This window comes from Comamonas nitrativorans (assembly GCF_042654765.1).
Taxonomy (GTDB): Bacteria; Pseudomonadota; Gammaproteobacteria; order Burkholderiales; family Burkholderiaceae_C; genus Comamonas; species Comamonas nitrativorans.
Genome location: NZ_JBHSEW010000011.1, coordinates 1 through 55,943 on the forward strand (window position 1 = coordinate 1; position 55,943 = coordinate 55,943).

Annotated in this window: 56 protein-coding genes and 2 tRNA genes (1 of these 58 running past the window's edge); 17 read left to right on the top strand and 41 right to left on the bottom strand. The window is 62.2% G+C overall.

What is annotated here, in order from left to right:
• Positions 1-262: 262 nt before the first annotated feature.
• Complete coding sequence (locus ACFO3A_RS12340) at positions 263-1,492, bottom strand: nucleoside recognition domain-containing protein (protein WP_377726772.1); 1,230 nt, start codon at positions 1,490-1,492, stop codon at positions 263-265.
• A 28-nt stretch (positions 1,493-1,520) separates the two neighbouring features.
• The gene (gene rpiA / locus ACFO3A_RS12345; RefSeq protein ID WP_377726774.1) at positions 1,521-2,213 is read right to left on the bottom strand and encodes a ribose-5-phosphate isomerase RpiA; all 693 of its coding nucleotides are present in this window, start codon (positions 2,211-2,213) and stop codon (positions 1,521-1,523) included.
• Between the two features lie 36 nt (positions 2,214-2,249).
• Between rpiA and ACFO3A_RS12350 the strand changes: the two genes are divergently transcribed.
• The gene (locus ACFO3A_RS12350) at positions 2,250-3,296 is read left to right on the top strand and encodes a quinone-dependent dihydroorotate dehydrogenase (RefSeq protein WP_377726777.1); all 1,047 of its coding nucleotides are present in this window, start codon (positions 2,250-2,252) and stop codon (positions 3,294-3,296) included.
• Positions 3,297-3,366: 70 nt separating this feature from the next.
• Here ACFO3A_RS12350 and ACFO3A_RS12355 read toward each other — a convergent pair whose 3' ends face one another.
• From ACFO3A_RS12355 to ACFO3A_RS12405, 11 genes are all read right to left on the bottom strand, one after another.
• Positions 3,367-3,765, bottom strand: coding sequence for a hypothetical protein (locus tag ACFO3A_RS12355; RefSeq protein ID WP_377726779.1), 399 nt, complete (start codon positions 3,763-3,765; stop codon positions 3,367-3,369).
• Complete coding sequence (locus tag ACFO3A_RS12360) at positions 3,758-4,198, bottom strand: phage holin family protein (protein ID WP_377727090.1); 441 nt, start codon at positions 4,196-4,198, stop codon at positions 3,758-3,760. The genes ACFO3A_RS12355 and ACFO3A_RS12360 overlap by 8 nt, the downstream gene beginning before the upstream one ends.
• Positions 4,199-4,272: 74 nt before the next feature.
• Positions 4,273-4,584 carry a DUF883 family protein gene (locus tag ACFO3A_RS12365; RefSeq protein ID WP_377726781.1) on the bottom strand — a complete coding sequence of 104 codons (312 nt, stop codon included), beginning with the start codon at positions 4,582-4,584 and terminating at the stop codon, positions 4,273-4,275.
• Between the two features lie 159 nt (positions 4,585-4,743).
• Positions 4,744-5,031 (bottom strand): FixH family protein, encoded by a 288-nt coding sequence (locus tag ACFO3A_RS12370; RefSeq protein ID WP_377726783.1) that lies wholly within the window; start codon positions 5,029-5,031, stop codon positions 4,744-4,746.
• 33 nt (positions 5,032-5,064) lie between these two features.
• Positions 5,065-6,495 carry a cytochrome c oxidase accessory protein CcoG gene (gene ccoG / locus ACFO3A_RS12375; RefSeq protein ID WP_377726785.1) on the bottom strand — a complete coding sequence of 477 codons (1,431 nt, stop codon included), beginning with the start codon at positions 6,493-6,495 and terminating at the stop codon, positions 5,065-5,067.
• 68 nt (positions 6,496-6,563) lie between these two features.
• Positions 6,564-7,490 carry a cytochrome-c oxidase, cbb3-type subunit III gene (ccoP, locus tag ACFO3A_RS12380; RefSeq protein WP_377726788.1) on the bottom strand — a complete coding sequence of 309 codons (927 nt, stop codon included), beginning with the start codon at positions 7,488-7,490 and terminating at the stop codon, positions 6,564-6,566.
• Between the two features lie 26 nt (positions 7,491-7,516).
• Positions 7,517-7,654, bottom strand: a complete 138-nt coding sequence (locus tag ACFO3A_RS12385; protein ID WP_377726790.1) for a cbb3-type cytochrome oxidase subunit 3 — start codon at positions 7,652-7,654, stop codon at positions 7,517-7,519.
• 12 nt (positions 7,655-7,666) lie between these two features.
• Positions 7,667-8,299 carry a cytochrome-c oxidase, cbb3-type subunit II gene (gene ccoO / locus ACFO3A_RS12390; RefSeq protein WP_377726793.1) on the bottom strand — a complete coding sequence of 211 codons (633 nt, stop codon included), beginning with the start codon at positions 8,297-8,299 and terminating at the stop codon, positions 7,667-7,669.
• Positions 8,300-8,320: 21 nt separating this feature from the next.
• On the bottom strand, positions 8,321-9,760 hold the full coding sequence (gene ccoN, locus ACFO3A_RS12395; protein WP_377726795.1) for a cytochrome-c oxidase, cbb3-type subunit I: 1,440 nt from the start codon (positions 9,758-9,760) through the stop codon (positions 8,321-8,323).
• 64 nt (positions 9,761-9,824) lie between these two features.
• The gene (ccoS, locus tag ACFO3A_RS12400; protein ID WP_377726797.1) at positions 9,825-9,962 is read right to left on the bottom strand and encodes a cbb3-type cytochrome oxidase assembly protein CcoS; all 138 of its coding nucleotides are present in this window, start codon (positions 9,960-9,962) and stop codon (positions 9,825-9,827) included.
• A 13-nt stretch (positions 9,963-9,975) separates the two neighbouring features.
• The gene (locus ACFO3A_RS12405) at positions 9,976-12,327 is read right to left on the bottom strand and encodes a heavy metal translocating P-type ATPase (RefSeq protein WP_417286502.1); all 2,352 of its coding nucleotides are present in this window, start codon (positions 12,325-12,327) and stop codon (positions 9,976-9,978) included.
• Between the two features lie 214 nt (positions 12,328-12,541).
• On the opposite strand from ACFO3A_RS12405, the gene ACFO3A_RS12410 reads away from it, so the two are divergent.
• Positions 12,542-12,985, top strand: a complete 444-nt coding sequence (locus ACFO3A_RS12410) for a universal stress protein (protein ID WP_377726799.1) — start codon at positions 12,542-12,544, stop codon at positions 12,983-12,985.
• A gap of 147 nt (positions 12,986-13,132) precedes the next feature.
• Here the strand turns inward: ACFO3A_RS12410 and lgt are convergent, their stop codons facing one another.
• The gene (gene lgt, locus ACFO3A_RS12415; protein ID WP_377726801.1) at positions 13,133-13,942 is read right to left on the bottom strand and encodes a prolipoprotein diacylglyceryl transferase; all 810 of its coding nucleotides are present in this window, start codon (positions 13,940-13,942) and stop codon (positions 13,133-13,135) included.
• 13 nt (positions 13,943-13,955) lie between these two features.
• A complete protein-coding gene (rlmB, locus tag ACFO3A_RS12420; protein ID WP_377726803.1) occupies positions 13,956-14,714 on the bottom strand; it encodes a 23S rRNA (guanosine(2251)-2'-O)-methyltransferase RlmB in 759 nt (252 codons plus the stop codon).
• A gap of 133 nt (positions 14,715-14,847) precedes the next feature.
• Here rlmB and sstT point away from each other — a divergent pair, with 133 nt between their 5' ends.
• Entirely contained in the window at positions 14,848-16,065 is a 1,218-nt protein-coding gene (gene sstT, locus ACFO3A_RS12425) for a serine/threonine transporter SstT (protein ID WP_377726805.1), read from the top strand.
• A 69-nt stretch (positions 16,066-16,134) separates the two neighbouring features.
• On the opposite strand, the gene ACFO3A_RS12430 is transcribed toward sstT, so the two are convergent.
• Positions 16,135-16,386 carry a DUF3297 family protein gene (locus ACFO3A_RS12430; RefSeq protein ID WP_377726808.1) on the bottom strand — a complete coding sequence of 84 codons (252 nt, stop codon included), beginning with the start codon at positions 16,384-16,386 and terminating at the stop codon, positions 16,135-16,137.
• 211 nt (positions 16,387-16,597) lie between these two features.
• On the opposite strand from ACFO3A_RS12430, the gene ACFO3A_RS12435 reads away from it, so the two are divergent.
• Positions 16,598-16,674: transfer RNA gene (locus ACFO3A_RS12435), tRNA-Pro, on the top strand.
• 86 nt (positions 16,675-16,760) lie between these two features.
• Positions 16,761-17,114: a single-stranded DNA-binding protein gene (locus ACFO3A_RS12440; RefSeq protein ID WP_377726810.1), complete on the top strand. Its 354-nt coding sequence runs from the start codon at positions 16,761-16,763 to the stop codon at positions 17,112-17,114.
• Positions 17,115-17,179: 65 nt separating this feature from the next.
• Here the strand turns inward: ACFO3A_RS12440 and ACFO3A_RS12445 are convergent.
• The 10 genes from ACFO3A_RS12445 to rraA all read right to left on the bottom strand — a co-directional run bounded on the left by ACFO3A_RS12445 (position 17,180) and on the right by rraA (position 27,167).
• Positions 17,180-17,256, bottom strand: a tRNA-Pro gene (locus tag ACFO3A_RS12445).
• Positions 17,257-17,352: 96 nt separating this feature from the next.
• Entirely contained in the window at positions 17,353-17,664 is a 312-nt protein-coding gene (locus tag ACFO3A_RS12450; protein ID WP_377726814.1) for an integration host factor subunit alpha, read from the bottom strand.
• Positions 17,665-17,667: 3 nt separating this feature from the next.
• Positions 17,668-20,124 (bottom strand): phenylalanine--tRNA ligase subunit beta, encoded by a 2,457-nt coding sequence (pheT, locus tag ACFO3A_RS12455; protein WP_377726817.1) that lies wholly within the window; start codon positions 20,122-20,124, stop codon positions 17,668-17,670.
• A 137-nt stretch (positions 20,125-20,261) separates the two neighbouring features.
• Positions 20,262-21,317, bottom strand: a complete 1,056-nt coding sequence (gene pheS, locus ACFO3A_RS12460; protein WP_377726820.1) for a phenylalanine--tRNA ligase subunit alpha — start codon at positions 21,315-21,317, stop codon at positions 20,262-20,264.
• A 121-nt stretch (positions 21,318-21,438) separates the two neighbouring features.
• Positions 21,439-21,798: a 50S ribosomal protein L20 gene (rplT, locus tag ACFO3A_RS12465; protein ID WP_207574163.1), complete on the bottom strand. Its 360-nt coding sequence runs from the start codon at positions 21,796-21,798 to the stop codon at positions 21,439-21,441.
• 27 nt (positions 21,799-21,825) lie between these two features.
• Positions 21,826-22,029: a 50S ribosomal protein L35 gene (gene rpmI / locus ACFO3A_RS12470; protein WP_377726822.1), complete on the bottom strand. Its 204-nt coding sequence runs from the start codon at positions 22,027-22,029 to the stop codon at positions 21,826-21,828.
• 153 nt (positions 22,030-22,182) lie between these two features.
• Positions 22,183-22,785 (bottom strand): translation initiation factor IF-3, encoded by a 603-nt coding sequence (gene infC, locus ACFO3A_RS12475; RefSeq protein ID WP_377726825.1) that lies wholly within the window; start codon positions 22,783-22,785, stop codon positions 22,183-22,185.
• Positions 22,786-22,861: 76 nt separating this feature from the next.
• The gene (thrS, locus tag ACFO3A_RS12480; protein WP_377726828.1) at positions 22,862-24,781 is read right to left on the bottom strand and encodes a threonine--tRNA ligase; all 1,920 of its coding nucleotides are present in this window, start codon (positions 24,779-24,781) and stop codon (positions 22,862-22,864) included.
• A 289-nt stretch (positions 24,782-25,070) separates the two neighbouring features.
• Positions 25,071-26,402, bottom strand: coding sequence for an isocitrate lyase (gene aceA, locus ACFO3A_RS12485; RefSeq protein WP_377726830.1), 1,332 nt, complete (start codon positions 26,400-26,402; stop codon positions 25,071-25,073).
• 255 nt (positions 26,403-26,657) lie between these two features.
• Positions 26,658-27,167 carry a ribonuclease E activity regulator RraA gene (gene rraA / locus ACFO3A_RS12490; protein WP_377726833.1) on the bottom strand — a complete coding sequence of 170 codons (510 nt, stop codon included), beginning with the start codon at positions 27,165-27,167 and terminating at the stop codon, positions 26,658-26,660.
• A 249-nt stretch (positions 27,168-27,416) separates the two neighbouring features.
• Between rraA and ACFO3A_RS12495 the strand changes: the two genes are divergently transcribed.
• The 5 genes from ACFO3A_RS12495 to ACFO3A_RS12515 all read left to right on the top strand — a co-directional run bounded on the left by ACFO3A_RS12495 (position 27,417) and on the right by ACFO3A_RS12515 (position 29,996).
• On the top strand, positions 27,417-27,722 hold the full coding sequence (locus ACFO3A_RS12495) for an SWIB/MDM2 domain-containing protein (RefSeq protein ID WP_377726836.1): 306 nt from the start codon (positions 27,417-27,419) through the stop codon (positions 27,720-27,722).
• A 132-nt stretch (positions 27,723-27,854) separates the two neighbouring features.
• On the top strand, positions 27,855-28,070 hold the full coding sequence (locus ACFO3A_RS12500; RefSeq protein ID WP_377726838.1) for a (2Fe-2S)-binding protein: 216 nt from the start codon (positions 27,855-27,857) through the stop codon (positions 28,068-28,070).
• 49 nt (positions 28,071-28,119) lie between these two features.
• Positions 28,120-28,833 carry an energy transducer TonB gene (locus ACFO3A_RS12505; RefSeq protein WP_377726841.1) on the top strand — a complete coding sequence of 238 codons (714 nt, stop codon included), beginning with the start codon at positions 28,120-28,122 and terminating at the stop codon, positions 28,831-28,833.
• 17 nt (positions 28,834-28,850) lie between these two features.
• On the top strand, positions 28,851-29,579 hold the full coding sequence (locus ACFO3A_RS12510; protein ID WP_377726844.1) for a MotA/TolQ/ExbB proton channel family protein: 729 nt from the start codon (positions 28,851-28,853) through the stop codon (positions 29,577-29,579).
• Between the two features lie 3 nt (positions 29,580-29,582).
• Entirely contained in the window at positions 29,583-29,996 is a 414-nt protein-coding gene (locus ACFO3A_RS12515; protein ID WP_377726847.1) for an ExbD/TolR family protein, read from the top strand.
• A 107-nt stretch (positions 29,997-30,103) separates the two neighbouring features.
• Here ACFO3A_RS12515 and typA read toward each other — a convergent pair whose 3' ends face one another.
• The 13 genes from typA to ACFO3A_RS12580 all read right to left on the bottom strand — a co-directional run bounded on the left by typA (position 30,104) and on the right by ACFO3A_RS12580 (position 45,844).
• Positions 30,104-31,930 (bottom strand): translational GTPase TypA, encoded by a 1,827-nt coding sequence (gene typA, locus ACFO3A_RS12520; protein ID WP_377726849.1) that lies wholly within the window; start codon positions 31,928-31,930, stop codon positions 30,104-30,106.
• A 21-nt stretch (positions 31,931-31,951) separates the two neighbouring features.
• On the bottom strand, positions 31,952-32,920 hold the full coding sequence (gene truB / locus ACFO3A_RS12525; protein ID WP_377726852.1) for a tRNA pseudouridine(55) synthase TruB: 969 nt from the start codon (positions 32,918-32,920) through the stop codon (positions 31,952-31,954).
• 4 nt (positions 32,921-32,924) lie between these two features.
• Positions 32,925-33,302, bottom strand: a complete 378-nt coding sequence (gene rbfA, locus ACFO3A_RS12530; RefSeq protein WP_377726855.1) for a 30S ribosome-binding factor RbfA — start codon at positions 33,300-33,302, stop codon at positions 32,925-32,927.
• A gap of 91 nt (positions 33,303-33,393) precedes the next feature.
• A complete protein-coding gene (gene infB / locus ACFO3A_RS12535; RefSeq protein ID WP_377726858.1) occupies positions 33,394-36,240 on the bottom strand; it encodes a translation initiation factor IF-2 in 2,847 nt (948 codons plus the stop codon).
• A gap of 22 nt (positions 36,241-36,262) precedes the next feature.
• The gene (gene nusA / locus ACFO3A_RS12540; RefSeq protein WP_377726861.1) at positions 36,263-37,750 is read right to left on the bottom strand and encodes a transcription termination factor NusA; all 1,488 of its coding nucleotides are present in this window, start codon (positions 37,748-37,750) and stop codon (positions 36,263-36,265) included.
• 96 nt (positions 37,751-37,846) lie between these two features.
• A complete protein-coding gene (gene rimP, locus ACFO3A_RS12545; protein ID WP_377726864.1) occupies positions 37,847-38,425 on the bottom strand; it encodes a ribosome maturation factor RimP in 579 nt (192 codons plus the stop codon).
• A 161-nt stretch (positions 38,426-38,586) separates the two neighbouring features.
• Positions 38,587-38,958: a thioredoxin family protein gene (locus ACFO3A_RS12550; RefSeq protein WP_377726866.1), complete on the bottom strand. Its 372-nt coding sequence runs from the start codon at positions 38,956-38,958 to the stop codon at positions 38,587-38,589.
• A 96-nt stretch (positions 38,959-39,054) separates the two neighbouring features.
• On the bottom strand, positions 39,055-39,216 hold the full coding sequence (locus ACFO3A_RS12555) for a hypothetical protein (RefSeq protein WP_377726869.1): 162 nt from the start codon (positions 39,214-39,216) through the stop codon (positions 39,055-39,057).
• A 301-nt stretch (positions 39,217-39,517) separates the two neighbouring features.
• Entirely contained in the window at positions 39,518-41,143 is a 1,626-nt protein-coding gene (locus ACFO3A_RS12560) for an ABC transporter ATP-binding protein (protein ID WP_377726872.1), read from the bottom strand.
• Entirely contained in the window at positions 41,140-41,964 is an 825-nt protein-coding gene (locus tag ACFO3A_RS12565; RefSeq protein ID WP_377726874.1) for a KilA-N domain-containing protein, read from the bottom strand. The genes ACFO3A_RS12560 and ACFO3A_RS12565 overlap by 4 nt, the downstream gene beginning before the upstream one ends.
• Positions 41,965-41,982: 18 nt before the next feature.
• Positions 41,983-43,059, bottom strand: a complete 1,077-nt coding sequence (locus ACFO3A_RS12570) for an ABC transporter permease (RefSeq protein WP_377726876.1) — start codon at positions 43,057-43,059, stop codon at positions 41,983-41,985.
• Positions 43,043-44,071, bottom strand: coding sequence for a microcin C ABC transporter permease YejB (locus ACFO3A_RS12575; RefSeq protein ID WP_377726878.1), 1,029 nt, complete (start codon positions 44,069-44,071; stop codon positions 43,043-43,045). The genes ACFO3A_RS12570 and ACFO3A_RS12575 overlap by 17 nt, the downstream gene beginning before the upstream one ends.
• Before the next feature lie 57 nt (positions 44,072-44,128).
• A complete protein-coding gene (locus tag ACFO3A_RS12580) occupies positions 44,129-45,844 on the bottom strand; it encodes a methyl-accepting chemotaxis protein (RefSeq protein WP_377726880.1) in 1,716 nt (571 codons plus the stop codon).
• A 75-nt stretch (positions 45,845-45,919) separates the two neighbouring features.
• Here ACFO3A_RS12580 and ACFO3A_RS12585 point away from each other — a divergent pair, with 75 nt between their 5' ends.
• From ACFO3A_RS12585 to ACFO3A_RS12595, 3 genes are all read left to right on the top strand, one after another.
• Positions 45,920-46,315 carry a transcriptional regulator gene (locus tag ACFO3A_RS12585; RefSeq protein WP_377726882.1) on the top strand — a complete coding sequence of 132 codons (396 nt, stop codon included), beginning with the start codon at positions 45,920-45,922 and terminating at the stop codon, positions 46,313-46,315.
• Between the two features lie 150 nt (positions 46,316-46,465).
• Positions 46,466-47,356, top strand: coding sequence for an amino acid ABC transporter substrate-binding protein (locus ACFO3A_RS12590; protein ID WP_377726884.1), 891 nt, complete (start codon positions 46,466-46,468; stop codon positions 47,354-47,356).
• A gap of 6 nt (positions 47,357-47,362) precedes the next feature.
• On the top strand, positions 47,363-48,484 hold the full coding sequence (locus ACFO3A_RS12595) for a diguanylate cyclase domain-containing protein (RefSeq protein WP_377726886.1): 1,122 nt from the start codon (positions 47,363-47,365) through the stop codon (positions 48,482-48,484).
• Positions 48,485-48,568: 84 nt separating this feature from the next.
• Here ACFO3A_RS12595 and ACFO3A_RS12600 read toward each other — a convergent pair whose 3' ends face one another.
• Complete coding sequence (locus ACFO3A_RS12600) at positions 48,569-50,392, bottom strand: extracellular solute-binding protein (RefSeq protein ID WP_377726888.1); 1,824 nt, start codon at positions 50,390-50,392, stop codon at positions 48,569-48,571.
• Between the two features lie 96 nt (positions 50,393-50,488).
• Between ACFO3A_RS12600 and fabI the strand changes: the two genes are divergently transcribed.
• Positions 50,489-51,289 (top strand): enoyl-ACP reductase FabI, encoded by an 801-nt coding sequence (gene fabI / locus ACFO3A_RS12605; protein WP_377726890.1) that lies wholly within the window; start codon positions 50,489-50,491, stop codon positions 51,287-51,289.
• 121 nt (positions 51,290-51,410) lie between these two features.
• Here fabI and ACFO3A_RS12610 read toward each other — a convergent pair whose 3' ends face one another.
• Positions 51,411-51,620, bottom strand: coding sequence for a hypothetical protein (locus ACFO3A_RS12610; RefSeq protein ID WP_377727099.1), 210 nt, complete (start codon positions 51,618-51,620; stop codon positions 51,411-51,413).
• Between ACFO3A_RS12610 and fdnG the strand changes: the two genes are divergently transcribed.
• The 3 genes in view from fdnG to ACFO3A_RS12625 are tightly spaced (at most 14 nt apart) and all read left to right on the top strand, a layout consistent with a single transcriptional unit that may run on beyond the window.
• Positions 51,592-54,651 (top strand): formate dehydrogenase-N subunit alpha, encoded by a 3,060-nt coding sequence (gene fdnG / locus ACFO3A_RS12615; protein ID WP_377726892.1) that lies wholly within the window; start codon positions 51,592-51,594, stop codon positions 54,649-54,651. The two genes, ACFO3A_RS12610 and fdnG, sit on opposite strands and share 29 nt — an antisense overlap.
• Positions 54,652-54,665: 14 nt before the next feature.
• On the top strand, positions 54,666-55,595 hold the full coding sequence (fdxH, locus tag ACFO3A_RS12620; protein ID WP_377726896.1) for a formate dehydrogenase subunit beta: 930 nt from the start codon (positions 54,666-54,668) through the stop codon (positions 55,593-55,595).
• Positions 55,592-55,943, top strand: the 5' portion of a protein-coding gene (locus ACFO3A_RS12625; RefSeq protein ID WP_377726898.1) for a formate dehydrogenase subunit gamma. It continues 275 nt past the right edge of the window; 352 of the gene's 627 nt are visible here — the first part of the coding sequence; its start codon is at positions 55,592-55,594; its stop codon lies off the right edge, out of view. Before fdxH ends, ACFO3A_RS12625 begins: the two co-directional genes overlap by 4 nt.

Consider the following 55,943-nt stretch of genomic DNA (forward strand, 5'->3'; position numbering starts at 1 on the left):
AGGGTCAGGTAGGGCGCAGCGAAACTCCATTCTTCATCGCTGACGTCCGTCGGGTAGGGCTTGCGGCGCATCCGCAAACTCTACCTGCGGCTTCGCGCTCACACAGCAAAGTTCATAACAGGCTCTAAGCCAATTGTCTTGTTCTTGCCAGTTTTGATGACTATTTACTATCAATAAAGAAGCTTCTTCCGCTTGATTTCATTGATTTTCAGATTGTTTTCAATCTGGAATCCAACATCAATCAGCGGTAGCAGCTATCTTTTCATCCAAAGAACCAGTAGCACACGGCAATCGAGGCCAGCACCCCGGCCAGCTCCGCCAGCAAGGCGCAGGGCACGGCGTGGCGGGCACGCTGGATGCCGACCGCGCCGAAATACACGGCCAGCACGTAAAAAGTGGTTTCCGTGCTGCCCTGGACGGTGGCAGCCAGCAGGGCCGGGAAGCTGTCCACACCGTGGTTCTGCATGGTTTCGATCAGCATCGCCCGCGCCGCGCTGCCGGAAAACGGCTTGACCAGGGCGGTAGGCAGGGCATCGACAAAGCGGCCATCCACCCCGGCGGCGGCCACCAGGTAGCGGATACCGTCCAGCGCATAGTCCAGCGCCCCGCTGGCCCGCAGCACGCCGATGGCGCAAAGCATGGCAACCAGGTAGGGCAGCAAGTCCCGCGCCACGGCAAAGCCTTCCTTGGCACCGGCGATGAAGCTGTCGTAGACGGCGATTTTTTTCCACGCCCCCACCAGCAGGAACAGCAGCACCACGCCAAACAGGCTGAGGTTGCCCAGCAGGCCGGACAAGCTTGCCAGCGCCGCGCTGCTCAGGCTGACCAGCAGCGCCATGAAGGCCGCCAGCCCCAGCGCCAGGGGCAGCAAGTACGCCAGCACGACCGGGCTGAACAGGGGCAGGCGCTGCACGATGGCCACGCTGACCAGCCCGACCAGGGTGGAGGCCGAGGTGGCCAGCAGAATCGGCAGGAAAACCAGGGTCGGGTCGGCCGCGCCCTGTTGCAGCCGGTACATGAAGATGGACACGGGCAGCAGCGTAAGCGACGAGGCGTTCAGCACCAGGAACAGAATCTGCGCATTGCTGGCGCTGGTGGCGCTGGGATTCAGCTCCTGCAGGGCCCGCATGGCTTTCAGGCCGATGGGGGTGGCGGCGTTGTCCAGCCCCAGGCCGTTGGCGGCAAAGTTCAGCGTCATCAGCCCCAGCGCGGGGTGGCCGCGCGGCACGTCGGGCATCAGTTGGGCGAACAGCGGGGCCAGCCATCTGGCCAGGGTCTGCACGATACCCGCCTCTTCCGCAATGCGCAAAAAGCCCAGCCACAGGGTGAGGGTGCCGAACAGCAGCACCATGACCTCGACCGAGAGCCGGGCCATGCCGAACAGCGCCTGCACCATGGCGGCGAATACTTCGGCATTGCCGCCCAGCAGCCACTGCGCCAGCGCGGCGGCAGCGGCCATCACGAAGAAACCCAGCCACAGGGCATTGAGCATGGGGAAAGCGCCGAAACGGTGGGTTTATTCAGTAAGTGAGGGTTCGCACGCCGTCCGCCGTGCCCAGCAGGCAGACCTGCGCCTTCTGGTGGGCGAACACGCCGACAGTGACCACGCCGGGCCACTGGTTCACTTCGGATTCGAACGCCAGCGGGTCGGTGATCTGCAAGCCATGCACGTCCAGGATGTGCTGGCCGTTGTCCGTCACCAGCGGCTGGCCGTCTTTCAGGCGCAACTGGGCGTGGCCACCCAGGTCGGCAAAGCGGCGCGTGATCTGGCCTGCGGCCATGGGAATCACTTCCACCGGCAGCGGGAAGGCGCCCAGTGCCGCCACCAGCTTGGACGCATCGGCAATGCAGACGAACTGCCGCGCCAGCGCGGCGACGATTTTTTCCCGCGTCAGCGCCGCGCCACCGCCCTTGACCATGTAGCCCTGGCCGTCGATTTCATCCGCGCCGTCGATGTACACGCCCAGGCTGGGCACGCTGTTGGCGTCCAGCACCGTGATGCCCAGGGCCTGCAGGCGCTGGGTGCTGGCCTCGGAGCTGGAGACGGCCCCGGCAATCTGGTCTTTCATGCCGGCCAGGGCGTCGATGAATTTGTTCACGGTGGAGCCGGTGCCCACGCCGACCACTTCACCAGGGCGCACGTACTGGAGGGCTGCCTGGCCGACCAGGGTTTTGAGTTCATCTTGGGTCATGGGGGCAGAGGGGGCTGTCATAGGGGAAAATCCGGGTGAAAACTCTGGATTATCGCTATGTCACTCATTCCCTACGCGCTCATGCGCCCTGCCCTGTTCGCCATGGACCCCGAAGAGGCGCACGATTTCACCATGCAGCGCCTGGCGCAAAGCCAGAACACGCTGCTGGAGGCCGCCTGGCGCCAGCCGCAAATCAGCGACCCCGTCACCCTGGCCGGGCTGCGTTTTCCCAATCGCGTGGGACTGGCGGCGGGCCTGGACAAAAACGCCCGCTGCATCGACGGTCTGGCAGCGATGGGCTTCGGTTTTGTCGAGGTCGGCACCGTCACCCCCAAGCCCCAGCCCGGCAACCCCAAGCCGCGCATGTTCCGCCTGCCGCAGGCCAACGCACTCATCAACCGCTTTGGCTTCAACAACGACGGGCTGGACGCCTTTTTGCACAACGTGCAGCAGTCGCAGGTGCGCCGCCGGGGCAAACCGCTGCTGCTGGGCCTGAACATCGGCAAGAACGCCGCCACGGCAATCGAAGACGCCACGCAGGATTACCTGATCTGCCTGGAAGGCGTCTACCCCCACGCCGACTACGTGACGGTGAACATCAGCTCGCCCAACACGAAAAACCTGCGTGCCCTGCAAAGCGACGAGGCGCTGGACGGCCTGCTGGCCGCCATCGCCCAGCGCCGCGAGGAGCTGGCCCGACAGCAAGGCAGGCGCGTGCCCATCTTCGTGAAAATCGCCCCCGATCTGACCGAGGAGCAGGTACAGGTCATCGCCGCCACCCTGCAACGCCACGGCATGGACGGAGTGATCGCCACCAACACCACCATCAGCCGCGATGCCGTGCAGGGCTTGCCCCATGCCGAAGAAACCGGCGGCCTGAGCGGTGCGCCCGTACTGGAAGCCAGCAACCGCGTGATCACGCAATTGCGCCAGGCACTGGGCAAGGACTTCCCCATCATCGGCGTGGGCGGTATCCTGAGCGCCGCCGATGCCGTCAGCAAAATCCGCGCCGGGGCCGACGTGGTGCAGCTCTACAGCGGCCTGGTCTATACCGGCCCGGCCCTGGTGCTGCAAGCCGCGCAGGCGCTGAAAAACCTGCGCTGACACACGGGCCGCGAAAACGACAGGCATGAAAAAGGCCGCAGCAGCGGCCTGGCAAGGGCGTGCGGCATCCCTAGCGTTTGAGTTTTGCCAGCAACGGCAGCAGCGTCGGCAGACTGCTGCGCAGCACCCGCAGCAAGCGCTTCGGCCCAAAAGCCAGCGCCACGCCCGCAACGGCGGCGGCCATCGTGGTCGGGTGCAGGCGGGCAAAAGCCGCCAGACGCTGCGGCAAGGGGGCATTGGCATCCACCTCTTGCGCACTGGCCAGCAGGGCGGCTTCGCGCTCACGCGTCAAACGGTTGAGCAGCCATTGGTCACGCTGAGCAGCAATGCGCTGCAACACGACGCGCTGCTCCGGCGTAGCCCAACGCCACTGGGGACTTTGGCGCAGCCGGGCCAGCGCGGAAACCGGGGCAGCAGCCTCGGCCACCACAGCTTTGGCAGGCGCCGCGCGATGGGTCGCATCAGTCATGACCAGCCCCTTTCTCGGCCTGAGCAGGCGCCGCTTTGCCTTCCTGTGCCCGCCAATTCTGCATATCCTGCAGATCCCGGGCCAGTTCGGTGCGTGTCAGGACAAAAGCGGGACGTTTCTGCACGATGGCGCTGCGCAGGGCATACATCACCAGTCCCCAGGCAAACGCCCAGACACCCGCAATCACCCAGGCAACGGCGACCCGCTGCGGGGATTCCCAAAAGTGGACCAGCACGGCCAGGGAAATCAGCAGCATCGCCACCACCCCCAAGGCCAGCGCAGCAACGACCAGCACGGCAATGGTTTGCCAATATTTACGTTCCTGCGCCCACTCCAGCGCCGCCAGGGTCAAGCGGTCATGTGCTGCTTGCTTTCCCTCTTGCGCATAGGTAGACAGGCGCTCCCTCCAGGCTTGCAGCCCGAGCAAGGACATCCAGTTCACAATCCGGCTTTCATGGCTTGATTGCCCAGGCAGCAGCCGATGACGGCCAGTGCCCGGGCAAAGAATTAACGACGGGCCAGCAAAAAGCCGACCAGCGCTCCTACGGCCAGCGCCGCACCGGCAACGCGCCAAGGCTCGTCGTGGGCATAGCGGTCGGCGGCGACAGCGGCCTCCTTGGCCTGGCGGGCGGCTTCCTGCGCCGCCTGCACGGCGGAATCGCGGGCACGATTCAAGCCGTCGTCAATGCGCTCGCGCAAAGCGCCAATTTGAGGAATGCTATCCAGATCCTTGCTGGCCAACAGGCCGCGCAGATCCGAAACCAAGCGCTCCAGGTCTTGCTGGGCGGAAGAAACCGTATCGGAAACAGAAAAAGACATGGCTATACCTTTCTTGGGGGGTTGAACAAATTCAACGACAACTGGCGTGCCGCCATGCGTTGCATGGCGGCTGTTTACACGAACCTCGCATACTCTACCGTTTTTCAGGCCCGGCTTGGCGGTTGCCCAATAAAAAAGGAGCGCAAAGCTCCTCTTTTCTTATGGTTTCAAACTCGGCAAATCCTTGTCCGGCGTGGCTGCATGATTGCGCACCGCCTGGGCAGGCGCCATGTTCTTTCCTTCTGCTTGCAGGGTTTTATTGATGTTTATACCGTTTTCATAATAATTTTCATCAATGACCGGGTCTGCATTGGAAAATGCCAGAAATGCAGTAATCACGCCAGCAATCACAACGATCAACGGCCCGCTGATAATCAGCCAGACATGGCCATACTTCCACCACGGGCCGGATACCGACGTATCTTTTTTTACAAATGATTGAGCCATAACAACAACCTCTCCAAGAGAATAAATCAATTCCTAGCGGGGTACCAGGAAGACCGAGTGTTCAGAAACACGGCCTTGTCCGCTTTCCGCATCGACATCAAAAATAATCGGATGCGATCCACTGCCTGCAGAACCATAGGGAATCTGCACGCGGACAGCCACCCCAACCGTGTTCGTGGCCGGTACTGTGACCGACTTTCCTTCGATCAGTTCAATCCCCTCCAGGCCATGAACCCGAATATGGTAATTTTGCGCCGTTTCGGTGGCATTCATGACTTGCAGACGGTAAATATTTTCCAATTTCCCGCCCGCCACAATCCGGGCCAAGGAAGCCCGGTCACGGATGATGTCGACCTTCAGGGGCTGACGCAGCCCCATGCTGACCACGGTCGCAATACTCAAACCGATCAGAATAGCCGTATAAATCAATACCCGGGGACGGAAGACTTTACGCAATATCTTGGATTTCGCCCACCCTTGGGCCACGCCATTCTGGGTAGTAAAACGAATAAGCCCGCGCGGGTACTGCATGTTGTCCATAATGCTATCGCACGCATCAATGCACAAACCACAGCCAATGCACTCGTATTGAAAGCCGTTGCGAATATCAATTCCCACCGGGCAGACTTGCACACACAGCTTGCAATCAATGCAATCGCCCAGTCCCTGGGCCTTATAGTCGGCCCCCTTGCGGCGCGGACCACGCATTTCCCCCCGTGCAGGGTCGTAGCTGACAATCAGGGAATCCCGGTCAAGCATGGCGCTTTGAAAGCGGGCATACGGGCACATGTACTTGCAAACCTGTTCACGCAAATACCCTGCATTGCCGTAAGTGGCAAAGCCATAAAACAATGCCCAGAAAATCTGCCAGCTTCCCTGCATCGCCAGCAACTCGGCCCCCAGCTCGCGAATAGGTACAAAGAAGCCAACAAAGGTAAAACCGGTCCACAAGGAAACCGCTATCCACAAGAATTGCTTTAAAGATTTTTTCCAGATCTTCTCGAATGTCCACCGGCTATTGTCCAGGCGAATACGAGCGCTTCGGTCGCCTTCGACCTTCTGCTCAATCCACATGAAAATTTCCGTATAAACGGTTTGCGGACAACTAAAGCCGCACCACAGGCGCCCGGCCACTGCAGTGAATAAAAACAATGCCAGGGCACAGATGATCAACAGCGCGGCAAGGTAGATAACATCCTGCGGATACAGCACCATCCCGAAAAGGTAGAACCGCCGGGCGCCAATATCGAACAGCACCATCTGGCGATCGCCCCATTGAATCCAGGGAATCACATAGAAAACGAACTGGGTAAGAAAAACCATTGCCCAACGCCAGCGCATGAAGTAGCCGCGGATGGAACGCGGGTAGACCTTTTTGTGCGCTTCAAAAAATGTATGGGGGTCGCCATCTGCCGATTTGATCGGCACCATTTTTTGAGGTTTTTTTTCTTCTTCCGGTTTCATTACTCTTTCCAGTGTGTTGGGCAATAAAAAAAGCGGCATGGAATGCCGCTTTTTTTCAACTAGTTGAATTAGTTGGCTGCATCGGGTTTGTTGGACAAACTCCAGATATATGCCGTCAGCACATCCACCTGTGCCGGCGTCAGCTTGCCACCGTTTTCCTTGGCCTGCGGCGGCATGACATTCGTCTTGCCATTATTGATCATGTCAATAATTACCGCCTCGCCCCAACCATGTAACCAGATATCGTCTGTGAGATTAGGCGCACCCAAAGCCTGGTTGCCCTTGCCATCGGCACCGTGGCAGGCAGCACAGGCAACGAACTTGTCCTTGCCCAAGACCGCCTTGGTAGCGTCGTGCGGACTGCCCGAGAGGCTCAGGACATAGTGGGCCACGTTCGCGACATCGTCGGCATCCCCTACAGCGGCTGCCATGGGAGGCATCATGCCAATACGGCCATTGGTGATGGTTTCATGGATTTTTTCGGGCGTGCCGCCATGCAACCAATCGCCATCGGTCAGGTTCGGGAAGGATTTTCCGCCGCGTGCATCCGAGCTGTGGCACTGAGCACAATTGTTCTGGAACAGATTGGCACCAATCGCCATGGCTTGGCCGTCCTTGGACATTTCCTCGGCGCTCATGGCGGTAAAGCGAGCGTAGAGGGGTTCCAGATCGGCTTCGGCCTTGCGCACCTCGGCTTCATAGGCTCCGACCTGCGACCAGCCGAACTGGCCTGCAAAAGAGCCCATGCCGGGGTAGGCAATCAGATAGAAGATGGAAAACACCACGGTCGAAACAAACAGCCACATCCACCAGCGGGGCATGGGATTGTTCAGTTCGCGCAGGTCACCGTCCCAGACGTGGCCGGTCGTGTTGTCATCGGCCGAAACGACCTTTTTGCGGGCCGTCAGGATGAGCAGCAGCAGGCAGCCTAAAACGCCAGCTGCTGCGATCACCGCAATATAGATCGACCAGAAATTGTTTACAAAATCGCTCATAACTTGTTCTCGTTGGAAGGGAGAAGTCAATCTTGCTCAAAGGGCAGGTTGGCTGCCTCATCGAAACGGTCTTTGTTGCTGCGGGCATAGGCCCACCATGCAATCCCGATGAAGCAGGCCATAGATGCCACGGTGGCAATGACGCGCATTGTTGTGATATCCATGACCTTTCCTCCTTAACGCAAGGCCGTGCCCAGCCCCTGCAGGTAGGCGACCATGGCATCCATCTCTGTCTTGCCTTTCACCGCCTCTTCGGCACCGGCGATTTCCTCATCGGTGTAAGGGACGCCGACCTTGCGCAGGGCTTCCATGCGCTGTGCAACCACGGTGTGATCGACCAGGTTGGTTTCCAGCCAAGGGTAGGAAGGCATGATCGATTCGGGCACCACGTCACGCGGGTTGTTCAGGTGGATACGGTGCCACTCATCGCTGTAGCGGCCACCCACGCGGTGCAGGTCAGGGCCGGTACGCTTGGAGCCCCACTGGAAGGGGTGGTCGTAGACGAACTCCCCGGCCACCGAGTAGTGGCCATAGCGCATGGTTTCGGCACGGAAGGGACGGATCATCTGCGAGTGGCAGTTGTAGCAGCCTTCGCGCAGATAGATGTCCCGGCCCAGCAGCGACAGCGGCTCGTAGGGTTTGACGCCTTGGATCGCTTCGGTGGTCGATTTTTGGAAGAACAGCGGAACGATTTCCACCAGCCCCCCGACAGCGACCACCAGGAAGGTCAGCACGATCAGCAGGAAGTTGCTGGTTTCGACCTTCTCGTGGGTGAAGCCGCCGGAGGCTTTGTTGTTGTTTGTAGACATGTTGTTAAAGCTCCCTGGAACTTAGGCGTGGGCAGGATTGACAGCAGGCACGGGCACATTCACAGCACGACCGGTAGCGGCTGTTTTCAGTACGTTCCAGGCCATCACGACCATGCCCGACAGGAACAGCAGGCCACCGACCACGCGGATCACGTAGAAGGGGTGCGTTGCTTTCACGCTCTCCACGAAGGTGTAGGTCAGCGTGCCATCGGCATTCACTGCACGCCACATCAGGCCTTGCATCACGCCGGCAATCCACATCGAGGCGATGTACAGCACGATACCGATCGTGGCCAGCCAGAAGTGCAGCTCAATGGCCGACTTGGAGTACATCTCGGTCTTGCCGAACAGGCGGGGGACCAGGTAGTACAGCGATCCCATGGTCACCAGGCCCACCCAGCCCAGAGCGCCGGAGTGCACGTGGCCCACCGTCCACTCGGTGTAGTGCGACAGGGCATTGACCGTCTTGATGGCCATCATCGGGCCTTCGAAGGTGGACATGCCGTAGAAGGACAGCGACACGATCAGGAAGCGCAGGATCGGATCGTCACGCAGTTTGTGCCAGGCGCCCGACAGGGTCATGATCCCGTTGATCATGCCGCCCCAGGACGGTGCCAGCAGAATCAGCGAGAACACCATGCCCAGCGACTGCGTCCAGTCCGGCAGTGCGGTGTAGTGCAGGTGGTGCGGGCCGGCCCACATGTAGGTGAAGATCAGTGCCCAGAAGTGCACGATCGACAGGCGGTAGGAGTAAACCGGACGGCCAGCCTGCTTGGGGATGAAGTAATACATCATGCCCAGGAAGCCGGCAGTCAGGAAGAAGCCCACGGCGTTGTGGCCGTACCACCACTGCACCATGGCATCCTGCACACCGGCGTAGGCCGAGTAGCTCTTCATCCAGCCGGCCGGAATCGCGACGTTGTTCACAACGTGCAGCAGGGCAATGGCGATGATGAAGGCGCCATAGAACCAGTTGGCCACATAGATGTGCTTGACCTTGCGCGTGCCGATCGTGCCGAAGAACACGATGGCGTACGACACCCACACGGCGGTGATCAGCAGGTCAATGGGCCATTCCAGTTCCGCGTATTCCTTGCCCTGGGTGAAGCCCAGCGGCAGAGTGATGACGGCAGCCACAATCACGGCCTGCCATCCCCAGAAGGTGAAGGCGGCCAGCTTGGGCATGAACAGCGTGGTTTGGCAGGTACGCTGCACCACGTAGTAGCTGGTGCCCATCAGGGCCGAGCCACCAAAGGCAAAAATCACGGCATTCGTGTGCAGCGGACGCAAGCGCCCGAAGCTCAGCCATGCAGTGTCGAAATTCAGTTCGGGCCAAGCCAGCTGGGAGGCGACTACCACCCCTACCAGCATGCCAATCACGCCCCAAACCACGGCCATGATTGAAAGCTGCCGCACTACCTTGTCGTTGTAGTGGACAGCACTCGTTTTTACATCGTCCATAGTGCACCTCTTAAATTGCAGACAAAAGTTTCACCGTTTCGGCTTTTAAAATTATTGACTCAAGTCAATCCTCTCGAAGAATGCGTTCCCCCTCCTGTTCAACACTCTCAAATTGACCCCTATGCACTGCCCACCAAAGGGCCAATGCTATAAAAAACACCAATCCTACGGACAACGGGATGAGTAGATACAGAATATCCATCGCGCTTTCTCTCCTATGTCATCTCGCCACGCACCGCTACGGCAGCACCGCCGACGACCGGGCCACGGTCGGCTGCCGATTCCCCGGTTTTTTGCGCCAGGCGGGCGGCATTGAGTACCACCCACAACGAGCTGGCGGCCATGCCCAAACCGGCCAGCCACGGCGGCACCATGCCGAGTGCGGCAAACGGTACCGAAACAGCGTTATAGGCCATGGCCCAGCCCAGGTTCTGGCGCACGATGCGCAAGGTCTTGCGGGCAAACAGCAGGGCCTGCAGCACCTGCTGCAGATCGGTGCCCAGAATTACAAAATCCGAACGGGCCCGGGCCAGGGGAACGGCCCGGCCAAAGGCAAAGGAGACGTCGGCGCCGGCCAGCACCGGCCCGTCGTTGAGTCCATCGCCGACCATGCCAACCTGTTTGCCCTGGGCTTGCAAGGCTTGTAGCGCCGCCAGCTTGTCCTGCGGGCTGCAGGTGGCCCGAAATTCGGTAATCCCCACCTGGTGCGCAATCCGGGCAACGGCGGCCGGCCCGTCGCCAGAGAGCAATTGCACCTGCACCCCGTGGGCTTGCAGCGCCTGCACCACCTGGGCGGCCTGGGGGCGGACGTTTTCCTGCAGCTCGAATGCGGCCAGGGGCTGCACCTGGGGGCCGTCCTCTTCCTCCACGGACAGGTACACCGCCTGCGGCAATGCCTGCGGCCAGTGTCCGGCAGCGGCAAACGCCAGGGAACCCAGCCGCACCCAGCGCGGCTGCCCTTGCCAGAGATCGGCGCACTGCGCCTGCGCCCGCAGCCCCTGCCCGGCGAGTTCCTGCACTTGCAGCAGTTGCCAGCCATCTGCACTTTCGGCCTGCGGCAGCGCCTGGACAGCGACCGAAACCGGATGAATCGATTGCCGCGCCAGTGCCACGGCCAGGCCTGAACACCACGCCGGCAGGGCCGTGCCGGTGTAGGCGTGGCTGGCTTGCACCGCCAGCCCTTCCTCGGTCAAGGTGCCGGTCTTGTCGAACACCAGCACCTGCACCTGGGCCAGGGCTTCCAGCCCTTGCAGATTGCGCACCAGCACGCCCTGGCGGGCCAGGGTGCCGGCGGCGGTCAGCATGGCCACCGGGGTGGCCAGGGACAAGGCGCAGGGGCAGGTCACGATCAGCACCACGGCGGCATACAGCAGTCCCAGCCCCGGGTCCTGCGGCCACCAATAGACGGCCGTGGCCGCAGCCAGCAGCAAAATCCCCAGCAAAAATGGCCCGGCCGCCTTGTCGGCCAATGCCGCCAGCCGAGGTTTCTGGGTGGTGGCCTGTTCGATCAGGCCGACGATCTGGGCGAACCTGGTTTCGTCGCCCAACGCCTGCACCTGAATTTCCACCACCGCACTCAGGTTGAAGCTGCCGGCGACGACGCTGCTGCCCACGGTCTTGCTGACCGGGCGCGACTCGCCGGTGAGCAGCGCCTCATCGGCCTGGGTGCGCCCGGCGACGAGAACGCCATCCACCGGAAACGCCTCGCCGGGCAGGATGCGCAGCACGTCGCCCACGGCCACGCGGCGCAGGGCGACGCGCTCGAACTGCCCATCGTCCTGCCGGCGCAACACGCTTTCGGGCAGGCGGTTGAGGACGCCCTCCAGCGCCCCGGCGGTGCGGTCACGCAGGCGCACCTCCAGCCAGCGACCGGCCAGCAGGAAGGCGGCGAACATGGACAGCGAATCGAAATACACCTCGCGGCCAAAGATGCCGTGCGGATCAAACGTGCCCCAGCTGCTGATGACGAAGGTGATCGCCATGCCCAGAGCAACGGGCAAATCCATGCTGATGCGCCGTTGGCGCAAGTCCCGCCAGGCGCCAGAGAAGAACGGGCCGCAGGAGTAAAGCAGCATCGGAATGCAGATCAGCCAGGAGGCCCAGCGCAGCAGGGTTTCCATCTCCAGCGACAAATCGCCGGGCTTGGCCTCGTAAGCAGGCCATGCGTACATCATGACCTGCATCATGCAGAACGTGGCCAGCAGCCAGCGCCAGAGCATTTTGCGCTGATAGGCCTGGCGCAAGGTTTTGACGTGCGCGTCCTGCGCCGGAATGGCCCGGTAGCCGGCCTGGGCGATGGCGGCAAACCATGCCGAGGGCGTGGTCTGCCGCGCATCCCACACCACCCGCGCCCGGTGCGCGGCGGCCGAGACTTCCACCTGCCGGATGCCGGGTGTGCGGCGCAACGCTTCTTCGATGGTCAGGGCGCACGTTGCGCAATACATTCCCTCCAGCACCACCTGAGAGTCCCATACGGGAACCGTGGCCGGATCGGACGAAGCCTGCGCAGGTGCCGCCCCGTCCAGGGGCTTGCCAAAACTGGGCCACTCCAGGGGGTCGTCAAGCAAAAATTGCTCTTCGTGGCGTGGCGGTCTGCGCTCTTCAGAAACGAGGGAAGAAGAGCCTGTCAGTAACGGGCTCTGAGGAAACATGGTCATAGCGTTGCGGGGCCGCATCATAAACGGTTTGACGCATATCAAGCCAACTGGGCAAAGGCTGCCTAAGCTGCTAAGGTATTCATAGCGCCGTTGGTGCCCTTTTATTCACTCAGGAGGATCTTGCATGTATGAACGTATTTTGGTGACCACGGACGGCACGGCCCTGTCCGACAAGGCCGTACAAAGCGCCCTGTCCCTGGCCAAACTCAGTGGTGCGACGCTGATTGTCCTGCGGGTCATCCCCCGCTACCCCCGCAGCTACCTCGAAGGCGGGGCGACGGTGGACATCAGCGAAATCAAACGCATCGAAGCCCAGTGGACAACCCAGGCCCAGGCCCAGCTGTCCGCCATCAAGGCCGAAGGCAAGAGCATAGGCGTGACCGTCAAGACCACCATCGCCAAATCGGATCTGGTGGCCGAATCGATCATCGCCACCGCCGACAAGCAGGAGGTGGACTTGATCGTCATGGCCTCGCACGGGCGCAAGGGCATCAAGCGCCTGCTGCTGGGCAGCGAAACCCAGCATGTGCTGACCCATTCGACCAAGCCCATTCTGGTGCTGCGCTAATAGGTAAAAACGGCTTCCTTGCAGAAGCCGTTTTTTTGTACCATGAAGATAAAACAATAGCTTCTTCCGCTTTATTCATAAGGATTTCAAATATAAAACACATTGAAATCCTTTGTTTTCCTGCGGAAGAAGCTATGAATTAAATCATCACCCTTCGCGGCGGCTGGCCCACAGCCACAGCGCGATGCCCGCCAGCACCATCGGCACGCACAGCCACTGCCCCATGCTCATGCCCAGCGAGAGCAGGCCCAGGAAATCGTCCGGCTCGCGGAAATACTCGGCCACAAAGCGCAGGCTGCCATAGCCGACCAGGAAGGCCGCCGCCACCTGCCCCGGCTTGCGCGGGCCACGGGCATACCACCACAGCAGCACGAACAGCAGCAGCCCTTCCAGCAGGAACTGGTAGATCTGCGACGGATGGCGCGGCTGCAGGCTGCCGCTGTGCGGGAAGACCATGGCCCAGGGCAGATCGGCGCTGGCAAAACGCCCCCACAGCTCACCATTGATGAAGTTGCCCACCCGCCCCGCCGCCAGCCCGGTGGGCACGCAGGGGGCGACGAAATCGGCCACCTGCAGCCAGGGCCGCCGGCGCGAACGGGCGAACCACAGCATGGCCACGATCACGCCGAGCAGCCCGCCGTGAAAGCTCATGCCGCCCGTCCACACCGCGAAGATTTCCAGCGGGTGGCTCAGGTAGTAGTCGGGTTTGTAGAACAGGCAATAGCCCAGCCGCCCGCCGACAATCACGCCCAGCACGCCCAGGAACAGAATGTCCTCGACATCCTTGCGGCTCCAGGCCTGCTCCGGGGGCAGGCTGACAAACGCCGGATGCTGCAAGCGCCGCAGCCCCAGCAGCATGAACAGGCCGAATGCGGCCAGGTAAGTGAGGCCATACCAATGCACGGCCAGCGGCCCCAGCTGGATGGCGACGGGGTTGATTTCCGGGTAGATCAGCATGGCGCCAGTCCCTTCACGATGACTTGCTGCTGCGCTGGCGCAGCGCTTCGTACAGGCACACGCCGCTGGCCACGGAAACGTTCAGGCTTTCCACCGCGCCGCACATGGGGATGTGGATCAGGCTGTCGCAGGTCTTGCGCGTGAGCTGGCGCATGCCGTCGCCCTCGGCCCCCAGCACCAGGGCCACCGGCCCGGTGAAGTCGGCGGCGAACAGGCTTTGCGGCGCATCGCCGCTGGTGCCGATGATCCAGATGTTGCGCTCCTTCAGCTCATTCAAGGTGCGGGCCAGATTCGTCACCATGAAGTAGGGCACCGTCTCGCTGGCCCCGCTGGCCACCTTGGCCACGGTGGCGTTAATCCCGGCGGCATGATCCTTGGGGGCGATGACCGCATGGACGCCTGCGCCATCGGCCACGCGCAGGCAGGCGCCCAGATTGTGCGGATCGGTCACGCCGTCCAGCACCAGCAGCAGGGGGTTGCGCACGCCCTGGGCCTCCAGGTCGTCCAGCAGATCGTCCAGCGACTTTTGCTGCACCAAGGCCTCGACCCGCGCTGCCACCCCCTGGTGGCCGTGGCTGCCGGCCAGTTTGGCGATGCGCAGGGCGTCGGCCTCGATCAGACGCACCCCGGCCTCGCGGGCACGCTCCAGGAATTGGCGCATCCGGGCATCGCGCCGGGTGGCTTCGTAATAGACCTCCACAATGGTTTGCGGAGCAGTTTTCAGGCGAACGCCTACGGCATGGAAGCCAAACAGAACTTTGGGGGAAGACATAGGGGCAGCATTATCAGATAAGTTCTTGGGGCATCGCTTCGGCCCTACACTGGCGGACTTTTCATTTTTTCCGCCTTGGCCCTGCCCAGCTACCCGCTGGGCAGGCCTTTTTTTAATGACTGGCAACCCCATCATGCTTCACCGTCCCTTGCTGCGCTGGGTACAGCGCACCAGCATCGTCACGCAAATCATCATCAGCCTGATCCTGGGCACCCTGCTGGCCCTCTTCTGGCCCGAGGCTGCGGCCCGTGTAGAAATCCTGGGCACGCTGTTCATCTCGGCGCTCAAGGCCGTCGCGCCCATTCTGGTGTTCATCCTGGTGATCTCCGCCATCAGCAACCAGCAGCCGGGGCAGACCACCCAGCTCAAGCCCATTCTGGCGCTCTACCTGATCGGCACCCTGAGCGCCGCCATCGTGGCCGTCATCGCCAGTATGGCGCTGCCCTCCACCCTGGTACTCAAGGATGCCGCCAGCGGCATGGCGGCCCCCGGCGGCATCAGCGAAGTGCTGCTGCAAGTGCTGAAGAACGCCGTGGACAACCCCGTCAATGCCCTGCTCCACGCCAATTACATCGGCATTCTGGTCTGGGCCGTCGGCGTGGGTATCGCCCTGCGCCAGGGCGCGGAACACACCCGGCAGGTCATGGCCGATTTCTCGCACGGCATCACCCTCATCATCCAGGCGGTCATCCGCCTGGCGCCATTGGGCATCTTCGGCCTGGTGGCCTCCACCATCGCCACCACAGGCATCAAGGTACTGGCCGGCTACGCCCATCTGCTGATGGTGCTGGTCGGCTGCATGCTGTTCATTGCCCTGGTGGTCAACCCGGCCATCGTGTGGTGGAAGATTCGCCGCAATCCCTACCCCCTGGTGCTGATGTGCCTGCGCGAGAGCGGCGTCACCGCCTTCTTCACGCGCAGTTCGGCGGCCAACATCCCGGTGAACATGGCCATCGCCAAGCGCCTGAACCTTGACCCGACCACCTGCGGCGTCGCCATTCCCCTGGGGGCCACCATCAACATGGCGGGCGCCGCCATCACCATCAGCGTACTGACCCTGGCGGCGGCGCACACCCTGGGCATCAGCGTGGACATCCCCACCGCCATCCTGCTGTGCGTGGTTTCGGCCATCTGCGCCTGCGGGGCGTCGGGGGTGCCCGGCGGCTCGCTGCTGCTGATTCCGCTGGCCTGCTCGCTGTTCGGCATCTCCAACGACGTGGCCATGCAGGTCGTGGCCGTGGGCTTCATCATCGGCGTGCTGCAGGATTCGGCAGAAACGGCGCTGAACTCCTCCACCGACATCATCTTCACGACAGCAGCCTGCATGGCGCAGGAAAAGCAGCAGGGCTGAAGCACCGCTCCACCGACATGAAAAAAGGCTCTGCCGTAATGCAGAGCCTTTTTTCATGCGCTGGGCGTATCAATCGCGGTAGTAAGCCTGCACGCTGCCCTTGAGCTTGATCAGCAGAGGCCGGCCCTTGCGGTCCAGCGTCTTGCCTGCGGGTACCTTGACCCAGCCTTCGCTGATGCAGTATTCCTCCACATCCTGGCGCTCCTGGCCGTTGAAGCGGATTCCGACATCGTGGGCAAACACGGCGGCAACGAAATGCGGGCTGCGCGGATCGATCGAAAGATGGTCTGGCAGCTCTGGGCGCGAAGTGGGTTCAGTCATGGCAACGAGGGTTGAACAAAGATATGTAAAGGCCGTGATTCTAAGAAAATATACGGAAACCAATGAAACGCTTGAATTACAATTGCGGGCTTCCTGCTTTTGGCTGTATATGGTGCCTCGGCTCCCATGGTCAGCTCGGGAAGCTTGGCCTCTTTCCGGGTTGGTGCTTCTTTTTTCAGATGCCCAATCCAGTATATAATAGCGGTCTTGTCGGCGTGTAGCGCAGCCTGGTAGCGCACTTGCATGGGGTGCAAGGGGTCGCGAGTTCGAATCCCGCCACGCCGACCATTGATTCCTAAAAGGCCAACACTGATGTGTTGGCCTTTTGTTTTTCTTACCTGTATTTTTCTGCTCCGCCACGAAAGTTTTATTCCATGATTGAAGGCTTGATTACCGGACGCCTGACGACCGACCCCAGCGAACGCACCGACCGCTTCGGCAAAACCTTCATGGTTGCCCGGATGCGGGCCACCGTCGGCGACGGCAACCTGCGCCCCAATGCCGGCACCGAAACCCCCAGCAGCCTGTTTGTGAACGTGGTCGCCTTCGACCCCGTGCCCTGCAAGCAGTTGCTGGAGCTGCAAGAAGGCGACATCGTCTCCATCGTCGGCCCCCTCACGCCCAAGGTCTGGACGGACAAGCAAGGCGCCAGCTACCCCGCGCTGGATGTCGTGGCGTACCGGGTGCTGGCCTTGCCTGCCCAGGTACACGCCGCCGAATTTGCCTGAACCGCTCCGGCACCGGCAGACAATAAAAAAAGCCCTTGGATTGCAAAATCCAAGGGCTTTTGAATTGGTCGGCGTGGCGGGATTCGAACTCGCGACCCCTTGCACCCCATGCAAGTGCGCTACCAGGCTGCGCTACACGCCGAAGCTATCGATTATAAGCGGGAAAAACCCAGGTTTTTACCAACCGCCTCACTAATGGCGTATCCACGATCACCGCGCAGTGATCGCGGACAGGTTCTCAGGATGCAGCGTGCATCAGCTCCTTGCACTTGGCGCTGGCGTGGAAGGTGACCACGCGCCGGGCGGCAATGGGCACCAGCTCCCCGGTACGCGGATTGCGGCCAGGGCGCGGGGCTTTCTCGCGCACCTGGAAATTGCCCAGGCCGGAGAGTTTCACGTCCTCGCCGCGCACCAGGGTCTGGCAGATCAGGTCGAAAAAAGCATCGACCACCACTTTGGCCTCGCGCTTGTTCATGCCCATCTGCTCGAAAAGCAGATCGACCAGTTCGGCCTTGGTCAAGGCTCCGGCTTCAAGATTTTCTTCAGTCATGGCTTATCCCCGCAGCTTGGCGCCCAGTTTTTCGGTCAGGGCGGCAATCACCGCCTGCATGGCCGCTTCGATTTCGGCATCGCCCAAAGCCTCGGCATGGCGGCCCAAAGTCAGGCGCACGGCCAGGCTCTTCTCGTCCTGCGCCAAGGCGCCCGGGGCCGCAGTTTCGCCGTCCTTCAATTTTTTGGGTCGGAACACGTCGAACAGCACGGCAGAGCGCAAGGTGTCCGCCGCCACCGCCGCCTGCACCACGGCCATCACCTGGGCGTGGGTGACGCTTTCCTTGACCACCACGGCCACGTCGCGCTCCACCGCCTGGTGCTTGGGCACCGGGGCGAACTGCGGCACCGGGCGTTGCAGCACGGCATCCAGGGCCAGCTCGAACAGCACCGGCGTCAGGGGCAAATCCCACTGCTGGCGCCATTGGGGATGCAGTTCGCCGACATAGCCGACTTCCTGCCCGTCCACCCGCACGCGAGCGCAGCGCCCAGGGTGCATGGCCGGATGCTCGGCCGGCTCGAACTCCGGTTGCAGCGGCGCCAGCAACGCCTGCACGTCGCCCTTGACGTCGAAGAAATCGACCTTGGCCTCTGCCTGCCCCCACTGCAACGGCGCAGCGCTGCCGTAGGCCAGACCCGCCACGCGCATGGGCTGGTAAAAGCCTTTGACCGTGGTGTCCGATTCCTCGACCGAGGCATCCTTGAAGAACACCCGGCCTAGCTCGAACACGCGCACGCGCGGCGCTTTGCGATCCAAGTTGAATTTCAAAACTTGCAGCAAAGACCCGAGCAACGACGAGCGCATCACGCTCAACTGGCTGGCAATGGGGTTGAGCAAACGGATCGGGTCAGTGTTGCCCGCCAGCGTCTGCTCCCACTTTTCCTCGACAAAGCTGAAGTTGATGGTTTCCTGGTAGCCCAGGCCTGCCAGCAGACGGCGCACGGCAAAGGGGCTGCGGCGGTTTTCCGCCAGCAGCTTCGGGCTGATGGGGGCCAGCGGCTTGGTCGTGGGCAGTTGCTCGTAGCCGATCATCCGGGCCACTTCTTCGATCAAATCCTCTTCCAGATTGATGTCGAAGCGGAACGTCGGGGCCGTGACGGCAATCACGCCTTCACCCACCACGGTAGCGGGCAGGCCCAGGCCGTTCAGGGCGTCCAGGCATTGCTGCTGCGTCACCGGCATTCCGATCACCTTGGCGGCGCGGGCCACGCGCAGCTGCACCTGCCTGGGTGCAGGCACGTTGGGCCGCTGGTCGTCGATGGGGCCGACCTGCGTGGCCGGCGTGCCGCAGATTTCCAGCACCAGGGCGGTAATGCGCTCGATGTGTTCCACCGTGTGTTCGGGATCGACCCCGCGCTCGAAGCGGTGCCCCGCATCGGTCGAGAAGTTGAAGTGGCGCGAACGGCCTGCCACGGCCTTGGGCCACCAGAAAGCGGCCTCGATGTAGATGTTCTGCGTGCCGTCCGACACCGCCGTGGCGTCGCCGCCCATGATGCCGGCCAGCGATTCGATCTCGCGCTCGTCGGCGATCACGCCCACCTGCGGAAAATCGCCGATCTCGATGGTGCTGCCATTGAGCAGCTTGAGCGTTTCGCCCGGCTTGCCCCAGCGCACGGCCAGGCCGCCGTGAATCTTGTCCAGGTCGAAGATGTGGCTGGGCCGGCCCAGCTCGAACATCACGTAGTTGGAAATGTCCACCAGCGGTGAGACGCTGCGCTGGCCGCAGCGGGCCAGCCGATCGACCATCCACTGCGGCGTTTTCACCCGGGTATTCACACCGCGCACGATGCGGCCCGAAAAGCGGCCACACAAATCGGTGGCGGCAATCTGCACCGGCAACGTGTCCGGCAACGTCACCGCAGCGGCCGGGAAGGACAGGGGTTGCAGCGGTGCACCGGTCAGCGCCGACAGCTCGCGGGCCACGCCGTACACGCTCAGGCAGTGCGCCAGATTGGGCGTGAGCTTGAGGGTGAACAAGGTGTCGTCCAGGTTCAAATACTCGCGCACGTTCTGGCCCAGGGGCGCGTCCAGCGGCAGCTCCAGCAGGCCGCCGTGGTCGTCGGCAATGCCCAGCTCCTTGGCCGAACACAACATGCCGAAACTCTGCACGCCGCGCAGCTTGCCGATCTTGATCTTGAACGGCTGGCCATCCTCGCCCGGCGGCAGTTCGGCGCCCACCGTCGCACACGGCACGCGGATACCCACGCGGGCATTCGGTGCGCCGCAGACGATGTTCAGCAGCTCGGGGCCGCCCACGTCCACCTGGCACACGCGCAGGCGATCAGCGTCCGGGTGCTGCACGGCCTCCTTGATTTCACCGACGACGATGCCGGTAAACGGCGGGGCCACCGGCTCCAGCTCTTCCACTTCCAGACCGGCCATGGTCAAGGTTTCGGCCAGGGCCTGAGTGCTTAACGGGGGGTTGCAGTATTGGCGCAACCAGGATTCGGGAAACTGCATGTTTTTTCCATCTCATGCGGCAGGGACAAACCCAGCGCACAACTACCAAAAAAAGAGCTTTTTCCGCTTGATATACAAAGTTTTCAAACCAAAAACTATCTGAAATCGTTTGTATATCAGCGGTAACAGCTCACTTTTTATTTATTGAATTGGGACAGGAAGCGAATATCGCCATCGAAGAACAGGCGCAGATCGTTCACCCCGTAGCGCAGCATGGTCAAACGGTCCGGCCCCATGCCGAAGGCAAAGCCGATGAAGCGCTCGGGGTCCAGCCCCATGTTGCGCACCACGTTCGGATGTACCTGGCCGCTGCCCGCCACCTCCAGCCACTTGCCGGCCAGGGGGCCGCTCTGGAACTGGATGTCCACTTCCGCCGACGGCTCGGTGAACGGGAAAAAGCTCGGGCGAAAGCGCAGCACCAGGTCGTCGCTTTCAAAAAACGTCTTGCAAAAGTCGGTAAATACAACCTTCAAGTCTTTAAAACTCACGTTCTCGCCAATCCACAGGCCTTCGCACTGGTGGAACATGGGCGAGTGGGTGGCGTCCGAATCGACGCGGTAGGTGCGTCCGGGGGCAATCACGCGAATTTCCGGCATCCCCTGCCCGGCATCGAGCTGGCTGCGGTAACGCTTGACATGCTGCACCGCATGGCGCACCTGCATCGGGCTGGTGTGCGTGCGCAGCAGATTGGGCGCCTGGGGCGTACCACCCTCGACGTAAAACGTGTCGTGCATGGAACGCGCCGGGTGGTCTTCCGGGGTGTTCAGCGCGGTGAAGTTGAACCAGTCGGACTCGATCTCCGGGCCGTCGGCCACTTCAAAGCCCATCGAGGCAAAAATCCCCTCGATGCGCTCCAGCGTCAGCGACACCGGGTGCAAACCGCCCTGCCCGCGCTGGCGTCCCGGCAGGGTCACGTCCAGGCGCTCGGCCTGCAACTGCTGCTGCAACTGGGCATCCTGCAAGGCCTGACGGCGGTCGTTCAAGGCCGCCTCGATGGCCTGCTTGGCCACGTTGATGGCTGCGCCACGGGTTTTCTTTTCTTCTACCGTCAGCTGCGCCATGCCCTTCATCAGCGCGGTCATCTTGCCGGCCTTGCCCAGGAACTGGGCCTTGGCATTTTCCAGATCAACAGGGGTGGCAGCCTGCGCAAACAGCTCGCGGGCGCTGGCCACCAGGGAATCCAACTCGTTCATAGCGACTCTTATCGCGACTCTTATCGCATTTCAAATGACACAAGGGCTAGTGCCTTTTCAAGCTCTAGCCCTTGCTGATAGTGCGCCGGTAGCTATTGTTTTATAACTACCGATCGTGAACTCAAGCAGCCAGCTTGGCTTTCACTTGCTCCACGATGCTGCCAAAGGCAGCCTTGTCGTGCACGGCGATATCGGCCAGCATCTTGCGGTCGATGTCGATGGCAGCCTTCTTCAGGCCGTTGGTGAACTGGCTGTAGGTCAGGCCCAGTTCACGCGCAGCGGCGTTGATACGGGTGATCCACAGACGGCGGAACACGCGCTTCTTGTTGCGGCGGTCACGGTAAGCGTACTGACCGGCCTTCATCACCGCCTGTTTGGCGACGCGGAAGACATTACCGCGACGGCCGCGGAAACCTTTGGCTTGAGCCAGAACTTTTTTGTGACGGGCACGGGCCGTTACACCACGTTTGACGCGAGGCATATGTTTACTCCTTGTTCGTCAGAAAAATTACAGGCCAGCCATGGGCAGCATCTTGGCGATCGAGCCCAGATCGGACTCATGCACATTCACGATGCCGCGCAGGTTACGCTTGTTCTTGGTGGTCTTCTTGGTCAGGATGTGACGCTTGAAGGCTTGGCCGCGCTTGACGGTGCCACCGGGACGGACGCGAAAACGTTTCTTCGCGCTGCTCTTGGTTTTCATCTTGGGCATTGAAATGCTCCTGTTGGTTGTGCTCGCAAGGCGTTTGCCACCACAGCAAAACTTGTTGGCCCCGAGACACTTCTGGGTTTGCACTGCCTTTTAAAAGGCAGGCAATACAAAAACTTGCCTGAAAAATCCGGCAAGCCTCTATATAAAAACTACTTACGCTTTTTCGGCGTCGGCGGCCTCTGCCGACTTGGCAGTACCGGGCTTTTTCCGCGCCGGGGCGATCATCATCACCATCTGGCGGCCTTCCAGCTTGGGGAACTGTTCCACCTGGATGCTGTCGGCCAGATCGTCACGCAGACGGTTGAGCAAATCCAGGCCCAACTGCTGGTGCGTGATCTCGCGCCCGCGAAAGCGAAGCGTGATTTTACACTTATTGCCTTCTGCCAGAAAACGTCGGATATTGCGCAGCTTGATGTTGTAGTCGCCATCGTCGGTACCCGGACGGAATTTCACCTCCTTGATCTCGACCACGGCCTGCTTGGCTTTGGCTTCTGCGGCTTTTTTCTGTTCCTGGTATTTGAACTTGCCGTAATCCATCAGCCGGCACACCGGCGGGCTGGCAGTCGCCGCAATTTCCACCAGGTCCACATCCAGCTCACCAGCGGCACGCAAGGCCTCCTGCAAGGGCACGATGCCCAGAGCCTCGTTGTCCGGCCCCATCAGGCGGATTTCAGGCGCCGTGATTTCACGGTTCAAACGGTGCTTGCGCTCTTCACGCTGGCGACGATCACGAAATTCTGTAGCTATGGCTCTCACCCTAAAATCAAAACGCTACGAAAAGGGTAGCTTCCTACACGCAAAACACGCGGGACAGGCCCGCGTGGACTGAATCTCAAGCTTTGGCGGCAATCTCTTGGGAGAGTAGTTCAATGAACGCCTCAACGCTCATGACCCCAAGATCCTTGTTCCCTCGCGCCCGCACAGCGACGGTGCCAGCGGCTTTTTCCTTGTCCCCGGCAACGAGGATATAGGGCAGCTTTTGCAATGCATGTTCGCGTATTTTATACGTGATCTTTTCATTGCGAAGGTCAGAGGCGATCTTGAGTGCATGATCCGGCAGCGCTTTTTGCACTTTTGCCACAACTTCCTGCACGTAATCGGCCTGCGCATCGGTGATGTTGAGGACAGCCACCTGCTGTGGTGCCAGCCACACGGGCAAGGCGCCGGCGTACTGCTCGATCAGAATGCCGATGAAACGCTCCATGGAGCCGACAATCGCCCGGTGCAACATGACCGGACGGTGACGGTGGCCGTCCTCCCCGACATATTCCGCATCCAGGCGCTCCGGCATGGAAAAATCGACCTGAATCGTGCCGCACTGCCATTGACGGCCCAGGGCATCCTTCAAGGTATATTCAATTTTCGGCCCGTAAAAAGCGCCATCCCCGACCGCCACCTGGTACTCGCAGCCCGAGGCCTTCAAGCTCTCGAACAGCGCCGCTTCGGCCTTGTCCCAGCTTTCATCGGAGCCGATACGTGCTTCGGGACGGGTGGCCACCTTATAAATGATGTCGGTAAAACCAAAGTCCTGGTAGACCTGCTGCAACAGGCGCGTGAAGTTGAGAACTTCCTGCTGAATCTGGTCTTCGGTGCAGAAGATGTGGCCATCGTCCTGGGTAAACGCCCGCACGCGCATGATGCCGTGCAGGCCGCCCGTCGGCTCGTTGCGGTGGCACTGGCCAAATTCGCCCATGCGCAGGGGCAATTCGCGATAGCTTTTGATCCCCTGCTTGAAGATCAGGATGTGGCCCGGGCAGTTCATGGGTTTGAGCGCAAAGTCGTGCTTCTCGCTTTCGGTGGTGAACATGTTGTCGCGGTACTTGTCCCAGTGACCGGTTTTCTCCCACAGCGTGCGGTCCAGAATCTGCGGCCCCTTGACCTCCTGGTAGCCGTTGTCGCGGTACACGCGGCGCATGTACTGCTCCACATCCTGCCAGATGCGCCAGCCTTTGGGATGCCAGAACACCGTGCCGGGGGAATGCTCGTCGATATGGAACAAATCCAGCTCGCGCCCCAGTTTGCGGTGATCGCGCTTCTCCGCCTCCTCAATGCGCGTGATATAGGCTTGCAGGTCTTTCTTGTCGGCCCAGGCCGTTCCATAGACACGCTGCAACTGCTCATTGCGAGCATCGCCGCGCCAGTAAGCGCCTGCCAGCTTGGTGAGTTTGAAGACTTTCAGGAAACGGGTATTGGGCACGTGCGGGCCACGGCACATGTCCACGTACTCCTGGTGGTAGTACAGGCCCATTTGCGTTTCGTTGGGCATATCCTCCACCAAACGCAGCTTGTAGTCCTCGCCACGGTTCTTGAAAACCTCGATGACTTCGGCACGCGGGGTCATCTTCTTGATGACGTCGTAATCCTGCGCGATCAATTCTTTCATTCGCGCTTCGATGGCGGCCATGTCGTCGGGAGTGAAGGGACGCTCGTACGAGATGTCGTAATAAAAACCCTCCTCGATCACCGGCCCGATCACCATCCTGGCGGAGGGATACAACTGCTTGACGGCGTGACCGACCAGGTGCGCACAGGAGTGGCGAATGATGTCCACACCATCCTGGTCCTTGGGGGTGATGATTTGCAAGGTGGCATCTTGCGCAATCACATCGCAGGCATCGACCAGACGGCCATTGACACGACCGGCTACCGTGTTTTTGGCCAAACCGGCACCAATCGACTGGGCCACCTCCATGACCGTGACCGGACCATCAAACTCACGCGCAGAACCATCGGGAAGGGTAATTTTCAACATAGCTAAGTCTTGATTTCTAAAAATGGGGACCGCGCAGGCAATAAAAAAGCGCGGAACCAGTCCGCGCCTAAAAGAGAGAAGAGGAAAGCTTTCGGTACGCGCGAACTCTCTGGCCTTAGCGGCCAGCGGTGGTTTGTGTTGTAGTTCGCGGTGTCATAACCAAAGATGCCTTTCTCGCCCTTGTAAATTAGGAATGCCGTGATTTTAACGGCTTAAAGACAAACGGGCTTGCAAAGCAAGCCCGTTTGTCTTTCTCAGCGCCAAGTTTGTGACCTGGCTACCACAGTGCTTAGTGGAACTGCTCTTCTTCGGTCGAGCCGGTCAGGGCCTTCACGCTGGAGGAGCCGCCCTGGATCACGGTGGTCACGTCGTCAAAGTAGCCGGCACCGACTTCCTGCTGGTGCGACACGAAAGTGTAGCCTTGTTCGCGGGCTGCAAATTCGGGCTCCTGCACCATGTTCACGTAGTGCTTCATGCCTTCGCCGCCAGCGTAAGCGTGGGCGAATTGGAAAGTGTTGTACCAGTTGATATGGATACCGGCCAGCGTGATGAACTGGAACTTGTAGCCCAGAGCCGACAGCTCTTCCTGGAAGGAGGCGATCTGGCTGTCCGACAGGTTCTTGCGCCAGTTGAACGAAGGCGAGCAGTTGTACGACAGCAGCTTGCCGGGGCAGGCAGCGTGTACGGCCTGGGCAAATTCACGGGCAAAACCGATATCGGGCACGCCGGTTTCGCACCACACCAGATCGGCGTAGGGAGCGTAGGCCACGCCACGGCTGATGGCTTGCTCCAGACCGTTTTTCACACGGTAGAAACCTTCCTGGGTACGCTCGCCGGTGATGAAGGGGCGGTCATTGGCGTCGCAATCGCTGGTCAGCAGGTTGGCGGCTTCGGCATCGGTACGGGCCAGCACGATGGTCGGCACGCCCATGACGTCGGCAGCAAAGCGGGCAGCGGTCAGCTTTTCCACGGCTTCCTGGGTGGGCACCAGCACCTTGCCGCCCATGTGGCCGCACTTCTTCACAGCAGCCAGTTGGTCTTCGAAGTGCACGCCCGAAGCGCCTGCGGCAATCATGTTCTTCATCAGCTCGAAAGCGTTCAGAACACCGCCAAAGCCGGCTTCGGCATCGGCAACGATGGGCAGGAAGTAATCAACGAACTTCTCGTCGCCGGGATTGATGCCACGGCTCCATTGGATTTCATCCGCACGCTTGAAGGTGTTGTTGATGCGGCGCACCATGGTCGGCACCGAGTCGTAGGCGTACAGCGACTGGTCGGGGTACATGGTTTCGGAAGTGTTGCCGTCGGCAGCCACTTGCCAGCCCGACAGGTACACGGCTTCCAGGCCGGCCTTGGCCTGCTGCATGGCCTGGCCTGCGGTGATCGCGCCAAAGGCGTTCACATAGCCTTTTTTGGCACCGCCGTTGATCTTTTCCCACAGCTTTTCAGCACCGCGCTGCGCCAGGGTGTATTCCGGCTGCAGGCTGCCGCGCAGGCGCACCACATCGGCAGCGCTGTAGTTGCGCTTGACGCTCTTCCAGCGGGGGTTTTGGGCCCAGTCTTTTTCCAGGGCGGCAATTTGCTGTTCGCGGCTCAGTTGCTGATTCAGGGATTGAGGCATGTGCTGATCTCCAGTGACAAGTTAGTAAAACGGTGGCGCTCCTGCAAGCACCTTGGGGTCTAATGTAAGTCTTATAGAAGAGTAGAGCAAGCTCTTATGTCTTATATAAGACAATTTTTAAAAATATTTAAAAACAATAAGTTATATCTAAATCATATGAATTTTCAGAGCAATCCAACGGGATGAGCTGGTTTTTTGCTGCATAGCAACAACCTTTTATTTCACCCGCTGGACTACTATTTTCACAATACAAAATCAACCATGGATTGGTGCGGCACTGACGACCACGCCATCGGCATCGGCATACAGCCAGTCGCCCGGACGCACCCGGACACCGGCGATTTGCACGTCGATATCCGTCTGGCCCTGGTTGCGCTTTTCCGTAGGCATCGGGTTCAGCCCCAGGGCACGAATGCCGACCTGCTCGGCATTGAGTTCGGCAACATCACGCACACAGCCCCACACCACGATTCCAGCCCAGCCATTGCGGGCCGCCGCTGCCGCCAGGTTGCCGCCAACCAGGGCCTTGCGCAGCGAACCGCCGCCATCGACCACCAGAACCGCCCCGTTGCCCGGGCTGTCCACGGCCTGCTTGACCAGGGTGTTGTCCTCGAAGCACTGCACCGTGCGCACAGGGCCGGCAAACCGGGGCAGGCCACCGTAATGCTGAAACACTGGTGGCAACACCCGCAGGTGGTCGGATGTATCACTCTTATACATATCGCACAGGTCACAGGTCGCAAACACAATCGGCGTCGCTCTCATCGCTCAAGCTCCTTTATCGCTCTGACACACAGCGGCACCATCCATGTTGCAGTGCCGCAAACGGGCGCATTGGACACCGGAAAGCAAGTCGCTGCCAAGATTTCCCCTGACAGTGCAGACAACAACGCAACACTTGGAGAGAAAAAAGACATCTTCACGCTTGGAGGGGGGTTGTTTTCGCATTAGCATCTGCACCACTTTGGTCGGCACCTGGGCCAGCCAATGCAACAGAACCCATAAGGAACACACATGGCAACTGCAAAGAAGGCCAGCGACGCAGCCCCTGCTGCCGCCCCTGCAAAGAAACGCGCCCCCAACCCCGCCTTCATGAAACCCCTGACACCCGATGCCGCACTGGCCGCCGTAGTGGGCAAGGCGCCACTGCCGCGCACGGAAATCGTCAGCAAGCTGTGGGTCTACATCAAGGCAAACAACCTGCAAGACCCGGCGAACAAGCGCAACATCAACGCGGACGCCAAGCTGAAGGAAATTTTCGGCAAGCCCCAGGTCAGCATGTTCGAGCTGGCAGGCCTGATTGGCAAACACGTCAAGTAAGCGCCCGGTTCGCCCAAGCGACATCCAAGAAGCCGACATTTGTCGGCTTTTTTATACCTGCATTGTCTACGGTCATGCAAATGCGACAAATTAACATTTACAATCGCGGCGTTGTAAAAAAAGGATGTTGCCATGATTGTCTGCGTCTGCCATCGCGTTTCCGACCGGGAAATTGCCCGCCATGCCCATGCCGGCATGAGCTTTGACGATATCCAGTTCGAGCTGGGTGTCGCCACCCAATGCGGCTGCTGCGAAAGCGCAGCCCGCACGGTGGTCATGCAATGCAACGCCAATGCTCCCACGGCCGCCCTGCGCCAAGAAACTGCCGCCACGGCGCCTATGGTGTAATTACAGGCTTATTTTTCCAGCCCCCTGCTGGAAACCCTGATGACTATTCATGCATTCTTTTGAATCGATGGCCTCCCAAGGGGCAAAGCACAAAGCAGCGATCACCCTGGCCGTACTGGCGATCCACATCGCTGCCTTGTGGGGCTTGCAACGTCTTCCCAGCCCCAGCGTTCCTGCGCTGGTGATCCCTGCCGAAGTGATTGCCACGTTCATCACGCCCGAGCCGGAACCTGTGGTGATGCCCGAACCCCTGCCCCTGGCCCCGCCAGAGCCCGTGGTGCAGCCCAAGCCGACCCCCAAACCGCAGCCCAAGCCCCAGCCGAAACCCAAGCCCCAGCCGCTGCCCAAGGCGGTCTCCGCTCCCAACCCGGCGCCGGCCAATGCCCCTGCCGGCACGCTGGATCCAGAGCCTTCGGCCCCGGCTGAGCCAGCACCGGCACCAACGACGGCCAGCAACAGCAGCGCCGATGCCACGCCCACGGTGGTCATGCCGTCGAGCAGCGCCGCATACCTGAACAACCCGCGCCCGGCCTACCCTTCCATCAGCCGCCGCATGGGCGAGCAGGGCAAGGTCATGCTGCGTGTCTTTGTCAATGCCCAGGGACTGCCCGAGCGCATTGAAATCCAAAAATCCAGCGGCTTCGAGCGATTGGACAAGGCGGCCGTGGCGGCCGTACAGCGCTGGAAGTTCGCCCCCGGCACCCGCAATGGCGTCGCCGAAGCGATGTGGAACATCGTGCCCATCAATTTCGTACTCGAATAAAGCAACTTGGAGTTTTCATGGAATCGCAATTTGGTATTGCCCACGTTTGGGCGCAGGGCGACTTTGTTTCCCGCAGCGTGGCAGTCTTGCTGCTGTTGATGTCGGTCGCCTCCTGGGCCGTCATCATCATCAAGGCCCTGGCACTGGTGAAGATGAAGAAGTACGCCAGCAAGGCCCAGGACTTCTGGCACAGCGAAGATTTCGGCATTGCCCTGAACAAGTTGGGGACGGATATCGACAACCCCTTCCGCACCATGGCGCTGGAAGGGCGTGAAGCCGTCGCCCACCACCGCAAGACCTGCGACCACCTGCACGATACGCTGGACATCAGCGACTGGATCACCCGCTCGCTGCGCTACTGCGTGGATGCCTGCACGCAGCGGCTGCAATCGGGATTGTCGATTCTGGCTTCGGTCGGCTCGACAGCACCTTTCGTCGGTCTGTTCGGTACCGTGTGGGGGATTTACCATGCACTGGTGGCCATCGGCATGTCGGGGCAATCGTCGATCGACAAAGTCGCCGGCCCGGTGGGGGAGGCCCTCATCATGACCGCCTTCGGTCTGGCCGTGGCCATTCCTGCCGTGCTGGGCTACAACGCCCTGGTACGCGGCAACAAGAAGATCATCAATGCCCTGAACAGCTTCGCGCACGACCTGCACGCCTACTTCGTCACCGGGGCACGCATCAGCTCCGAAAAGCACGGCAGTGAGGGCAACAAGGTACTGCCGCTGAAAAAGGGGGCCTAAACCATGTCCTTTGGCACCCAGGAAGACAGCGACGAGGTGATGAACGAAATCAACATGACGCCCCTGGTGGACGTGATGCTGGTGCTGCTCATCATCTTCATCATTACCGTGCCGGTGATGAAGGACTCGGTGAATATCGACCTGCCCCGCGCCAGCAATGAGCCGGAATTGATCAAGCCCGAAACCATCAATCTCAGCATTACCGCCGATGGCCAGTACCACTGGAACAAGGATGCGATCTCGGACGAGGAACTGACCCAGCGCCTGCAACTGGAAGGGCGCAAGGAAAACCAGGCCGACCTGCACATCCGTGGCGACAAGGACGTGCGCTACGAGCGCGTGGCCCAGGCCATGGCGGCAGCGCAAACCGCCGGGGTACGCAAGATCGGTTTTGTGACCGACCCCGTACAGCCTTAACCCTTTTCCTTTCCAGGCACTAAAAAACCCGCTGCATTGCTATGCAGCGGGTTTTTTCGTTTCCCTATCCGGCAGCTACCGCCTTGCGACGGCAGCTGTTCGACCGCTTAACCTTCGCGGCTGGCGCGTTTGCGCTCGTGTTCCTTCAGGTGGCGCTTGCGCACGCGCAGGCTGGTGGGGGTGATTTCCAGCAGCTCGTCATCGTCGATGAACTCCACGCCGTACTCCAGGCTCAGGTCGATGGGCGGGGTGATCTTGATGGCGTCTTCCTTGCCGCTCACGCGGAAGTTGGTCAGCTGCTTGGTGCGGGTGGCGTTCACCACCAGGTCGTTGTCGCGGCTGTGGATGCCGATGACCATGCCTTCGTACACCGCATCGCCCGCCTTGACGAACATGCGGCCACGGTCGTCCAGCTTGCCCAGGGCGTAGGTGAAGATTTCACCGTCGTCCATCGAGATCAGCACGCCGTTCTTGCGGCCACCGATTTCGCCCTTGTAGGGTTCGTAGCTGTCGAAGATGTTGGAGATCAGGCCCGAGCCGCGCGTCAGGTTCAGGAACTCGTTGGTGAAGCCGATCAGGCCCCGCGCCGGGATGCGGTATTCCAGGCGCACGCGGCCACGGCCATCGGGTTCCATGTTGACCAGCTCGCCCTTGCGCTCGCCCAGCGCCTGCATCACGCCGCCCTGGTGGCCTTCCTCGATGTCGGCAGTCACCATTTCGATGGGCTCGCAGCGCTCGCCGTCGATCTCGCGGAACACCACGCGCGGCTTGGAGACGGCCAGCTCGTAGCCTTCGCGGCGCATTTCTTCCAGCAGGATGGTCAGGTGCAGTTCGCCCCGGCCCGAGACTTCAAAAATGCCGTCCTCGTCGGTTTCCTTGACGCGCAGGGCCACGTTGGAGCGCAGTTCCTTTTGCAGACGGTCCCAGATCTGGCGGCTGGTGACGAACTTGCCTTCGCGCCCGGCCAGGGGCGAGGTGTTCACGCAGAAGTTCATGGTCAGCGTGGGTTCGTCGATCTTCAGCATCGGCAGCGGCTGGGGATTGGCCGGGTCGGTGATGGTTTCACCGATGCCGACGTTCTCGATGCCGTTGATCAGCACGATTTCCGACGGGCCGGCGCTTTCCACCTGCACGCGGTCCAGACCCTGGAACTGGTGAATCTGGTTGATGCGGCCCTTGTAGCTCTTGCCATCGGGGCCGGCCATGACCAGCACGTCCTGGCCGGCCTTGAGCGTGCCCTGGTTGATGCGGCCCACGCCGATACGGCCCACGAAGGTGGAGTAGTCCAGCGCGGAAATCTGCATCTGCACCGGGGCGTCCGGATCGCCCTTGACGGCAGGCACGTGCTCCAGAACGGTGTCGAACAGGGCCGACATGTCCGGGCCCCACTGTTCGCCGGGCACGCCCTCTTCCCTGGACGACCAGCCGTTGATGCCCGAGGCGTAGACCACGGGGAAGTCCAACTGCTCGTCGGTCGCGCCCAGCTTGTCGAACAGGTCGAAAGCGGCGTTGATGACCTTGTCCGGGTTGGCGCCAGGTTTATCGACCTTGTTCACCACCACGATGGGCTTCAGGCCCAGGGCCAGCGCCTTCTTGGTGACGAAGCGCGTCTGGGGCATGGGGCCTTCCTGCGAGTCGATCAGCAGCACCACGCCATCGACCATCGACAGGGCACGCTCCACCTCGCCGCCGAAGTCCGCGTGGCCGGGGGTGTCGAGGATGTTGATGTGGGTGTCTTTCCAGCGCACGGCGCAGTTCTTGGCCAGGATGGTGATGCCGCGTTCCCGTTCGATGGCGTGGTTGTCCATGACGGTATCCACGACTTTTTCGTGGGCGGCGAAGGTGCCCGACTGGCGCAGCAGCTGGTCGACCATGGTGGTCTTGCCGTGGTCCACGTGGGCAATGATGGCGATATTGCGAATTTGCATGCTCATAGTGTTTTCCAAAAGCCGCGTTTATGAGGGGCGCGACATCCCTTCCAGAATTTGTTGAATTTCCAGGGGGCTGAGCAACCTGTCCGGTATCAGCTCCCCGGCACGAATGTGGCCGACGCCCAGCAATGCCCGGGGCGTCTGGCCGTAGACGGCCACCGCCGCCGTATCCGGCCAATCGCCCCGGCGGCGCAGGCCGGTGAGGAAACGGGCCGCATCTTCCGGCCCCAGGGTGATGGGGGTATGGCCTTGCAGCAGGTGGTCGGCCTGCAGCACATGGGCCAGCCGGGCGTCGCCTTCCAGCGCCTCCAGCTGGGCCAGCGTCACGCAGCGTTCCAGCCCGATGCCGCCGGTTTCCGTGCGGCGCAGGCTGCGCAGGTGGGCACCGCAACCCAGGGCATGGCCAATGTCTTCGGCCAGGGTGCGGATGTAGGTGCCCTTGCTGCACGTTACTTCTATTTCAATAGCTGATTGTGCAGATTCATCGCGGGTTTCAACTATCTTCAGCTTGTAGATGACGATACTGCGTGCGGAACGCGCTACGGTTTCTCCAGCGCGGGCGTATTCGTAAAGCGCCTTGCCGTCCTTTTTCAAGGCGCTGTACATCGGCGGCACCTGCTCGATCGCCCCGGTGAACTGCGCGGCCACGGCAGCCAGGTTGTCGGGGGCGAGCCGGGCGGCGTCCACCGGGCGCTCTTGCAGCACATCCCCTTCGGCATCCGCCGTGGTGGTGGTCTGGCCCAGGCGGGCGATGGCGACGTAGGTCTTGGGCGCTTCCAGTTGCAGAGCGCTGAACTTGGTGGCCGCGCCAAAGCACAGCGGCAGCACGCCGGTGGCCAGCGGGTCGAGCGTGCCGGTGTGTCCGGCCTTTTCGGCCCGCAACAGCCATTTGACCTTTTGCAAGGCATCGTTGCTGGAAAGGCCCAGGGGTTTGTCCAGCAGCAACACCCCATGCACAGGGCGCCGCTGCACCCGGGTGCGAGGGGCGTTCATGGTGTCAGTCCTGTTCGGGGCCACGCGAGGCGACGGCCTTGGCGATCAAGGCGTTCATGTCGGCAGCGCGTTCCTGGGTGCGGTCGTAGATGAAGTGCAGCGTCGGCACGGTGTGGATGTGCAGACGCTTGAACAGGGCGTTGCGCAGAAAGCCTGCGCCCTGGTTGAGGGCTTCCTGGGTGGCATCGGGATCGCCCACCAGCAGGCTGAAATACACCTTGGCGTGGGCGTAGTCGGGCGTGACTTCGACCGATTGCAGCGTCACCATGCCCACGCGCGGGTCTTTCAACTCGCGGGCGATCAGCTCGGCCAGATCGCGCTGGATCTGGTCGGCGACTTTGAAGCTGCGCTGCGGGGCAGCGGGTTTGGGTTTCTTTGCCATTAAAAATGAGAGTTGCTTGCGCTGATTTAAAAAGGATTTGCAAGTGTTTTATCTTGCAAATCCTTTAATACCAAGCGGTAACAGCTATTGATTACAGAGTACGGGCAATCTCGCGAATCTCGAACACTTCCAGCTGGTCGCCTTCGCGGATGTCGTTGTAGTTCTTGAGCTTGATACCGCACTCGAAGCCTTCCTTGACTTCCTTGACGTCGTCCTTCATGCGGCGCAGCGATTCGATCTCGCCGGTGTAGATGACCACGTTGTCGCGCAGCAGGCGGAAGTGCGCATGGCGCGTGACGTGGCCCTGCAGGATGTAGGAACCGGCCACGGTGCCGATCTTGGAGGCCACGAACACGGTGCGGATCTCGGCCATGCCGATGATTTCTTCGCGCTGCTCGGGGGCCAGCATGCCGGACATGGCCGCTTTCACTTCTTCCACGGCGTCGTAGATGATGTTGTAGTAGCGGATATCGACATCGTTGCCTTCGGCCGTCTTGCGGGCCTGGGCGTCGGCGCGGACGTTGAAGCCCAGGATGATGGCCTTGGAGGCCAGCGCCAGGTTCACGTCCGATTCGCTGATGCCGCCCACGCCGGAGTAGACGATCTGCACCTTGATCTCCTCGGTGGAGAGCTTGAGCAGCGAGGTGGACAGCGCTTCCTGCGAGCCCTGCATATCGGCCTTGATGATCAGCGGCAGCGTCTGCACGTCGCCAGAGGTCATCTCGGAGAACATGTTCTCCAGCTTCGCCGCCTGCTGCTTGGCCAGCTTGGTGTTGCGGAACTTGCCGGCGCGGTAGGTGGCCAGCTCGCGGGCACGGCGCTCGTCGAGCATAACCATGAATTCGTCACCGGCCTGCGGCACGTCGGACAGACCCTGGATTTCCACGGGAATCGAGGGGCCGGCCTGCTTGGCCGTCTTGCCGTCCTCGTCCAGCATGGCCCGCACGCGGCCATAGGTCTGGCCGGCCAGCACGATGTCGCCGACCTTCAAGGTGCCGGACTGCACCAGCACCGTGGCCACCGGGCCGCGGCCCTTGTCCAGCTGCGCCTCGATCACCAGGCCCTTGGCGGCAGCGTCTGCCGGGGCTTTCAGCTCCAGCACTTCGGCTTGCAGCAGCACATGCTCCAGCAGCTCGTCGATGCCCATGCCGGTCTTGGACGACACGGCCACGAAGGGCGAATCGCCGCCGTATTCCTCGGGCACCACTTGCTCGGCCACCAGCTCCTGCTTGACCTTTTCGGGGCTGGCATCGGGCTTGTCGGCCTTGGTCAGGGCGACCACGATGGGGACGCCCGCCGCCTTGGCGTGCTTGATGGCTTCCTTGGTCTGGGGCATCACGCCGTCATCGGCGGCACACACCAGAATCACGATGTCGGTGGACTTGGCGCCACGGGCACGCATGGCGGTGAACGCCTCGTGGCCCGGGGTGTCCAGGAAGGTGACGATGCCGCGCGGCGTCTCGACGTGGTAGGCGCCGATGTGCTGGGTGATGCCGCCCGCCTCGCCCGAGGCGACCTTGGTGCGGCGGATGTAGTCCAGCAGCGAGGTCTTGCCATGGTCCACGTGGCCCATGACGGTGACCACCGGGGCACGCGACAGCAGCTCGCCCGTGTATTGGGCGGCGTCCTCTTCGCTGAAGGCTTCCGGGTCGTCCAGCGCGGCGATCTTGGCGGTGTGGCCCATTTCCTCGACCACGATCATGGCCGTGTCCTGGTCCAGCGGCTGGTTGATGGTGACCATCTGGCCCATCTTCATCAGCACCTTGATCAGCTCGGAGGCCTTCACGGCCATCTTGTGCGCCAGCTCGGCCACGGTGATGGTTTCGGGCACCGAGATTTCCAGGGCGCGGAACTCCTGCTGCTGGGCCTGCTGCTGCTCGTGGCGGTCATGGCGGTCGTTGCCACGGCGGCCACCCTTGTTGCCGCCGGCACGCCAGTTGTTGCCACGGTTGCCGACACCGCCGCTGGAATCGCCACGGGTCTTGATTTCCTTTTTCTTGGCGCTGTCGTCACCGGCCCAGCTCGAAGACAGCTTGGACGATTTGACCTCTTTCGATTCCTTGCGGCCACCGGCTGCGCCCTCGGCAGGCTTGGCCGCCGTCGGTGCTTTCTTGGCAGCAGTGGCCGGCGCGGTGGCGGCAGCCGCCTTTTTCGTTTCTTCGGGCTTTTCCGGCTTCTTGGCGACCAGCACCTTCTTGGGCGCGGCCATCATGGCGCGGATGGCCTCGGCCTCGGCCAGCGCTTTGCGGCGGCGGTCTTCCAGGTCCTTGGCGCGTTCGGCTTCTTCCTTGGCACGTTGCTGGGCTTCCTGCTCGGCCTGCTGGCGGGCTTCTTCCTGGGCCTTGACGCGCTCGGCAGCAGCGGCAGCGGCTTCGGCAGCGGCTTCCTTCTTGGCTTCCTTGGCCTGGCGCAGCTTGGCGGTTTCGGCCTGGGCGTAGGCGCGGGCGCGTTCCTCGGCCTCGCGCTCCTTGCGCTCGCGTTCTTCACGCTCGGCGCGTTCCTGGGCCAGTTCGGCTTCCTGCACGGCGATCGAAGCGGCCTGCTGGCGGGCCTGTTCCTCGCGGCGGGCCAGCTCCTTGTTCTCCTGCTCGGCCTGGGCGGCCTGCGCGGCGCGGGCGGCGACTTCGGTCGGGTCTTCGCGCTGGATGAAGGTGCGCTTCTTGCGCACTTCCACCTGGATCGTGCGGGCCTTGCCGGTGGCGTCGGCCTGCTTGATTTCGCTGGTCGAGCGCTTGGTCAGCGTGATCTTCTTGCGCTCGCCGCCCTCGCTGACGCCACTGGTGGTTTTCAGATGGGCCAGCAGTTGCTGTTTGTCGTTATCGGTCAAGGGGTCGTTCTTCGAGGTCTTGGCTACGCCTGCGGCTTGCAGCTGTTCCAGCAGGTCTTCGGGGGATTTTTTGAGTTCGCTCGCAAACTCGGCAACGGTATTCAATGACATATCTCGTTCTTTCCTCCCTTACTTATTCCTGATCCTGGTCGAACCAGTGTGCCCGCGCCTTCATGATCAAGGCGGTAGCCTCTTCGGCACTTTGTCCGGTCAGGTCGGTTAATTCATCGATGGCCAGGTCGGCCAGATCGTCCCGGGTCAAGACCCCGCCTTCGGCCAGCTTGGCCAGGATTTCGGGGGTCACGCCTTCCAGGGTGCGCAGGTCTTCGGCAATCTGGCCGACGCTTTCCTGCTGGGCGATTTCCTGGGTCAGCAGGGCATCCTTGGCGCGGGTGCGCAGCTCGGTGACGGTTTCTTCGTCGAAGGCTTCGATCTCCAGCATCTCGGCCAGCGGCACGTAGGCCACTTCTTCCAGGCTGCCAAAGCCTTCCTCGACCAGGATGTCGGCCAGTTCGGCATCGACATCCAGTTTTTCCATGAACAGCTTGCGGGCCGAATCGGTTTCCTCGGCCTGCTTCTGCGCCGATTCGGCGGCGTCCATGATATTGATCTTCCAGCCCGTCAGGTCGGAGGCCAGACGCACGTTCTGACCGCCACGGCCAATGGCGATGGCCAGGTTTTCTTCATCGACCACCACGTCCATGGCGTGCTTTTCCTCGTCGACGACGATGGACTGCACGTTGGCCGGCGCCAGGGCGCCAATGACGAACTGGGCCGGGTCTTCGCTCCACAGCACGATGTCCACGCGCTCGCCGGCCAGCTCGTTGGTCACGGCATTGACGCGCGAGCCGCGCACGCCGACGCAGGTGCCGATGGGATCGACGCGCTTGTCGTGGCTGATGACGGCAATCTTGGCGCGGCTGCCGGGGTCGCGGGCGCAGCTCTTGATTTCCAGCAGGCCCTGTTCGATCTCGGGCACTTCGTTGCGGAACAGCTCGATCATGAATTCGGGGGCCGCCCGCGACAGCACGATGGGGGCGCCGCGCAGGGTCAGGTCGACTTCCATGATCATGGCCCGCACGCGGTCGCCGCTGCGCAGGTTTTCCTTGGGAATCATTTCGCCGCGCTTCAGGCGCCCTTCGACACGCCCGGATTCGACGATGATGTCGCCCTTGTCCAGACGCTTGACGGTGCCGGTAAAGATTTTTTCACCGCGGGCCATGAATTCGCCCAGCAGCATTTCGCGCTCGGCATCGCGGATTTTTTGCAGGATGACCTGCTTGGCGGTCATCGCGCCGATGCGGCCAATGGGCACCGACTCGATCTGCTCCTCGATGTAATCGCCCACCTGCACGCCGGGCTGGCGATCCTCCGCGTCCATCAGCAGTTCTTCCGCTTCCGGGTTTTGCAGGCCGGCATCGTCCGGCACCACCAGCCAGCGGCGGAAGGTGTCGTAATTGCCCGATTCGCGGTCGATCGTCACGCGAATATCCACCTCGCCGTCAAACAGCTTCTTGGTCGCCTGCGCCAACGCCTGCTCCACCGCCCCCAACACCACATCGCGCTCGACATTTTTTTCACGCGAAATGGCTTCTACCAACATCAACAGCTCGCGATTCATGCGACCACACTCCTTCGTTCTTGCATTCATGGCGTGCGCCGCCTTGCGGGACGCACACTTCTTTCGACTATTTTTTCCTGCAGCCCGCTGCCGGCCTTACGACGCCTTGGCAGCACGCCCCTTAAAACTGACCACCGGCGCCAAGCGGGCCTCTTGCAACTCATCCAGCACGAAGCCCAGCGCCTGCAGGGGCGCGGGTTCGCGCTTCTTGCTGACCCGCTGGCCGGGCTTGCGTGGCGGCTCATCGCTCCAGACGATTTGCCAGCTTTGCGCATCCACCTGCTCCAGCGTGCCGCGAAATTTCTTGCGATTGGCGTTCACCTGCCCCTGGGCGGCCGCACCGATGGGGGCTTTCAAAGTGATGTCCACCAGTTCGCCGGCAAAGCGCTCGAAGTCCTGCGCATGGCGCAGCAGGCGATCGATGCCGGGCGAGGACACTTCCAGGCGCTGGTAATCGACGCCATCGACCTCCAGCGCAAACTGGAGCTGGCGGGTGACTTTCTCGCAGTCTTCCACCGTGATGAAAGCCTCGGGCGCAGGCGCGTCGCCTTCTGCCGGGGGTTGCCAGGGCAGGTCAATGGTGATGCGCAGCAACCCGCCGGCAGAGCGTTCGATCTCTACCAAGTCATACCCCAGGCCGGTTACTGTCTGCTCAACAATTTGCTGCAATGCCACTGCGTCAATCCCTCGCTTGGATTTTCCAGATTAAAAACAAACGACCAAAAAAAACGGGCGGTGTGTACCCGCCCGTTTGGTCGTGAGCCGCAGATTATAGCCCGCAAACCATTGATATGCAATGCACGCCCCAAGGGAAATCGCCCTGACGCGGCCCGTTTTTACATCCCGTGCGCAGCCAACCTGGGCTGCAACTGCGTCCACAGGGCCTGCACCGCCGCATCCACCCCCACCGGGGCGGGATTTTCGACCATGCAGGAGCGCACCAGCCGTTGCAGCACAGGCAGCTGCGGCGGCAGTACGCCCATGAAAACGGGCCGCTGCCCCTGGGCGATCAGCAGCGTGGGAAAGGTTTCGATCTCCCAGTCGGCCAAAAGATCGGCGTGCGCCTCGTCCTCGACATCCACCCAGCAATAGCGCACCGCCGCACCGCTGCCCTGCTGCGCCATGAAACCGTCGAAATACTCCCGGCACGTCCCGCACCACTGGGCGCACAGGCAGACGACGTACCAATCCCCTTCGGATTGCGGCATGAACGTGAACCTCCAAACAAAAAGCCCCGGACGGATGCGCGGGGCCTTCACTGCAGCGCAGGCGCTGCCACACGGGTGTCTACCGAGAGCCGTGGCTTAGCCGTGGCGCTTGCCGGGATTCTTCTTGAAGCGGGTATGCGAACCGCGCTCCAGGCTCACGCGCTGGCCACGGCCACCGGTGGGCACGGCGTAGCCGTTAGGGGGAACGGGACGGGGTGCGCGTTTGCGGTCGGCTTCAGTAACGATCTTGTTGCCCATGACGATTTCTCCAAAGGGATGGTGGGTAAGTTGAAAAACCCTGCATTCTTTCATATCCGGACGCCGCTGGCACCAAGGCGCCGGAAATTCCCTGCCGAAATCGCCCGGCCTGGAGGTCAGCCCGCCATCCGGCCCGGGCCGCAAAGGCGGCTGCACCGCATGAAGGAAAACCTGGCACTGCAATCTCTGTGCCTGGGATATATTTAAAAGTGAGCTGTTTCCGTTGGTATTGGAACGATTTCAGATAGAAAAGCACCTGAAATCTAATGATAGAAAGAGAAAACAGCTCTCTTTTCAATAACTACAACGTCGCCTGCACCAATTGCTGCGTATACGGATGCTGCGGCGCATCCAGCACGGCATCCACGCTGCCCGCTTCGACCACCGCGCCATCTTTCATGACCAGCACGTGGTGGGCCGTGGCGCGGACGACATCCATGTCGTGCGTGATAAGCAGGTAGGCCAGCCCGCGCTCGCGTTGCAGTTGCTGCAACAGCGCCAGCACTTGCTTCTGGATGCGAGCATCCAGGGCGCTGGTGGGTTCGTCCAGCACCAGCACCTGCGGTTGCAGGATCAGGGCGCGGGCAATGGCCAGCCGCTGGCGCTGGCCGCCGGAGAACTCGTGCGGATACCGCTCCAGCAGGCCGGGGAAGGCGTGCGGGTGCAGATCGACCTCGGCCAGCGCCTGCAGCACGCGCTGGCGGCGCTCTGCCGGGCCAAGTTCCGGCGCGTGAACACGCAGACCCTCGCCCACGATGGCCTCGACCGTCAGACGCGGCGAGAGGGCCGAGAACGGATCCTGGAACACCACCTGCACCACGCGGCGCAGCGCCTGGTTGGCCGGGCTGTTGCGCGTGGCCGGCTGCTGCCACGGCTGGCCGCCGATGGCCAGTTGCCCCTGGCTGGGCAGCAGGCCCAGCACGGCCTGGGCCAGGGTGGATTTGCCGGAGCCGGATTCGCCCACCACCGCCAGGGTCTGCCCCTGGCGCAAGGTAAAACTGGCCGCCTGCACGGCGGCAAATTCGCCTTTTTTGAACCAGCCCCGGATGCCGGGCAGCGCCGTCGGGTAGGTCACGCGCAGCCCTTCGGCGGCGATTTGCACGGCAGCATCGTCCTGCGCGGGCGCTATCTGGCGCTGCGGCGTGCTGTCCAGCAACTGGCGCGTGTACGGATGTCCGGGGCGGGCAAACAGGTCGGCCGTGGCGGCCTGTTCGACGATCTGGCCGTGCTGCATGACGGCCACGCGGTCGGCAAAGCGGCGCACCAGGTGCAGATCGTGGGTAATCAGCAGCACGGCCATGCCGGTCTGGCGTTGCTGGTCGGACAGCAGCGCCAGCATCTGCCCGCGCAGCGCCACGTCCAGCGCCGTCGTGGGCTCATCGGCCAGCAGCAGCTTGGGGCGGCTGGCCAGCGCCATCGCCAGCATGGCCCGCTGGCGCTGCCCGCCGGAGAGCTGGTGCGGCCACGCCTGCGCCCGCTGCGCCGGTTCAGGGATGCCGGTGGCGGCCAGCAGTTCCACCGCCTGCGCCCAGGCGGCCTTGGCTGCCAGCCCCTGCTTGAGCTGAAGCACCTCGGCAATCTGGCTGCCGATACGCATCAGCGGGTTGAGCGCGGTCATCGGCTCCTGAAAAATCATCGCCACGTCGCTGCCGCGCACGCCACGCAATTCCCGCTCGGACAGGGCCAGCAGATCGCGCCCGTTCAGCCGGGCCTGGCCGCTGATGGCGGCCGCCTCCACCAGCCGCAGCAAACTCAGCGCCGTGACGGATTTGCCGGAACCGGATTCGCCCACCAGGGCCAGCTTCTCCCCGGCGTGGAGGGTGAAGTTCACGCCCTGGACGACGGGCTTGCTGCCAAAGCGCACGTGCAGGTTTTCAACCTGGAGCAGGGGCTGCGCCGTGGCCGTCGATGCTTCTTTTGCCGTCACAGGGTGTTGCCCTCCAGGCGCGGAATCCGGTGATCGGCCAGCAGCACCTGCATTTGCCCGATGGCCGTGCGGTTGAGCAAGGCCAGGCGCTCGGACGGCGACAGCCCTTGCTGGATAAAATGGGCATTCAGCGTTTCCAGGTTCGCCAGACACACCAGTTGGGCAGCATTGGCCTCGTCGCGGATATTGCCTTTGCTGCCGGGATTTTCATCGCGCCACTGCTTGGCCGTTTTGCCAAACAGGGCCATGTTGAGCAAGTCGGCCTCGCTGGCGTAGATCAGACTGGTTTGGGCAGCGGTAAGCTGCGGCGGAATCAGATGTGCCTTGATCGCATCGGTGTGGATGCGGTAGTTGATCTTGGTGAGATTGCGGCGGATGTCCCAGCCAAGCTGCTCGCGCTCGGTTTCCTTGAGACGCTGAAATTCCTTGATGAGGTAAAGCTTGAATTCCACCGACACCCAGGAGGCAAACTCAAATGCGATGTCCTTGTGCGCGTAGGTACCGCCATAGCGTCCGGCCTTGGCAGTGATGCCAATGGCCCCGGTGGCATCAATCCAGCGTTTGGCGGTCAGAACAAAACTGTTCAGGCCCGCCTGATTTCTAATCCCATCGAATTCGATGGGTTTGAAATCAGGGTTGTTGAGCTGCTCCCATATACCCAGAAATTCAATGCTGTTGCGGTTCCTGAGCCAGTTTTGAATGATGTAGTCGGTGCGCTCGCTGTCCTTGTAGCGGGCAATGTCGGTCAGGGAAATGAAATCATCTGCTTTGGTGCTGGAGATGACATTCACTGCGGTGCCCTTGACTTGTATTTTGGCCATATCCAACTCCTCTGAAAGTCACGCCTGCGCCTTGCGCGGGTCGAGCGCATCGCGCAGGGCATCGCCCATGAAGGTCAGCAGCAGCAAGGTGAGTACCAGCACGCCGAAGGTGGACAGCGAAATCCACCACGCATCGACGTTGTTCTTGCCCTGAGCCAGCAGTTCGCCCAGGCTGGGGGTGCCGGGGGGCACGCCCAGGCCGAGAAAGTCCAGCGAGGTCAGCGCCAGGATCGCCGCGCTCATGCGAAACGGCAAAAAGGTGACCACCGGCGTCAGGCTGTTGGGCAGGATATGCCGCCAGATGATGGCCCCGTTGGACACCCCCAGCGCCCGCGCCGCCTTGACGTAGTCGAGCTGGCGGTTGCGCAGGAACTCGGCCCGCACGTAGTCGGACAGGGCCATCCAGCCGAACAGCGAGAGCAGCACCAGCAGCAGGCCGATGCTGGGCGAAAGCACGGCGCTGAAGATGATGAGCAGGTACAGCTCCGGCATCGAACCCCAGATTTCGATGAAGCGCTGAAAGGCCAGATCCGTCCTGCCGCCAAAAAAGCCCTGCACCGCCCCGGCCAGCACACCCAGCACCACGCCGACCGCCGTCAGCGCCAGGGCAAACCAGGCACTGACGCGAAAGCCGTACAGCAGTTGCGCCAGCATGTCGCGCCCGCGCTCGTCCGTGCCCAGCCAGTTGGCGCGGGACGGCGGCGCGGGGTTGGGCTGCTCGGCAAAGTAGTTGATGGTGCCTGCACCATAGCGGTTGGGCGCAAACAGCGCCCAGTTGCCCGGCTGGTTCAGCTGCGCCTGGATGAAGGGGTCGAGGTAATCGGTCGGCGTCTGGAAATCCCCGCCAAAGGTGGTTTCCGGGTAGTCCTGCCAAAGCGGGGTATAGAACTGCCCCTGGTAGCGCACCAGCAGGGGACGGTCGTTGCTGACCAGCTCCGCGCCCAGGCTGATGACCACCAGCGCCACAAACAGCAGCAAGCTGTAAAAACCCAGGCGGTTGCGGGCAAAGCGCTGCCAGGCGCGGCGGGCAGGGGAAACGCCTGATGCACGCGCTACCGGGACAGATGGCGCAAGGGTTTCAATCGAATTTGACACGCGGATCCACCCAGACGTAGCACAGATCGGAAATCAGCTTGGTGACCAGACCGATCAAGGTAAACAGGTACAGCGTGCCCAGCACCACCGGGTAATCGCGACGGATGACGCTTTCGTAGCTGAGCAGGCCCAGGCCGTCCAGGGAGAACAGCGTCTCGATCAGCAGCGAGCCGGTAAAGAACGCACCGATAAAGGCGGCCGGAAAGCCGGTGACGATGGGCAGCAGTGCATTGCGAAAAACATGGCGGTACAGCACCTGCCGTTCACTCAGCCCCTTGGCGCGGGCGGTGAGTACGTACTGTTTGCGGATTTCTTCCAGAAAGGCGTTCTTGGTCAGCATGGCAGTCACGGCAAAGCTGCCCGCCACCATGGCCGTGACCGGCAGGGCGATGTGCCACAGGTAATCGGTGGCCTTGCCCAGCAGGCTCAAGTCCTCCCAATTCGCCGAGGTCAGACCGCGCAGCGGGAACCACTGCAACTGCCCGCCAAAAATCACCAGCAGCGCCAGCCCCAGCACAAAACCGGGGATGGCGTAGCCCACCAGAATCAGCAGCGTGGTGACAAGGTCGAAGCGCGAACCGGCCCGCACTGCCTTGGCGATGCCCAGCGGCACCGCGACGAGGTAGCTGATAAAGAACGTCCACAGCCCCAGGCTGGCCGAGACGGGCAGCTTTTCCTGGATGAGCTGCCAGACATCCTTGTTCTGGAAAAAGCTGCGCCCCAGGTCGAAGCGGGCGAACTGGCCCAGCATCTGCACGAAGCGCTCGGGTGCAGGCTTGTCGAAGCCGTACAGCGCCTTGATCTCCTCCAGGCGCTGAGCGTCCACCCCCTGCCCGCCCCGGTAGGCCAGGGCGGCGCCTTCGCCCCCCGTACCCGCGCCCGCCTTGGCCTCGGCCAGATACTGTTCCACCGGGCCGCCGGGGACGAACTGGATCACGATGAACGTCAGCAGCAGCACCCCCAGCAAGGTGGGCAGCATGAGCAGAATGCGCTTGAGGATGTAGGCCAGCATGGGCACTGATTATGGCGGCGGACGCCCCTGCCGACGACCATTGGCCGTGCGAGAAGGCTATCCTGCCAGCGCCCGCCGGCCCGATGGAGCCAACGCTGACGCCAGCACCCGCTGACTTTGCCCTGCATCGCCCATCTGGAAAACCGCGACCGAGCGCACCAGTTCCTGCGCCTGCCCTTCCAAGCTGTTGGCGGCAGCGGCCATTTCCTCGACCAGGGCGGCGTTCTGCTGGGTCATATGATCCATGTGCGTCACGGCTTCGCCTACTTGGCGCACCCCCGCGCTTTGCTGGCGGCTGGCGACGCTAATTTCGCTCATCAGATCGGTCACGTGGCCAATGGCACCGACGATTTCCTGCATCGTCGCACCGGTTTCCCTGACCTGTTCGGCCCCCAGCCCCACGCGCTGCACGCTGTCGGTAATCAGGTGCTTGATCTCGCGGGCAGCCTCGGCAGAGCGCCCGGCCAAGGCCCGCACTTCAGTGGCAACAACGGCAAAGCCCCGACCTTGCTCTCCAGCGCGGGCTGCTTCCACGGCCGCGTTCAGCGCCAGGATATTGGTCTGGAAGGCAATGCTGTCGATCACGCCGATGATGTCGGCAATGCGGTGGGAACTGTCGTTGATGCCCTGCATGGTCTGCACCATCTGCTCGATCATGGCGCCGCCGCGCAAAGCCACTGCACTGGCGGACTGGGCCAGTTGGTTCGCCTGATCAGCGCTGTCGGCATTATGTTGCACGGTGGCACTCAGCTGTTCCATGGACGCAGCCGTTTCCTCCAGTGCGCTGGCCTGCTCCTCGGTGCGCGAACTCAAATCGACATTGGCCTGGGCGATCTGCCCGCTGGCGCTGGCGACGCTGGCCGAGCCGCTGCGGATCTGATCGACAAGGTGGCGCAGCCCATGCAGCATCTGTTGAAGGGCCTGCAGCAGTTGCGCGGTTTCGTTGTGCCCCTGCGCCTGAAACTGCATCGCCAAATCACCGCCAGCGACCGCCTCGGCCACCACCACCGCCTGACGCAGCGGGCCGGTAATGGCACGACTGGTTTGCAGCGCCAGCAAAGTAGCCGCCACGATGGCAAGGCCCATAGCGCCCCATATGGAAATTTCAAGGGATCGCCCGGCAACCTGAACCTCCCGAACGGACTCGTCAAGCAATTGTTCCTGGAAGCGAAGCAATGCCTCCACGGACTGATTAAAGGCCTGCAAAGCAGGCCATGCCTCGACAAAGATGACCTGCCGTGCTGCGGCAGAGCCTTGCTCATCCATCAGCATTAAAAATTTATCCTGTGCGGCAACATACTGCTGACGGTGGATGAGCAGGTCGTCCAGTAGCGCTCGCGCCTGCGGATTTTCGATTGCTGCTGCCAGCTGGTTCAGTTGGGTAGCAATTTTCCCCCGCCGCTCAAGAATGGTTTTTTTGCTTTGTTGGAAATTGTCGGCGGTGTCCTGCAGCAACATGTCCCGCATGGCAATCGAAATCATGTTCCGGTCTTGATTGATGTTGTTTAACAGCGCCATACGGGGCATACGCTCCTTGGCTACGCTGTCGAATCTTGATTCCAGCGCAGCGCCCGTCCATAAGGCAACACTCCCCAACCCCAGGAGCAAGGCCCCCATCAAAGCGAAACCAAGCATCAGCTGCATTGAGATTCGCATGTCTTTCCAACCCATTTCGTACTTCCTGTAGAGATGACCGCCAGTTGAATCCGAACTGGCTTTGCCATCACCGATCAGGGCAGAAAAGACACTCGTTATCAACCAACTATTTATCAAAAAATCAATCGAATTTTTACATATTTTTCAATTAAATATTGATTGATTTTTCAATTGATGTATAGCTTCCATTAGATGAAAGAGAAGATGGAATTCAGCATCCGCCTGCGCCAGGCAATGGCCGATGCTGGCTACGCAGCCAGTCCTTCCGTGCTGGAACATGAGTTCAATTTGCGCTGGTATGGACGCTCCGTCAGCACCCAGGCGGCTTGGAGCTGGCTCAACAGCAAAGCCATTCCCACCCAGGACAAAATCCAGGTACTGGCCGAATGGCTGAAGATCGAGCCGGAAGTGCTGCGCTTTGGCGAAGCGGTGCGCCAGTCGGTGAAAACGCACCACCAGCGCTGGGAAGAAGGCGTGGGCTACCTGGAACGTGAAACCTTCGATGCCTTCCTGCAACTGCCCGCCCCGCAGCGCAAGCTGATCCGCGAGGTGATCCTGACCTTTGCCAAGGCCCATAACAGCGTTTAACCACCGGTTTTCACGCTGAACACCTGCGCCGCAAAGTCCCGCCCGCCACACTGGATTGCCCGCCAGCGGCAAGGCCCGTACTCCGGGGGATGAAGATGTTTGACAGTTACAAACCGTAGTAATCCGCCCTCTTCACTATCATCGACGCCCATGTTTCCTCCCGACTCGCATACACGACGTCGCGCTTTGGGCTTGCTGGCGGGCATGTGCCTGCCCGCTGCGGCGCATGAGGCGCCGCGTTTTCTGGTGCAGACCGAGCCTTCGCTGGCCCATGCCAGCGCCTTGATCGAGGCCGCCCTGGCCGCAGCAGGTTTTGCTGCGACGTTCCGGGAAACCCCGGACATGAGCGAGCAGCGCAACCTGTACGAGGGGCAACAGGGCAATGTCCACCTGAGCCTGCTGCCCACCACCCCCGACCGGCTGGCGCTGCTGCGCAAGGGCAGGCTGCGCCTCGTCCCCGTCCCGCTGGAGCGCGGGCTGCTTGGCTGGCGGGCCTGCTTCGTGGCCCGGCAGGATGCCGACAAACTCGCCAAGGTGCGCGATCTGAACGGCCTGCGCCGCTTCGTCATCGGCCAGGGCAGCAGCTGGTGGGACGCGCAAATTTACCGTGCCGCCGACATCGCCACGCGCGAAATCCCCAACTGGCGGGACGGACAGTTTTTCCGGCAGATGGCCCTCGGGCAGATCGACCTGTTCCCGATGGGGCTGGAGGAATCCCTCAACTACTTCCTGCCGCACTTCCAGCAGCGCTACCCGGAGCTGGTACTCGATCAGCACCTGCTGCTGCAATACCCGTGGTACCGGGCGCTGTGGGTCAGCCCCCATCCCGAGGCCGACAGGCTGTACGCGGCACTGCAAGCCGGTTTTGACCGCATCGTGCAGACCGGGGAATTCGAGCGCATCTGGAACCGGCTGCGCCCCCTGCCCGATCCGGCCGCATGGCGGGGCCGCACCGTGATTGCGCTGAAAAACCCTTGGTTCGGGCCGGAGCTCGTCGCCCCAAAATACCGGCACTTGCTGTTGCAGCCCGCGCTGGGCTGACACCCCATGCCCCAGCCAAGCAAACTGCATACCCGCTTCGTTCGCCAGTTGCTGCCGCTGCTGGTGCTGGCGTTTGTCTTGTCCGCAGCCAGCACGACCTGGTTCACCCACCGCAGCCAGCTGGCCCAGGCCCAGGTGCAGCGCAGCCAGACCCTGGTGACGCTGGGCGCCGCCCTGGTCAAGCCCCTGTGGGACTGCGACGGCACCACCATCCAGGCCGTGGTGCAGGCCATGACCGACCAGCCCAACGTGCGCAGCGTGCTGGTGCAGGATCAGTGCAACGCCACCACCTGGCAGGCCGGCACCCAGGCGCAGGGGCCAGACCTCCATACCCTGACCATTCCGCTGCTGTACTACGCCTCCACCGGGCGCAGCTACAGCGTGGGGGCGCTGACCATCACGTTCACGGGGGTGTCGGTCCGCACCTCGCTGACGCACAACGTGGGGCTGCAACTGGTGGTGTTCGCCACCATGCTGGCCGCCGTGCTGACAGGCGCGGCCTGGGTGTTCAGGCGCATCATCGGCCGCCCGCTGCACCGTCTGCGCGAAGCCATGCGGGCGCACCAGGAGCTGACGCCCATCCCCGCCCACTGGGCCGAGGAACTGGCCGAAATCACCGCCACCTACAACACCCAGGTGCAGGAGCTGCGCCGCCAGGCCCGCCACGACCCGCTGACCGGCCTGGGCAACCGCACGCTGCTGGAGGAACACTTGCAGCGGGCCATCCGCCGTGCCGAGCGCACCCGCGCCCTGGGGCACGTGCTGTTGCTGGACCTGGATCGTTTCAAGCCCGTCAACGACACCTACGGCCATGCCGCCGGGGATGCGGTACTCAAGACCGTGGCCCAGCGCCTGCTGAGCTGCGTGCGCGATACCGACACGGTGGCCCGCCTGGGCGGGGACGAGTTCGTCGTCCTGACCCCGGACGCCCCGGTGGAAGGCAGCATCCAGGCCCTGGCGCAGCGCCTGCGCAACGCCATCGAGCAGCCCATCGACTGGAATGGCCGGGCGCTACAGGTGCGTGCCAGCATCGGCGTGGCCCAGTTGCTGCGCGACGGCACCACCAGCGCCGCCCTGCTGGCATCCGCCGATGCTGCGATGTACGCACACAAGCAGCAGGATCGGTGATTTATTTAATAGCTGCTTCCGTTTTTATTCAAACGATTTACGATTGTTTTATATCCAAAACAATGTATTCATCAGCGGAGACAGCTATTGTTTTTTAGACCACCAGGTCTGCAACACCCATTCCTCCCCCATCGAATAGGGCGGCAGCGTCTGCGGCACGCCCAGACGCCAGGCGTTGTAGGCCATGCGGTGGGCACCGCCCGACCATTGCGGGATCAGGTAATGGCCGTGGGCAATGGCCCGCTCCAGCGCGTGGCAGGCGGGCAGCAGCGCCTCCTGGGTCGGGGCGCTGACGATGGCGCGGATGAAGGCATCCACCGCCGGGCTTTTCACGCCGGGGAAGTTGCCGGAATCCTCCTGATCTGCCGCCTGGCTGCCGAACAGGTCGGCCAGCTCCTGCCCCGGGTTGTTCGTGCCCTGGTAGGCGATGCTGATGATGTCGAAGTCGAACTTGCGCACCCGCTGCTCGTACAGCGCATAGTCCACCGAGCGGAAACGCAACTGCACGCCCAGCTTCTGCAGGTTGCGCTGCCAGGGGGCGACCACGCGCAGGCTGCCCTCGTTGCTGTCCAGGTATTCCAGCACCAGGGGCTGGCCCTGGGCGTTGCGCAGCACGCCGTCCTGCACCGTCCAGCCCGCCTCCTCCAGCAAGGCGCGGGCCTTGAGCAGGTTGGCCCGCAGGCTGCCGGGCGGGCGGGTGCTGGGCGGCTCGGCCATGGGGCCGAAGGCGGCGGGCGGCAGGGTGGCGGCAAAGGGCTGCATCAGCGCCAGCTCGGCCGGCGTGGGGCTGCCCTGGGTGGCGCAGGGCGTATTGCCGAAGATGCCGCGCACGCGCTGGTAGGCACCGTAGAACATCTGCCGGTTCATCCATTCGAAATCCAGCGCCAACCCCAAGGCTTCGCGCACGCGCACGTCCTGCAAATACGGTTTGCGGCTGTTCAGCACGTAGCTCTGGAAACCCGTGGGCAGCTGGTGGGCAAATTCGCCCTTGACCAGCTCGCCGCTGTTGAACTTGTGGCCATTCACGCGCCGCGCCCAGTCGCCCGCGCTGAAAAAGCGCATGACGTCGAACTCCCCGGCCTTGAGCGCTTCCAGCCGGGCGGTGTGGTCCCGGTAGATCTTGATTTCGATGCGCTCGAAGTTGTACGTGCCCACGCGCACGGGCAAGTCCCTGGCCCAATAGTCGGCGTCGCGCACGTAGGTGATGTCCTTGCCGAAGCGCACCGGGCCGATGCGGTAGGGGCCGCTGCCGATGGGCTGCTCCATCACCACCTGATCGAACGGCTTGCCCGCCCCCCAGGCACGGCTGAAGACGGGCAGGGTGCCCACCGTCAGCGGCAGTTCTCGGTTGGGCGCGGTAAAGACGAAGCGCACGGTGCGCTCGTCCAGCACCTGGCATTCGGCCACCTCGGCCAGCAGCGTGCGGTAGCCGGGCATGGCGTGCGGGCCGACCAGGGTGTCGTAGCTGTGCTTCACATCCTGGGCCAGCACCGGAGCGCCATCGTGAAACCGCGCCCCGCGCCGCAGGCGGAAGGTGGCCGAGAGGCGATCGGGGGCCACCGCCACGTCCTCGGCCAGCAGGCCGTAGCCGGTGGCGGTTTCGTCCATGCTGGCGACCAGCAGGGTGTCGAACATCAGCGGGGCCAGATAGGCCGGGGCGCTGCCCTTGATGGTGAAGGGGTTGTACTTGTCGAAGGTGGAGGTGCGCAGATTGCTCACCAGCCGCAGCGTTCCGCCCTGAGGGGCCTGGGCATTCACGTAGTCGAAATGGGCAAAGCCCGCCGGGTATTTGGGCGTGCCCCACAGGGCATAGGCGGCATCGGCCCAGGCGGCCGGGACGGCCAGCAGCAGACATGCGGCCAGACCGGATGCCAGGGCGGCACGCAATGAAGTTCGGGTACACAACATGCGACAATTCTGCCCCAGCACCCAGGCGGCGCGACTGCAAGCGCCGCCGGGGTTTTCTGTTTTCCAGCCTTTCCCCCCCTTTCTAGGAGAAGCACCATGGGTTTTCTGACCGGCAAAAAACTCTTGATTACCGGCGTCCTGTCCAACCGCTCGATTGCCTATGGCATTGCCAAAGCCTGCCGCGCCCAGGGCGCCGAGCTGGCCTTCAGCTACGTGGGCGAGCGCTTCAAAGACCGCATTACCGAGTTTGCCGCCGAGTTTGACTCCACCCTGGTCTTCGACTGCGACGTGGCCGACGATGCGCAGATTGAAAAAATGTTTTCCGACCTGGGCGCCACCTGGGGCAAGTTCGACGGCTTTGTCCACAGCATCGGCTTTGCCCCGCGCGAGGCGATCGCCGGCAACTTCCTGGACGGCATGACGCGCGAGAACTTCCGCATCGCCCACGACATCAGCGCCTACAGCTTCCCGGCCATGGCCAAGGCCGCCCTGCCCTACCTGAACGACAAGTCGGCGCTGCTCACCCTGTCCTACCTGGGCGCCCTGCGCTCCATCCCCAACTACAACACCATGGGGCTGGCCAAGGCATCGCTGGAAGCCTCGGTGCGCTACTTGGCCGAAGCCGTGGGCCGCACCGAAGACGGCCGCAGCATCCGCGCCAACGGCATCAGCGCCGGCCCGATCAAGACCCTGGCCGCCAGCGGCATCAAGGACTTCGGCAAGCTGCTCTCGCGCATTGCCGACGCCGCCCCGTTGCGCCGCAACGTGACCATCGAGGACGTCGGCAACGTCGCCGCCTTCCTGCTGTCCGACCTCGCGGCCGGCGTGACCGCCGAGATCACCTACGTGGACTGCGGCTTCAGCCAGACGGCGGGCCTGAGCAACGATCAGGTGTAACGGCACTTGCGCCTTCCGCCAGCCACCCGCAGCGTGCTGCGGGTTTTTTCATTCCTGCCGGAAGACAAACCAAGGCCAGGAATACCCTAGGCATTGATGCGCCAAACGGCTGCTGCACGTTTTAATCACTATAATTAAAAGAGCGTTTGACGCTTTCCATGTAAGGCTTTTGAAAGATTTTCATTCCAGCTACCGCCGTTTGCCACCGCAAGCTGCTGCGGTTTTGCAAAAGCTGGACAGCCGGGTTCGGTTTCCTAGAATCCGGCATGTCAGCCTTATCGTTTTCATAAAGAGGTAACACCATGGTGCAAGTCTCCAGACGCCAGTTCATGCAAGTGACTGGCTCCAGTCTGGCAGCCTCCAGCCTGGCGGTACTGGGTTTCTCACCCAGCACGGCCTTGGCGGAAGTACGCCAGTTCAAACTTACCGCAGCGACGGTCACGCGCCAGACCTGCACATACTGTTCGGTGGGCTGCGGCATTCTGATGTACGCCCACAGCGACGGCGTGCGCAATGCCAAGCTGGGCATCATGCACGTCGAAGGCGACCCCGACCACCCGGTCAATCGCGGCACGCTGTGCCCCAAGGGCGCTTCGCTGATGGACTTCGTCAACAGCCCCAACCGCCTGAAGTTCCCCGAGTACCGCGCCCCCGGCTCCAGCGAGTGGAAGCGCATGGGCTGGGACGAGGCGCTCGACCGCATCGCCCGCCTGCTCAAGGACGACCGCGACGCCAACTTCGAGGAGCAGAACGCGGCCGGCCAGACGGTGAACCGATGGCTCTCCACCGGCATGCTGGCCGCCTCGGCCTCCAGCAACGAAGCCGGCTACATCACGCACAAGGTGGCCCGCTCCTGGGGCCTGCTGGCGCTCGACAACCAAGCACGTGTCTGACACGGCCCGACGGTGGCAGGTCTTGCCCCGACGTTTGGCCGTGGAGCCATGACAAACCATTGGGTGGACATCAAGAACGCTGATGTCATCCTCATCATGGGCGGCAATGCCGCTGAAGCCCACCCCTGCGGCTTCAAATGGGTGACCGAGGCCAAAGAGCACAACGGCGCCTACTTCATGGTGGTCGATCCGCGCTTCAACCGCTCCGCATCGGTAGCCGATTTCTACGCCCCCATCCGTTCGGGGTCGGACATCGTGTTCCTGGGCGGCATGATCAATTACCTGCTCACGCACGACAAAATCCACCACGAGTATGTGAAGAACTACACGGACTTCAGCTTCATCGTGCGCGAGGACTTTGCGTTCGACGAGGGCATCTTCTCGGGCTACAACCCGGAAACCCGCACCTACGACAAATCCACCTGGGACTACGAACTGGGCGAGGACGGCTTCGTCAAGGTCGACCCGACGTTGCAGCACCCGCGCTGCGTGTACCAGTGGCTCAAGCGCCACTACGCCGGCTACACCCCCGAGAAGGTAGAAAGCATCTGCGGCACGCCCAAGGAAAAATTCCTGCACGTCTGCGAGAAGTTCGCCTCCACCGCCCAGGCCGGGCGCGTGGCCACCATCATGTACGCCCTGGGCTGGACGCAGCACACCACGGGGGCGCAGATGCTGCGTGCCGGTGCGCTGGTGCAGCTGCTGTGCGGCAACATCGGCGTGGCGGGCGGCGGCATGAACGCGCTGCGCGGGCACTCCAACATCCAGGGGCTGACCGACCTGGGCATTCTCTCGGCCTCGCTGCCCGGCTACCTGACCCTGGCCAACGAGAAAGAGCAGGACTACCAGCAGTACATCGCCACGCGCACGCCCAAGCCGCTGCGCCCCGGCCAGATGAACTACTGGGCCAACTACCCCAAGTTCCACGTCAGCCTGATGAAGGCGTGGTGGGGGCCGGCCGCCACGGCGGAGAACGACTGGGCATTCAACTACCTGCCCAAGCTCGACCAGTCCTACGACATGCTCAAGGTCTTCGACCTGATGAACCAGGGCAAGGTCAATGGCTACATCGCCCAGGGCTTCAACCCGCTGGCGTCGCTGGCCAACTCCAACAACGTGCGCGAAGGGCTGAAGAAGCTCAAGTTCCTCGTCGTCATGGACCCGCTGGTCACGGAAACGTCCGAGTTCTGGAAGAACCACGGCGAGTACAACGACGTGGATTCGGCCAGCATCCAGACCGAGGTGTTCCGCCTGCCGACCACCTGCTTTGCCGAGGAAGATGGCGCCATCGTCAGCTCCTCGCGCGTGCTGCAATGGCACTGGAAGGCGGCCGACGCCCCGGGCGAGGCGCTGACCGACATCAACATCATGTCGGCCCTGCACCTGCGCATGAAGAAGCTCTACGAGAAGGAAGGCGGCAAGTTCCCCGACCCCATCGCCAACCTGTACTGGCCCTATGCCCAGGCCGCGCACCCCAGCAGCGAGGAAATCGCCAAGGAGTACAACGGCCGCGCCCTGGTCGATCTGACCGATGCAGACGGCAAGGTCATCCGCAAGGCGGGCGAGCAACTGGCCGGCTTTGCCGAGATGCGGGCCGACGGCACCACCCTGGGCGGCTGCTGGATCTGGGCAGGCTGCTGGACTTCGTCGGGCAACCAGATGGCCCGGCGCGACAACAGCGACCCGACCGGCGTGGGCAACACCCTGAACTGGGCCTGGGCCTGGCCGGCGAACCGCCGCGTGCTGTACAACCGCGCCTCGTGCGACCGCCAGGGCAAGCCGTTCGACCCCGACCGCGTGCTGGTGCAGTGGAACGGCAGCCGCTGGGTGGGCGCCGACGTGCCGGACATGGGCCCGACGATGGACCCCGAAACGGTGAACCCCTTCATCATGAACCCGGAGGGCGTGGCCCGCTTCTTCTCCCGCAAGGGCATGAACGAAGGGCCGTTCCCGACCCACTACGAGGCTTTCGACAACCCGCTGGGCTACAACCCGATGTACCCGGAAAACAAGCTGGCCGTCATCAGCCCGGCAGCGCGGATTCTGGAGTCCACCAAGGGCACGGCGGGCGACCCGAAGGAGTTCCCGCACGTGGGCACCAGCTACCGCCTGACCGAACACTTCCACTACTGGACCAAGCACGTGCATCTGAACAACATCGTGCAGCCGGAGCAGTTCGTGGAAATCGGCGAGGCGCTGGCCCAGGAGCTGGGCATCGAAACCGGCCAGCAGATCAAGGTCAGCTCCAAGCGCGGCTTTGTCAAGGCAGCGGCGGTCGTGACCAAGCGCATGAAACCGATGCAGATCGACGGCAAGACCATCCACCACGTGGGCGTGCCCATCCACTGGGGCTTTGCTTCCCAGGGGCGCAAGGGGCACATGGCCAACAACCTGACGGCGTCCGTGGGCGATGGCAACAGCTTCACCCCCGAAACCAAGACCTTCCTCGTGAAGGTCGAGAAGGTGTAAAGGAGTAAAGAACCATGTCTTCGACCATGTCTTTAGATATCAAGCGCCGCTCGGCCACCACCACCCCCGCGCCCAGTGCGCGGGGGGCGTACGGGGGCGAGGTCGCCAAACTGATCGACGTCTCCAAGTGCATCGGCTGCAAGGCCTGCCAGACCGCCTGCATGGAGTGGAACGATCTGCGCGACGACATCGGCACCCTGGCTGCGGGCGTCTACGACAACCCGACCGATCTGACCGATCAGTCGTGGACCGTGATGCGCTTTGCCGAGTACGAGAACGAGGCCACCGGCAACCTGGAATGGCTCATCCGCAAGGATGGCTGCATGCACTGCGAAGACCCGGGGTGCCTGAAAGCCTGCCCCTCGCCCGGCGCCATCGTGCAGTACGCCAACGGCATCGTGGACTTCCAGCAGGACCAGTGCATCGGCTGCGGCTACTGCGTGACGGGCTGCCCGTTCAACGTGCCGCGCATCTCCAAAAAGGACAACAAGGCGTACAAATGCACCCTGTGTTCCGACCGCGTGGCCGTGGGGCGCGAGCCGGCCTGCGTCAAGACCTGTCCGACCGGGGCCATCATGTTCGGCACCAAGGAGGCCATGCACAGCCAGGCGGAACGGCGCATCGGCGACCTGCAGAACCGGGGTTACGCCAACGCCGGTCTGTACGACCCGCAGGGCGTGGGCGGCACGCACGTCATGTACGTGCTGCACCATGCGGACAAGCCCTCGCTCTACAAAGGCCTGCCCGACGATCCCCGGATCAGCCCGATGGTGGCCCTGTGGAAAGGCGTGGCCAAGCCCCTGGCCATGGCCGCCCTGGGCGCTGCCGCCGTGGGCAGCCTGTTCCACTACATCACCAAGGGCCCCAACGAGGTATCGAAGGAGCTGGAGGATGAAATGGAGCGCAAAGACCAGGAAGCTGCTGAAAAGGAGGCCCAGCCATGATTCGCAACCCGCGTGATTTGGTGCGCTACAACGCATCGGAACGGGCCAACCACTGGATGGTGGGCATCTGCTTCATCCTGCTGGCGCTGTCGGGCCTGGCGTTTTTCCACCCGGCCTTCTACCCCTTGACCATGCTGTTTGGCGGCGGCCCCTGGACGCGCATCCTGCACCCCTACATCGGGGTAGTGATGGCGCTGTGCTTTGTGGTGATGGCGCTGCGCTTTGCCAAGCTCAACGTCATGGAGCCGCGCGACTACGAATGGTTGAAAAACGTCAATCAGATGATCGACGGCGACGACCACAACATGCCCGAGCAAGGCAAGTACAACGGCGGCCAGAAACTGCTGT

Bases quoted from the DNA above. Each gene is read 5' to 3' on its own strand.
- ACFO3A_RS12500 (WP_377726838.1), top strand. From the start codon at position 27,855: ATGATTGTCTGCGTCTGCCATCGCGTTTCCGACCGGGAAATTGCCCGC.
- pheS (WP_377726820.1), bottom strand. From the start codon at position 21,317: ATGAACGAGTTGGATTCCCTGGTGGCCAGCGCCCGCGAGCTGTTTGCG.
- typA (WP_377726849.1), bottom strand. From the start codon at position 31,930: ATGAGCATGCAAATTCGCAATATCGCCATCATTGCCCACGTGGACCAC.
- ACFO3A_RS12550 (WP_377726866.1), bottom strand. From the start codon at position 38,958: ATGCCGCAATCCGAAGGGGATTGGTACGTCGTCTGCCTGTGCGCCCAG.
- ACFO3A_RS12515 (WP_377726847.1), top strand. From the start codon at position 29,583: ATGTCCTTTGGCACCCAGGAAGACAGCGACGAGGTGATGAACGAAATC.
- ACFO3A_RS12610 (WP_377727099.1), bottom strand. From the start codon at position 51,620: ATGAACTGGCGTCTGGAGACTTGCACCATGGTGTTACCTCTTTATGAA.
- ACFO3A_RS12575 (WP_377726878.1), bottom strand. From the start codon at position 44,071: ATGCTGGCCTACATCCTCAAGCGCATTCTGCTCATGCTGCCCACCTTG.
- ACFO3A_RS12585 (WP_377726882.1), top strand. From the start codon at position 45,920: ATGAAAGAGAAGATGGAATTCAGCATCCGCCTGCGCCAGGCAATGGCC.
- rlmB (WP_377726803.1), bottom strand. From the start codon at position 14,714: ATGTCTTCCCCCAAAGTTCTGTTTGGCTTCCATGCCGTAGGCGTTCGC.
- rpiA (WP_377726774.1), bottom strand. From the start codon at position 2,213: ATGACAGCCCCCTCTGCCCCCATGACCCAAGATGAACTCAAAACCCTG.
- rbfA (WP_377726855.1), bottom strand. From the start codon at position 33,302: ATGGCAAAGAAACCCAAACCCGCTGCCCCGCAGCGCAGCTTCAAAGTC.
- ACFO3A_RS12350 (WP_377726777.1), top strand. From the start codon at position 2,250: ATGTCACTCATTCCCTACGCGCTCATGCGCCCTGCCCTGTTCGCCATG.
- rpmI (WP_377726822.1), bottom strand. From the start codon at position 22,029: ATGCCCAAGATGAAAACCAAGAGCAGCGCGAAGAAACGTTTTCGCGTC.
- fabI (WP_377726890.1), top strand. From the start codon at position 50,489: ATGGGTTTTCTGACCGGCAAAAAACTCTTGATTACCGGCGTCCTGTCC.
- ACFO3A_RS12365 (WP_377726781.1), bottom strand. From the start codon at position 4,584: ATGTCTTTTTCTGTTTCCGATACGGTTTCTTCCGCCCAGCAAGACCTG.
- thrS (WP_377726828.1), bottom strand. From the start codon at position 24,781: ATGTTGAAAATTACCCTTCCCGATGGTTCTGCGCGTGAGTTTGATGGT.
- ccoS (WP_377726797.1), bottom strand. From the start codon at position 9,962: ATGGATATTCTGTATCTACTCATCCCGTTGTCCGTAGGATTGGTGTTT.
- fdxH (WP_377726896.1), top strand. From the start codon at position 54,666: ATGTCTTCGACCATGTCTTTAGATATCAAGCGCCGCTCGGCCACCACC.
- ccoG (WP_377726785.1), bottom strand. From the start codon at position 6,495: ATGAAACCGGAAGAAGAAAAAAAACCTCAAAAAATGGTGCCGATCAAA.
- rraA (WP_377726833.1), bottom strand. From the start codon at position 27,167: ATGAGAGCGACGCCGATTGTGTTTGCGACCTGTGACCTGTGCGATATG.
- ccoP (WP_377726788.1), bottom strand. From the start codon at position 7,490: ATGAGCGATTTTGTAAACAATTTCTGGTCGATCTATATTGCGGTGATC.
- ACFO3A_RS12370 (WP_377726783.1), bottom strand. From the start codon at position 5,031: ATGGCTCAATCATTTGTAAAAAAAGATACGTCGGTATCCGGCCCGTGG.
- ACFO3A_RS12595 (WP_377726886.1), top strand. From the start codon at position 47,363: ATGCCCCAGCCAAGCAAACTGCATACCCGCTTCGTTCGCCAGTTGCTG.
- ACFO3A_RS12590 (WP_377726884.1), top strand. From the start codon at position 46,466: ATGTTTCCTCCCGACTCGCATACACGACGTCGCGCTTTGGGCTTGCTG.
- ACFO3A_RS12360 (WP_377727090.1), bottom strand. From the start codon at position 4,198: ATGTCCTTGCTCGGGCTGCAAGCCTGGAGGGAGCGCCTGTCTACCTAT.
- ACFO3A_RS12600 (WP_377726888.1), bottom strand. From the start codon at position 50,392: ATGTTGTGTACCCGAACTTCATTGCGTGCCGCCCTGGCATCCGGTCTG.
- aceA (WP_377726830.1), bottom strand. From the start codon at position 26,402: ATGCCTCAATCCCTGAATCAGCAACTGAGCCGCGAACAGCAAATTGCC.
- ACFO3A_RS12410 (WP_377726799.1), top strand. From the start codon at position 12,542: ATGTATGAACGTATTTTGGTGACCACGGACGGCACGGCCCTGTCCGAC.
- ACFO3A_RS12510 (WP_377726844.1), top strand. From the start codon at position 28,851: ATGGAATCGCAATTTGGTATTGCCCACGTTTGGGCGCAGGGCGACTTT.
- ACFO3A_RS12495 (WP_377726836.1), top strand. From the start codon at position 27,417: ATGGCAACTGCAAAGAAGGCCAGCGACGCAGCCCCTGCTGCCGCCCCT.
- rplT (WP_207574163.1), bottom strand. From the start codon at position 21,798: ATGCCTCGCGTCAAACGTGGTGTAACGGCCCGTGCCCGTCACAAAAAA.
- pheT (WP_377726817.1), bottom strand. From the start codon at position 20,124: ATGCAGTTTCCCGAATCCTGGTTGCGCCAATACTGCAACCCCCCGTTA.
- ccoN (WP_377726795.1), bottom strand. From the start codon at position 9,760: ATGGACGATGTAAAAACGAGTGCTGTCCACTACAACGACAAGGTAGTG.
- ACFO3A_RS12565 (WP_377726874.1), bottom strand. From the start codon at position 41,964: ATGGCCAAAATACAAGTCAAGGGCACCGCAGTGAATGTCATCTCCAGC.
- sstT (WP_377726805.1), top strand. From the start codon at position 14,848: ATGCTTCACCGTCCCTTGCTGCGCTGGGTACAGCGCACCAGCATCGTC.
- ACFO3A_RS12555 (WP_377726869.1), bottom strand. From the start codon at position 39,216: ATGGGCAACAAGATCGTTACTGAAGCCGACCGCAAACGCGCACCCCGT.
- ACFO3A_RS12355 (WP_377726779.1), bottom strand. From the start codon at position 3,765: ATGACTGATGCGACCCATCGCGCGGCGCCTGCCAAAGCTGTGGTGGCC.
- truB (WP_377726852.1), bottom strand. From the start codon at position 32,920: ATGAACGCCCCTCGCACCCGGGTGCAGCGGCGCCCTGTGCATGGGGTG.
- ACFO3A_RS12430 (WP_377726808.1), bottom strand. From the start codon at position 16,386: ATGACTGAACCCACTTCGCGCCCAGAGCTGCCAGACCATCTTTCGATC.
- infB (WP_377726858.1), bottom strand. From the start codon at position 36,240: ATGTCATTGAATACCGTTGCCGAGTTTGCGAGCGAACTCAAAAAATCC.
- ACFO3A_RS12450 (WP_377726814.1), bottom strand. From the start codon at position 17,664: ATGACTGAAGAAAATCTTGAAGCCGGAGCCTTGACCAAGGCCGAACTG.
- ccoO (WP_377726793.1), bottom strand. From the start codon at position 8,299: ATGTCTACAAACAACAACAAAGCCTCCGGCGGCTTCACCCACGAGAAG.
- lgt (WP_377726801.1), bottom strand. From the start codon at position 13,942: ATGCTGATCTACCCGGAAATCAACCCCGTCGCCATCCAGCTGGGGCCG.
- ACFO3A_RS12340 (WP_377726772.1), bottom strand. From the start codon at position 1,492: ATGCTCAATGCCCTGTGGCTGGGTTTCTTCGTGATGGCCGCTGCCGCC.
- nusA (WP_377726861.1), bottom strand. From the start codon at position 37,750: ATGAATCGCGAGCTGTTGATGTTGGTAGAAGCCATTTCGCGTGAAAAA.
- ACFO3A_RS12440 (WP_377726810.1), top strand. From the start codon at position 16,761: ATGATTGAAGGCTTGATTACCGGACGCCTGACGACCGACCCCAGCGAA.
- ACFO3A_RS12505 (WP_377726841.1), top strand. From the start codon at position 28,120: ATGCATTCTTTTGAATCGATGGCCTCCCAAGGGGCAAAGCACAAAGCA.
- ACFO3A_RS12385 (WP_377726790.1), bottom strand. From the start codon at position 7,654: ATGGATATCACAACAATGCGCGTCATTGCCACCGTGGCATCTATGGCC.